Annotated in this window: 37 protein-coding genes, 1 tRNA gene and 11 pseudogenes (1 of these 49 running past the window's edge); 26 read left to right on the top strand and 23 right to left on the bottom strand. The window is 64.9% G+C overall.

The window, feature by feature from the left end:
- Nucleotides 1–26: 26 nt before the first annotated feature.
- Nucleotides 27–392: a helix-turn-helix transcriptional regulator gene (locus ASG51_RS21840; protein ID WP_082514182.1), complete on the bottom strand. Its 366-nt coding sequence runs from the start codon at nt 390–392 to the stop codon at nt 27–29.
- Between ASG51_RS21840 and ASG51_RS21835 the strand changes: the two genes are divergently transcribed.
- From ASG51_RS21835 to ASG51_RS24710, 12 genes and pseudogenes are all read left to right on the top strand, one after another.
- Nucleotides 391–1119, top strand: coding sequence for a hypothetical protein (locus tag ASG51_RS21835; RefSeq protein ID WP_056382993.1), 729 nt, complete (start codon nt 391–393; stop codon nt 1117–1119). The two genes, ASG51_RS21840 and ASG51_RS21835, sit on opposite strands and share 2 nt — an antisense overlap.
- 63 nt (nt 1120–1182) lie before the next feature.
- Nucleotides 1183–1590, top strand: coding sequence for a hypothetical protein (locus ASG51_RS21830; RefSeq protein ID WP_156389821.1), 408 nt, complete (start codon nt 1183–1185; stop codon nt 1588–1590).
- A 431-nt stretch (nt 1591–2021) separates the two neighbouring features.
- Nucleotides 2022–2762 carry a PfkB family carbohydrate kinase gene (locus ASG51_RS25275; RefSeq protein ID WP_244480228.1) on the top strand — a complete coding sequence of 247 codons (741 nt, stop codon included), beginning with the start codon at nt 2022–2024 and terminating at the stop codon, nt 2760–2762.
- The gene (locus tag ASG51_RS21820) at nt 2759–3403 is read left to right on the top strand and encodes a 7-cyano-7-deazaguanine synthase (protein WP_056382986.1); all 645 of its coding nucleotides are present in this window, start codon (nt 2759–2761) and stop codon (nt 3401–3403) included. Before ASG51_RS25275 ends, ASG51_RS21820 begins: the two co-directional genes overlap by 4 nt.
- A gap of 34 nt (nt 3404–3437) precedes the next feature.
- Nucleotides 3438–3758, top strand: coding sequence for a hypothetical protein (locus ASG51_RS21815; RefSeq protein ID WP_244480227.1), 321 nt, complete (start codon nt 3438–3440; stop codon nt 3756–3758).
- Entirely contained in the window at nt 3755–4981 is a 1227-nt protein-coding gene (locus ASG51_RS21810; protein WP_056382983.1) for a hypothetical protein, read from the top strand. The genes ASG51_RS21815 and ASG51_RS21810 overlap by 4 nt, the downstream gene beginning before the upstream one ends.
- Nucleotides 4982–5106: 125 nt before the next feature.
- The gene (locus ASG51_RS21805; RefSeq protein ID WP_244480226.1) at nt 5107–5742 is read left to right on the top strand and encodes an FRG domain-containing protein; all 636 of its coding nucleotides are present in this window, start codon (nt 5107–5109) and stop codon (nt 5740–5742) included.
- Nucleotides 5743–5839: 97 nt separating this feature from the next.
- Nucleotides 5840–6151, top strand: a complete 312-nt coding sequence (locus ASG51_RS21800; protein WP_162245258.1) for a hypothetical protein — start codon at nt 5840–5842, stop codon at nt 6149–6151.
- Nucleotides 6124–6444 (top strand): hypothetical protein, encoded by a 321-nt coding sequence (locus tag ASG51_RS21795; protein ID WP_056382980.1) that lies wholly within the window; start codon nt 6124–6126, stop codon nt 6442–6444. The genes ASG51_RS21800 and ASG51_RS21795 overlap by 28 nt, the downstream gene beginning before the upstream one ends.
- Before the next feature lie 349 nt (nt 6445–6793).
- Nucleotides 6794–6922 (top strand): annotated as a pseudogene (locus ASG51_RS25270) (integrase); the annotation flags it as partial.
- 76 nt (nt 6923–6998) lie between these two features.
- Nucleotides 6999–7756, top strand: a protein-coding gene (locus ASG51_RS23730; protein ID WP_156389820.1) for an IS5 family transposase whose coding sequence is annotated in 2 segments (ribosomal slippage) — nt 6999–7329 and nt 7329–7756 — 759 coding nt in all. Because the reading frame shifts where the segments join, the coding sequence is not laid out codon by codon here.
- A gap of 27 nt (nt 7757–7783) precedes the next feature.
- Nucleotides 7784–8266 (top strand): annotated as a pseudogene (locus ASG51_RS24710) (tyrosine-type recombinase/integrase).
- Between the two features lie 296 nt (nt 8267–8562).
- On the opposite strand, the gene ASG51_RS24435 reads toward ASG51_RS24710, so the two are convergent.
- The 3 genes and pseudogenes from ASG51_RS24435 to ASG51_RS21770 form a co-directional block, all read right to left on the bottom strand.
- Nucleotides 8563–9960, bottom strand: a complete 1398-nt coding sequence (locus ASG51_RS24435) for a hypothetical protein (RefSeq protein WP_156389819.1) — start codon at nt 9958–9960, stop codon at nt 8563–8565.
- Nucleotides 9961–10003: 43 nt separating this feature from the next.
- Nucleotides 10004–12307 (bottom strand): HNH endonuclease, encoded by a 2304-nt coding sequence (locus tag ASG51_RS21775; protein ID WP_056382977.1) that lies wholly within the window; start codon nt 12305–12307, stop codon nt 10004–10006.
- Nucleotides 12308–13138: 831 nt separating this feature from the next.
- Nucleotides 13139–14587, bottom strand: a pseudogene (locus tag ASG51_RS21770) (IS1182 family transposase).
- Nucleotides 14588–15171: 584 nt separating this feature from the next.
- Here ASG51_RS21770 and ASG51_RS21765 point away from each other — a divergent pair.
- Entirely contained in the window at nt 15172–17415 is a 2244-nt protein-coding gene (locus ASG51_RS21765) for an ATP-dependent endonuclease (RefSeq protein ID WP_056382975.1), read from the top strand.
- Nucleotides 17412–19154, top strand: a complete 1743-nt coding sequence (locus ASG51_RS21760) for a UvrD-helicase domain-containing protein (RefSeq protein ID WP_056382974.1) — start codon at nt 17412–17414, stop codon at nt 19152–19154. Before ASG51_RS21765 ends, ASG51_RS21760 begins: the two co-directional genes overlap by 4 nt.
- A gap of 441 nt (nt 19155–19595) precedes the next feature.
- Here the strand turns inward: ASG51_RS21760 and ASG51_RS21755 are convergent, their stop codons facing one another.
- On the bottom strand, nt 19596–20075 hold the full coding sequence (locus tag ASG51_RS21755) for a hypothetical protein (RefSeq protein WP_156389818.1): 480 nt from the start codon (nt 20073–20075) through the stop codon (nt 19596–19598).
- 179 nt (nt 20076–20254) lie between these two features.
- Nucleotides 20255–20452: a DUF2958 domain-containing protein gene (locus ASG51_RS23725; RefSeq protein WP_244480225.1), complete on the bottom strand. Its 198-nt coding sequence runs from the start codon at nt 20450–20452 to the stop codon at nt 20255–20257.
- A 734-nt stretch (nt 20453–21186) separates the two neighbouring features.
- Here ASG51_RS23725 and ASG51_RS23720 point away from each other — a divergent pair.
- A pseudogene (locus tag ASG51_RS23720) lies at nt 21187–21288 on the top strand (IS5/IS1182 family transposase); the annotation flags it as partial.
- A 304-nt stretch (nt 21289–21592) separates the two neighbouring features.
- Nucleotides 21593–23080 carry a DUF6602 domain-containing protein gene (locus tag ASG51_RS21750; protein ID WP_156389817.1) on the top strand — a complete coding sequence of 496 codons (1488 nt, stop codon included), beginning with the start codon at nt 21593–21595 and terminating at the stop codon, nt 23078–23080.
- Between the two features lie 61 nt (nt 23081–23141).
- On the opposite strand, the pseudogene ASG51_RS23715 reads toward ASG51_RS21750, so the two are convergent.
- Nucleotides 23142–23396, bottom strand: a pseudogene (locus ASG51_RS23715) (IS630 family transposase); the annotation flags it as partial.
- 87 nt (nt 23397–23483) lie between these two features.
- On the opposite strand from ASG51_RS23715, the pseudogene ASG51_RS23710 reads away from it, so the two are divergent.
- Nucleotides 23484–24083 (top strand): annotated as a pseudogene (locus tag ASG51_RS23710) (leucine zipper domain-containing protein); the annotation flags it as partial.
- Here ASG51_RS23710 and ASG51_RS21740 read toward each other — a convergent pair.
- Nucleotides 24081–24484, bottom strand: a pseudogene (locus ASG51_RS21740) (transposase); the annotation flags it as partial. The pseudogenes ASG51_RS23710 and ASG51_RS21740 overlap by 3 nt on opposite strands.
- A gap of 21 nt (nt 24485–24505) precedes the next feature.
- On the opposite strand from ASG51_RS21740, the gene ASG51_RS23705 reads away from it, so the two are divergent.
- Nucleotides 24506–25138, top strand: coding sequence for an HNH endonuclease family protein (locus ASG51_RS23705; RefSeq protein WP_082514187.1), 633 nt, complete (start codon nt 24506–24508; stop codon nt 25136–25138).
- A gap of 300 nt (nt 25139–25438) precedes the next feature.
- A pseudogene (locus ASG51_RS21735) lies at nt 25439–26517 on the top strand (IS5 family transposase).
- Between the two features lie 623 nt (nt 26518–27140).
- Here ASG51_RS21735 and ASG51_RS24430 read toward each other — a convergent pair.
- The 10 genes and pseudogenes from ASG51_RS24430 to ASG51_RS21705 form a co-directional block, all read right to left on the bottom strand.
- Nucleotides 27141–28217: a hypothetical protein gene (locus ASG51_RS24430; RefSeq protein WP_156389816.1), complete on the bottom strand. Its 1077-nt coding sequence runs from the start codon at nt 28215–28217 to the stop codon at nt 27141–27143.
- Between the two features lie 9 nt (nt 28218–28226).
- Nucleotides 28227–28676 carry a hypothetical protein gene (locus ASG51_RS24425; RefSeq protein WP_156389815.1) on the bottom strand — a complete coding sequence of 150 codons (450 nt, stop codon included), beginning with the start codon at nt 28674–28676 and terminating at the stop codon, nt 28227–28229.
- A 420-nt stretch (nt 28677–29096) separates the two neighbouring features.
- A pseudogene (locus ASG51_RS21730) lies at nt 29097–29909 on the bottom strand (IS5 family transposase).
- A 190-nt stretch (nt 29910–30099) separates the two neighbouring features.
- Nucleotides 30100–30987, bottom strand: a pseudogene (locus ASG51_RS21725) (IS110 family transposase); the annotation flags it as partial.
- Between the two features lie 31 nt (nt 30988–31018).
- Nucleotides 31019–32725: a phage tail tip lysozyme gene (locus ASG51_RS24420; RefSeq protein ID WP_156389814.1), complete on the bottom strand. Its 1707-nt coding sequence runs from the start codon at nt 32723–32725 to the stop codon at nt 31019–31021.
- Between the two features lie 37 nt (nt 32726–32762).
- A complete protein-coding gene (locus ASG51_RS24415) occupies nt 32763–33824 on the bottom strand; it encodes a hypothetical protein (RefSeq protein WP_156389813.1) in 1062 nt (353 codons plus the stop codon).
- Between the two features lie 1004 nt (nt 33825–34828).
- On the bottom strand, nt 34829–36127 hold the full coding sequence (locus ASG51_RS24410) for a hypothetical protein (protein WP_347379764.1): 1299 nt from the start codon (nt 36125–36127) through the stop codon (nt 34829–34831).
- Nucleotides 36128–37089: 962 nt separating this feature from the next.
- A tRNA-Ser gene (locus ASG51_RS21715) sits at nt 37090–37179 on the bottom strand.
- A 471-nt stretch (nt 37180–37650) separates the two neighbouring features.
- Entirely contained in the window at nt 37651–39792 is a 2142-nt protein-coding gene (gene mdoH, locus ASG51_RS21710) for a glucans biosynthesis glucosyltransferase MdoH (RefSeq protein ID WP_277996218.1), read from the bottom strand.
- 53 nt (nt 39793–39845) lie between these two features.
- Nucleotides 39846–41438 carry a glucan biosynthesis protein D gene (locus ASG51_RS21705; RefSeq protein WP_056221885.1) on the bottom strand — a complete coding sequence of 531 codons (1593 nt, stop codon included), beginning with the start codon at nt 41436–41438 and terminating at the stop codon, nt 39846–39848.
- 398 nt (nt 41439–41836) lie between these two features.
- Here ASG51_RS21705 and glmU point away from each other — a divergent pair, with 398 nt between their 5' ends.
- The 4 genes and pseudogenes from glmU to ASG51_RS21685 all read left to right on the top strand — a co-directional run bounded on the left by glmU (nt 41837) and on the right by ASG51_RS21685 (nt 46191).
- On the top strand, nt 41837–43216 hold the full coding sequence (gene glmU, locus ASG51_RS21700; protein WP_244480000.1) for a bifunctional UDP-N-acetylglucosamine diphosphorylase/glucosamine-1-phosphate N-acetyltransferase GlmU: 1380 nt from the start codon (nt 41837–41839) through the stop codon (nt 43214–43216).
- Between the two features lie 358 nt (nt 43217–43574).
- A pseudogene (locus tag ASG51_RS21695) lies at nt 43575–45190 on the top strand (glutamine--fructose-6-phosphate aminotransferase); the annotation flags it as partial.
- A 327-nt stretch (nt 45191–45517) separates the two neighbouring features.
- The gene (locus ASG51_RS21690) at nt 45518–45757 is read left to right on the top strand and encodes a hypothetical protein (RefSeq protein ID WP_056221894.1); all 240 of its coding nucleotides are present in this window, start codon (nt 45518–45520) and stop codon (nt 45755–45757) included.
- The gene (locus ASG51_RS21685) at nt 45754–46191 is read left to right on the top strand and encodes a type II toxin-antitoxin system VapC family toxin (protein WP_056221897.1); all 438 of its coding nucleotides are present in this window, start codon (nt 45754–45756) and stop codon (nt 46189–46191) included. The genes ASG51_RS21690 and ASG51_RS21685 overlap by 4 nt, the downstream gene beginning before the upstream one ends.
- A gap of 106 nt (nt 46192–46297) precedes the next feature.
- Here the strand turns inward: ASG51_RS21685 and ASG51_RS21680 are convergent, their stop codons facing one another.
- On the bottom strand, nt 46298–47641 hold the full coding sequence (locus ASG51_RS21680) for a dicarboxylate/amino acid:cation symporter (protein ID WP_056221902.1): 1344 nt from the start codon (nt 47639–47641) through the stop codon (nt 46298–46300).
- Between the two features lie 359 nt (nt 47642–48000).
- On the opposite strand from ASG51_RS21680, the gene ASG51_RS21675 reads away from it, so the two are divergent.
- Complete coding sequence (locus ASG51_RS21675) at nt 48001–49914, top strand: ATP-binding protein (RefSeq protein WP_082514179.1); 1914 nt, start codon at nt 48001–48003, stop codon at nt 49912–49914.
- 8 nt (nt 49915–49922) lie between these two features.
- A complete protein-coding gene (locus ASG51_RS21670; RefSeq protein WP_056275093.1) occupies nt 49923–51269 on the top strand; it encodes a sigma-54 dependent transcriptional regulator in 1347 nt (448 codons plus the stop codon).
- Between the two features lie 48 nt (nt 51270–51317).
- Here the strand turns inward: ASG51_RS21670 and ASG51_RS21665 are convergent, their stop codons facing one another.
- The 3 genes from ASG51_RS21665 to ASG51_RS21655 all read right to left on the bottom strand — a co-directional run bounded on the left by ASG51_RS21665 (nt 51318) and on the right by ASG51_RS21655 (nt 55904).
- Nucleotides 51318–51872: a PepSY domain-containing protein gene (locus ASG51_RS21665; RefSeq protein WP_056221905.1), complete on the bottom strand. Its 555-nt coding sequence runs from the start codon at nt 51870–51872 to the stop codon at nt 51318–51320.
- Nucleotides 51873–51968: 96 nt separating this feature from the next.
- Nucleotides 51969–53603 carry a PepSY-associated TM helix domain-containing protein gene (locus ASG51_RS21660; protein ID WP_056382963.1) on the bottom strand — a complete coding sequence of 545 codons (1635 nt, stop codon included), beginning with the start codon at nt 53601–53603 and terminating at the stop codon, nt 51969–51971.
- Nucleotides 53604–53639: 36 nt separating this feature from the next.
- Nucleotides 53640–55904: a TonB-dependent siderophore receptor gene (locus ASG51_RS21655; RefSeq protein WP_244480229.1), complete on the bottom strand. Its 2265-nt coding sequence runs from the start codon at nt 55902–55904 to the stop codon at nt 53640–53642.
- Between the two features lie 561 nt (nt 55905–56465).
- Between ASG51_RS21655 and ASG51_RS21650 the strand changes: the two genes are divergently transcribed.
- A complete protein-coding gene (locus ASG51_RS21650; protein WP_056382958.1) occupies nt 56466–57212 on the top strand; it encodes a Crp/Fnr family transcriptional regulator in 747 nt (248 codons plus the stop codon).
- A 251-nt stretch (nt 57213–57463) separates the two neighbouring features.
- Here ASG51_RS21650 and ASG51_RS21645 read toward each other — a convergent pair whose 3' ends face one another.
- On the bottom strand, nt 57464–57671 hold the 3' portion of the coding sequence (locus ASG51_RS21645) for a hypothetical protein (protein WP_056221917.1). The gene runs 56 nt beyond the window's last position; 208 of the gene's 264 nt are visible here — the last part of the coding sequence; its start codon lies beyond the right edge, outside the window; it ends in the stop codon at nt 57464–57466.

The following is a 57671-nucleotide window of genomic DNA, read 5'->3' as shown; positions in this document are numbered from 1 at the left end:
TCGCGCATCCCTCGCCTCGATCTGAATTATTCGCCATCATTCGCAAACTTCAGGGCGGCCGCAAGGAACTCGCGAAACGCGGGCGATCGGCGGGCCATACCCGAGGCCCTTCGCATCAGGTCGTCGGCCCCGTCCAGTACCACCGGCTCGCAAAGACGCTCGACGGCAGCGAGAAGAGCAGCTCGAGGCCTCTGCTTGCGAGCGAGGATCTTGGAGACGGTCGCCTGTGACGTGCCGAGGCGTCGTGCTGTCTCCGCCTGCGTCAGCCCCAGCGTCATCATCGCGGCCCTCAACCGCGGGACGTCGATGTCCTCGACCGAAGGAAAGGCCTTGTCCGAAGCCATCCCTCGATTAAGATCGAATGCAAACGAATAATCAAGAGCAACCGTCATGCACGCGCCGACAATCGCGACCGAACGAAGGGCGGCACTTCCGACCGACCCCGAGGCGGAATTGCTCCCGGGCGTGCGCTGGGGACGCCCCGATTGGGTCCTCAGCGCCGCGTTCTGGTCGTCGATGCTAGCGCTCGCGACCGAACGAGACGGCTTCGTGTCCTCCGACGGCGACCTCGCCCAGGAGGTCGGCTTCTGCCTGTTGGGCGGTTACGGGATCACGGCGGAGGTCAATCGCGCCGTCCATGACGTGCTCGTCGGGAAAGGCATGTTCGAGGCCGGCAGAAGGCCTTCGGCAGCCGAGATCGAGGCGCAACTGCGCCTGCCGGTCACGGTCGGGACAAGAAGCGTGCGCTACCGATTCCCGCACCAGCGGGCCGGACGGCTCGCGTACGCCCTGTCCTACCTCGAAGATCACCCTGCGCCCTGCGGGGACGACCTCGCCCTGCGCCGATATCTCTTGGCGATTCCCGGGATCGGCCCAAAGACCGCCTCTTGGATCGTGCGGAACCTACTCGGTTCCGACAACGTCGCCATCCTCGACATACACGTCATCCGGGCCGGCCTGCGCATAGGCCTGTTTCCGGAGCCCGTCCGGCTTCCGCGCGACTACGAAGCGATGGAACGACGCTTCCTGGACTTCTGCGACGCCCTCGGCGCCCGTGCCTCGCTGGTCGATGCCGTGATGTGGCGGTGCATGCGGAACATGGGCGGTGCTCATATTTGACGTCGTGAGGACGACGATCCTAAAAGGAGTGGTCTAGCAGTCCTCGCAAGGTGATGGGCAGGTATGGGCGGCACCACCCGTAACCGTAGTTCCTCGATCGTCGGGAACGTCCCCGCCCCCTCCACGAGCGTCTCGCCACCGTTCGAGCAGGTCGGCAGAGGACAAGGTGGAGGCACCGGCGCCATGGGCTGCGACATCCACTTCGATGTCGACCTTGCCGGGGTCCGCGCCGAAATCGTCTCCGGACTCGCACCCGGAGACGAGCTTGACGTCGTCCTTCGCCCGCTCGGAGGCTACGAGGCCGTCGCCTGCGTGGAACGCCAAGCGGGTCGCATCGCCGGAACCTTGGCGAACGTGGAGGGGATCGACCGCATGATCGGGTGCCTCCGCGCGGGACATCGCTACGTGGCCGTCATCGTCGAACTCGGAGCGCTTCGCTGCCGCGTCCTAGTCGATCCGGTGCGGACGTGATCGTCGCGGGCGGCACGTACCTCGAAACATGCGAGGCACCGGTCTGGCGGCGATTGTTCGGATCGGGTTGCCGGGCAGGGGCCGCGCTGGGCTGGCTCTCGCCTGGAAGCAGCCTACACAGCTACGCGTTCTCCGGCTGGCTGCGGGACGTCGAGGCGTCCATGCGGGCCTACGGTGTCGCGACTACGCTCACGCCGATACCGGAGGCGATCCACTTCTCGTATTTCCATCCCCTCTCGCCGGCGAGTCTAGCCCCTTCCTGCCCGAGCGTGAATGCCCCCCTCTCCGTGCAGGGCCCCGCCGTTCTCCGCTTCGGGTTCATCGAGGGGGACGCGGTCGTTCGTGCCAGCCACGCCGTCCACGACCCGCAAGGCGGCAATCTCGCCGCCTACCGCGACAACGGATCCAGCGCCGAGGCCCTGGCCGTCGTTTTGAACGAGGCCGAGGCGGAAGCCATCGCGGGGGTGCGAGGCCCTGAAGCCGGCGACATCGTCCGCTCCCTCCACGCCGCCGATGTCGTGGTGGTCAAGCGCGGATGTTCCGGCGCGCGAGTTCACCGATCGCATCGTCCTGCCGTGTCGGTGCCGGCATACATTTCGGGGCGGGTCTTTAAGATCGGCTCGGGCGACGTCTTCAGCGCCGCGTTCGCGCATCATTGGGCCGAGAAGGGCTTCGATGCCGTGGAGGCCGCCGACATCGCCTCCCGCGCCGCCTCCCGCTACGTCGAGAGCCGCTCCCTGCCTTTGGATCTGCAAGCCTCGGACGATTTGACCTCGACGCGTGGAGAACCTGGTCGGATCTACCTAGCGGGACCGTTCTTCGACATCGCGCAACGCTGGTTGATCGAGGAGGCACGCACCCGGCTCATCGACCTCGGCGCCTCGGTGTTCTCCCCGTTCCATGACGTCGGGACCGTCGGTGGGGCGCAGGCCATCGCAGCTGCCGACCTCGCCGGCCTCGACGGCTGCGACGCCGTGCTGGCGCTCGTGGACAGCGCTGATCCGGGCACGATCTTCGAAGTCGGCCATGCCCGGGTCAAGGGCATCCCGGTCGTGGCCTTGGCCGAGCGTCTCGGCAATGAGCACCTGACGATGCTGTCCGGGACGGGATGTTCCATCGTCGAAGACCTCGCGTCCGCGTTGTATCACGCGGTCTGGGCCTCCATGCGATGAGGGTGCTGCTTTTCTCGGGCGGACTCGATTCGACCGCCCTGGCCTGGTGGCAAAAACCGGATGTCGGCTTCTTCGTCGACTACGGGCAGGCCGCCGCCGTGGGCGAGCACGCCGCGGCCGTATCCATCGCGTCGGAGTTGGGGCTTCGCCTCGAAACGCTCAAGGTCGACCTGTCGGGCCTGGGGCTCGGTCCGCTGGCCGGCAAGCCGCCCTCCGAGCTCGGCCGCGGCCCGGAATGGTGGCCATACCGCAATCAGATGCTTCTGACCCTCGCGGGAATGCGCTTCGTCGGCGAGGGTCTCACCGAGCTCCTCATCGGCAGCGTCGCAACGGACGTGCATGCCGATGGCCGCCCACCCTTCTTACGTGCGATGGACCGCGTCATGGCGGTCCAGGAGGGTGGTGTTCGAGTGAAGGCGCCGGCCCGATGCCTAGATGGACCAGCGCTCCTCGAGACGTCCGGCATCCCCGAGCGGATCCTAGGGGCGACCTTCTCCTGTCACGTCATGGAGTACGCCTGCGGACGATGCCCGGGCTGTAACAAGCACAGGGAAACGCTGAGGCGCTTCCGCGAGGGAAAGCACGGCGGCGATGTCTCGAAGCGGCGCGCCGAAGCGCCATACGAGCCGGAAAGGGCATAGAGGCATGGGAGGGGGCCCACCACCAAGACGTCGGATGCCGGACGGAATCGGGAAGGTCACGAAAGGCCGGGACGACTGCGACCTCGCCTTTACCATCGATCTCGTCGGTGTCCGACGGGATGCCACGCGAGGCATCCGGCATGGAGATGTCCTGGACGTCCGGATTCAGGAGCAGGCGGGGACCAGCGCCGCGGTCTGCGAGACGGTCGACGGGAAGGTCGTCGGCGCGCTGTCGGGCTTCCGGGGCCTCGCGGCGCTGCTGGACTGCCTGGATGGCGGGACCGAGTATGAGGCCGTCGTAGAAGCCGTCGGCCCGACACGCTGCACGGTGAGCGTATCGCGGGTCTCGTCATGATCGTCGTCGGAGGGACCTACTGGGAGACCTGCGCGTCTCCCGAATGGGCGAGGATGCAGGGTTCCGGTTTCCGCGCGGCGATGGCGTTGAGCGAGCTGTGCCCCGGCCTCCACCTACACACCTACGCCCCCATCGAGTGGATCGATGACCTGAAGGCATCGCTCGATCCGCGAGGCGTCGTATCGACCGTCGCCCGCATCGGTCAGACCTTCGAGTTCGATTACTGGTATGCGTTGCTCAAGGAATACGCGAGCAGACCGCTTCCGAAACCCGACAGGCATCCTCCGCTGGTGGTCGATGGCAGCGTCGTACTGGCCTTCGGCATGTTGGAAGGCACCGCGCGGATCACAGCCAAGCGGGTCGTCTACGATCCCCGCACAGCCCACCCCGACGCCTCCTTCAGAACGGCCAGGGTCGAGGTCGGACAGTTGGCATACGTGATCCAGCAGGAGGATCTGCTCGACATCGCCCGGCTCCCCGAGCCGCGCGACCTTAGGGATGCCGCGGCTTCGTTGATGAGGAACGAGAGGGCCGATGTCGTCGTCGCGCGGCATCCGTTCGGTGGTGCCACCGTCTACGTGGGGGAACGGCCCGGCGTCGAGGTGCCGTGCCATGCCGCCGACGCCTGGTTCCGAATCGGAGAGGGTGACGTCTTCACCGCGGCCTTCGCGTACTGGTGGGGGGAAAAGCACCTCCCTCCCGTCGAAGCCGCGACCCTGGCCTCTCGCAGCGTCGCCTTCTACAACGACGGACCCGACCGGTTCCTTCCCGCCGGCGACGACCTGTCTTCTTTGACGCCCGTGTCCCGCCCGGAGGGTTCCTGGACCGTCTTCCTGTCCGGGCCGAACTTAACCTTGTCGCAGCGCTGGCTCTTCGAGGAGGCGCGCAGGGTCCTGGGCGACCTGGGCGCTCAGGTCGAGATCGCGTTTCCGAAGGGCGTTCAGGCCGCGACGAACCAATGCGGATGGGGCCTCGGTCAACCCGGCGTTCCCGCGTCGCTGCTTGCCCTGGGGGATGCCCGCGATCCGCTGACGAACGTCCATGTGGGCTTCGCCAAGGCGAGCGGCCTTCCCGTTGTACTTTTGGCCGAAGCGACGCCGGATTGGGACCCTGCCGTCTTCGACGGGACTGGATGCGAGATCGTCAAGGATCTCGCCACGGCGATCTACAAATCTTGCATCGCATGCTGGCGCACCGCCGCCCGATCGGAGCCCTCGGCGTGAGCAAGCCCCGTCGTCCCCCGCCGCCGCGGCCTCGGCGGCCCACGCGAGACTTCGCCGGTCCCGAACCTTCACGTCGTGCACCGGCAGCCGGCGATCTCTGGGCCGAATTCAACGATTGGGTCGAGATGCGCATGCAGTCGCGATGGGTCTTCCGCGGCTCGGCTTCCTCGGCTTTCGAATGCAAGCCCGGGGCCGGGCGTGAAGGCCTCTACGACGCTCGCGACGAGCGCCGGATCTTCGAGGACTTCAAGCGGGAGGCTCGGCTGTACGTATCGATGCCTGGTGCCACCGACTGGGACTGGCTCGCCCTTGCTCAACACTACGGGCTGCCGACGCGGCTGCTGGACTGGTCCACGAACCCGCTCGTGGCCGCCTATTTCGCCGTCTCCTCGGCACCGTACGATACGGATGCAATGGTTCAGGCAGTGCCTCTCGATACCAAACGGTTGATCGAGCCCGGGGTCCAACCGGATCCTTTCGCAGTGACGTCCGTCGGCTTCCTGCTGCCTTCGGCCCTCGCTCCACGCATCGCGAGCCAGAAGGGGTTGTTCAGCGTACATCCCGAACCCCAGACGGCTTGGGTACCGGACGACCTCTCCGCCAACACATTCCGCATTCCCGTCGCATCCCGTAAGCCGATGCAGCGCAACCTGTTCAAATTCGGAGTTGATGCCGCCCACATCAATGCCGACCTCTCCGGCCTCTGCCAGTCGTTGACTTGGCAATACAGGCTCCAGGTCGGCCTCGCCGCGGCTCTCTGACCGACCTTTCGCTTCGACATGTCGAGCACGGCGAGAGTGCCGCAGGACCGTGTGGATCCCGCATGCCGACACGGCACTGAGGTCGGAGGCGGAACGGTTGGAGCGAGCGCTCGCGGCGGTCCTGACCGTTCCGTCCGAAGCCGCTGAATGCCGCGGCAGGAGCTACGCGAGCGCCGACGCTGACTATGCGGAGCTCCACGCCCTGTGCGCTCTGATCCCCGAAGGGATCGGCCCGGCCGGCGGATTGGGCTCCAGTGAGTTCCTCGCGTTCGGTGCCGATCTACCAACGCTGTTCGAGCGGGCAGTGGCGGTCACGATGGCCGAAGCCCTGGCCCCTGACTTCCGGCTTGAGCCGAAGCCTCGATCCCCCTGGGTCAGGGCATGGCCTTCGAACCCGACCTGGTGGTGACCGACCGCGCCGGACGTGCCTTGGCGGTCATGGATAGGAAGTACAAGGAGGCGGTTGTCGACGTTCGCCAAGTCGTTGCATATGCCGCGGCGACGGGTGCCGACCTAGCAGTCCTCGTCTACCCGGCGCCCGTCGTCACCGGGCCGCTCCGAGCTGGACCGATCCGCGTGCTCCCTGCCTGCTTCGACCTCGACGCTCCACCTGCCACGGCCGCGGCGGCGTTGGCCGTCGTCGTTCGCCGGCTCATGAAGGTCGCAGACGATACGACCGACCCTGACGGACGGATCGCTTGAAGCGAGGGTAGGCCATCGACGCTGTGCGGCCGCGCAGCCGCCTGCTGAATTGTGACAGTCGCTTGTACAGTGCCGCTGTTCCAACGTTCTGTCGTTCGGCTCGGCCAGAGGAGCTTCGGTGATAGGCTCCCACGGTGTTCCGGTTGCAGAGTTGCCGAAACGTCGGCCTCGGCTCCCCGGTTAAATGCGTTGATCCGCACCCGGACCTGCTGTTCCACGTTGGCAGCGGCTTTCTACGGCTAAGCGGCCATTCTCATGGCTCTGTTCGAACGGCCGCTTGTGGCGCGTAGCTGTGGTGTAGCCGGATCGCAGTGAGATGCTGAAGGCTCCTCAAAAACGGAGTTCCGTCATGCCTTCAACCAGCGACACCACCCGCCGATCGTGGAACCTTGGCCGCCTCATCGGTCCCAAACGGCCGTTCAAGCCAAAGCATATCTGGGCGATCCGCACCCGGCTGCAGCACGAGGGCCGCACTAGGGTGTGAACCGAACCAAGGCGTTGCGAGCGTTATCGTTTTGTGATTCAGAGCCGCCGTTTGCAGCATGGAGGCGGCGATGGCAGATCTGTTCTGGCTTTCCGACGAGCAGTGGGCGGTGATGGAACCGTTCATGCCCACGAACCAGCCCGGGCCAGAGCGGAACGATGATCGGCAAGTCATCTCCGGCATCCTGCACGTGCTCACCTCAGGCTGCCGCTGGCGCGACTGCCCAGCCGCGTATGGTCCGCGCACGACCGTCTACAACCGCTTCAATCGCTGGTCCCGCCGTGGCTTCTGGCGGGCGATGCTGACGGCGTTGGCCAAGAGCGGATGGGTGGGCGAGGCGGCCGCCATCGACAGCACCTACGTCAAGGCTCACCGCTCGGCGCATGGCGGCAAAGGGGGGCTCGTGCGCAAGGCATCGGCCCGTCCCGCGGGGGCCAGACGACCAAGATCCACGTCCTCACCGATGTCCTCGGCCGCCCCGGCGTCCTCCTGCTGACGCCGGGCAATGCCAGCGATGTCACCACCGCCCCAGCCGTGCTCGCCGAGGCGCCCGGTCGGATCCGTCGTCTGACCGCCGACAAGGGCTACGACGCCGACTGGCTCCGGACCGACCTACGGGAAAAAGACATCACGCCAATCATCCCCGGCAAGCGCGGCCGCAAGCGGAAGATCCGCCACGACAAACGCCGCTACCGCGAACGCTGGCGAATTGAAGCGACCTTCAATCGCCTCGAGGACTTCCGTCGCATCGCCACCCGCTACGACAAGCTAGCCCGAAACTACGTCTCGGCCGTCGCACTCGTTGCCGTCATCGCCTTCTGGTGCTGATCGAGTCCAGACCCTAGCGACCTTGCCTTGTTCAACACCGCAATCGACAGCAAGCTACGTGGCTGCGACCTGGTCCGCTTGCGCGTGGCAGATGTCCACTTCGGCAACGGGGACCGCTTGCGCACCACCATCGTCCAGCAGAAGACGGGCCGACCCGTCCCGTTCGAGCTGACCGAAACCACCCGTGAGACGCTGACTGTTTGGCTCAAGCTGCGAGAGCTTCGTGCGAGTGATTGGCTGTTCCCGAGTCGCAGCCGCCCGGGCGAGCATCTGACGACGCGCTAGTATGGTCGGCTCGCTGACGAATGGGTAGCATTGATCGGCCTCAACCCGGCGGGGTACGGCACGCACAGCCTGCGTCGGACGAAGGTCGCGCTCATCTACCGCCGGACGGGCAACCTACGTGCCTGCCAGCTGCTACTCGGCCACACCAGGCTGGAGAGCACGGTACGCTACCTCGGCATCGAGGCAGACGACGCGCTGGTTATGTCTCAGCAGACAGACATTTAACGGACATCGCGGCGGCCTGTTTCAAGCCGCCGCACTGAGTTCCCCGTCGTCCGATAAAGTTGCGGTAAGGACAGCATCGCCGCGCCTTAGTCTCTCGACCGACCGCTCAACCTACGACATACCGATGGGGGTGGCGGGACATAAGGCAGAGCGGGTCCCTAGCGCCAAAGCTGCCAGTCGTGACCGTGGAGTCGTTGGCTCTGGTCACATCCACGAACAGCCGGCGGTTATAGAGTAGCCTCCACTCAGCGTGGACCAAAATACCAGTCAAGTCGGATTAAACGTAATGTCCGCGATCATCCGACAATGGCAAACGCTTCGTCTAGCATTGATTTCTCGTGGTTGGATACCTTAAATGTGCGGGCACCAATACTTTGCGCATCCGCAAAGACGTCGGGATGGGGATGCTGCCAGTTCTTCGGTGGCTTGGCCGATGCATAACAGATATTTGGGTTTATCACGGAAAGCACGTGCTTAGAGTGATTGGGTTTAGCACCATGATGGGGGAGGCCGAAGCTGGTGACGGCGGTCAGCTCTGTCGCATAGTGATCGAGAAAGGCTTGGCCATCGGCAGGCGCGGCGAGCGAGATATCTCCGGAGCCAAGCCAGCCAATCCGCGTGGCTAGACCGCACCGATCTGGACCGAGCCGAATCATCATAGGTGCAGGTTCGTTATCGGTCGCATCTGGACCAGAGTAGAGACAAAGGGACGTCAGGTTGCGGTTACCTACGGCTGACTTATAGGCCGCCGCGAGTGCCGCCGACTTTTTCACATCGCGCACCAGTTCCGCACGGACCGCCTTGTCCGAGACCGCGTTTCGGAATGTACCGTAAGTCCAACTGAGCTTTTTCTCTGCCGCGCGCTCGAATTTGGCAACGATGACGGGATCGGTCCGGCGCACGTAGGGCTTCAATAGCCACAAGAAACCGGCGCCCCCACTCACCTCAATGGCCGCGCGAGAGTCGACAACCAGCACCTGTGTGCGGCCTGAATACTGCGTCCGCCCGTAAGGAGGTCGCCTCGAACCATCGCGACCGATACTTGCGACCTTGGTACGGAATGGCCCTTCGCCGCCTGGGCCGAGCGGTCCGATATCAACGACCCCCGCCTCGGGTACGTCGTCACCCGCAGCACGCACGAAAATGATCCGCGCGGGATCGAAGGGTCTAAGCGCTTCCTCGGGATCGACCAACAACGCTGAATAAAAGTCACTCGACGAGGCACGGGATGCTGTGGTTTTGCCCCAGGCAATCATCCTCTCGACGTCATCAACCCACGGCATCACGACGGTGTCAACGTGCAAGCCACCACGTTTATCCAGTAAAGCTGGCACGCCATTTACGTGGTCATTGTCGAAATGCGATAGAAATAGCAGGTCCAAATTTTTATCGTGGCAGTCCACCAGAAAACGTTCGATTGACTGCTCACAGTCAGCAAGCTTTTTGGAGCCGCAGTCGTAGACATAGCGATAAGGGCTCGGCGATATAATCTCGATAGAATTTTCTTTTTGCACGAACAACACGCTGCTATCGGCGCGCTCTAGCAACCCCGAGTGAAAGCCACCTTGGCCAACGGCATGTTGCCGCCGTGAGTGCAGGATGATGTTCGAACGATCAAATCCCCCGAGCGAAATGAAGCGTGAAACACTGAACGCATTTTTTGCTGGGACACTTTTTTTCAGCATATCGTCCATAGCCTAATAAATTTTATGGAATATTTTAAAAAATTGCAAGCTTTTATGGCGATTTAGCCGGAATGATGCAGCGAGGCACCGTCACCAGCTGACCACTAATCTGCACGTCGAACACTTCCGCATGAGGCGTGATGGTGATGCCGCCGTAATGAACTTCGCGATGATGATTGGCACAGAGCGTCATAATATTGGACGCTGCTAGCGAGCCCAAGGCTTTGGTTGAAACATGCATCACGTGATGGGCTTCGACATAGGGCTCGCCATTGGCTTTCTTGAAGCCGATCGGATCTTGCCCCAGCGCTTCGCACAACTGACAGCGGAAGCCGTTCGCGCGTTTCACCGCCGCGCCCACCGAGCCACGCTCTATTATGCGGCTGACACGCTCTTTCACTTCCGGGCTAGCATCTTGGTATTTCTGCTCCAGCGCGGCCAATTCGTCAGGATTTTCGGGCGGCGGCTTCGCTACCAACGTCACGTTCTCGAGGGGCTCGCCCAGCTGCGCCATCACGGTATGAAAATCTGATGCTGAAATCGGAAAAGACGCAGCCTCAAAGCCGTAAAGCAGCAGTGTCGACAGATCAGGTGCTTCAGCGCGCAAGGTCGCGATCGTCAGGGGCTGGCTGGCAAAAGTCCGCAGATACCGCAGCCGTACGGTTGGCCATCCGGGCGCGCGTCCCTGGCCTTCTCCCCAAAATTCATCGCTGGCACCCGTTCCGGCGAAAGCCGCGCTCTCCAACATACAGACCGCATAGATGCCCGCCTCTAACGGTGGTGCGCCACTGCGCTCGGCAACCGTACGATGATCGACGCCCACGCGCACGATGCCGAGCTGGCCCGGCGCAAACTTTCCCCGGTCGGAAGGCCGCACGCCCCATGTGTCGAATTCGATGCTGCGATCCAAAAAGCGGTCGATGGCCCATTTTTTCGGGTTGCAGACGAATACCCAATAAGGCGTCTCTCCCGGCGCTGGAGTAGCCGCAGTCGGCAGCGCCTCCTCACTCAGTGACTGGCGGATGCGTGTCACCGCGGCGGCGAGCGCTGCAGGATCGGCGCTGAACTCTGCCCAGACCGTCTTCTCTTCCTTGTTGCCCCGCGTGAGCCCGACTTTGCCTTCCGCCAGATACCGCGGATCGAAGCGGCGGAAGTTGTTCATCTTCATGTAAACGCCATTGGCGTTGCGGTAGGTTGCCGTGTTGGTGTTGCCCTGTGCGCCGCTCAATCGACCAAGAAATTCGGATAGCTTCACTGCCTCCGCGCTCTCTTTGCCGGGGAGCGCATCGCGATGCCGAAGGTAGAGATCGAGCGCGAGGATGAGCTCGTCCCGCGACCAAATCGGATTTCGTCGTATCGGCTCGTCGGCATCGGCGTTGACCGCCGCTTCGTCCACAGCCTTGCCCGCTACAGTTGCTTGCTCAGCCAACCCATAGGCCCATTGCCGGACACGCGATTCATGGTCGCTGAGCTCCTTGCGCCACGGCAGATGTGCCTGCCCGGGCAAGCGTTCGGTTTCCTGCAGGACCGCATCAAAATCCTGACTGCGCCAGCGACGCGCCTGCGCGGCCGCCTGCATGGCAGGGACCGGAAAATTCCAGGAACGGCCCTCGCGTTGCCACGCGCGATCGAACGGGGCTTCGGCTGTCAGCCCCAGCGGCGGCAGACCGCGCGCATAGCACGCATAGTCGATGCGCGACTGGATGTTGCCGAACACGCGGCCATGGCGATGCATATCGTCCATACCTAGCATCGCGGCGGCTTCGGCGTTCGTGTGGGTGGGCAGCGGACCCCCATTCGCCAGGCTGAGTTCTCGCAGCCACCGCAACAATACCTCGGTCCGAAATTGGACCGGCGTCACAGCCGTAGCAGGCGCCTTCTCGCTTTCGTTCGGCAGGTCCAGCGCGCGACGCGCAAACCATAGCGCTCGCGGCGAGAATTCATCGGCATGGTCGATGACGATCTGCTCGTAGGTCAGCCCCAGCTGATCCTCTTCGGCGAGCGTCGCGAAGCCCATCGTTGGCTTGGCGCGTGCCACGGCCCGTTCGGCCGCGCCGAGCAAGCCATGCTCCTTGATCTGGTTCAAGGTACGGTTAGTGTTGCTGCCTGCGCGCTTCTTCACCGCCGCATAGACGCTGATCGCTTGAATAACCTTTTCTTCCGCAGGCGACAGCTCGGTGAGATCAAGCCCGGTGCGTTCCGTGATGAACTTACGTCCGAGTTCGCCAGAGCGGGCTTTGATCGCCGCGCTGATCGCCGGGGTCAGTGCCTCCTTCGCACGCGCATTGGCTTCCAATTGCGATAGGTCCTTGAGCGTCGGGATGTTGCCAATATTGCGCGCGAGCCGCTCATCCATGCCAGAATTCCTCCGCAAGCGGTTCTGACAGGATCGCCAGAAGCTGCAACCACAGATTTTTGCAGCCGGAAAAACCAGGTGATCCGTCACCCCCCGTGTGTCGTCCATCCTCAGGTATGGTTTACGAGCCAGGACGAGGACAGGCAGATGGGATCGAAGGCGCACAAGCCCTAGTATGTGATCTCCAAGCTGCCGCAGGCGGACGTATTAATTTTCGTAAGCCCGGAGCATGGCCGAGGCGGTCCGCGCTATAGAAGTGACGTACTACCGCTGACGAAAAGAGTTTGGCGGTCTGAATGCCGACGAGATCGGGCTATAGATTGCTGCCGCTGGGACAAACGAGTTGGCCGAATATCTCCTTCATGATCGTGAAACACCCGCTATCACTATTTCAGTATGGGAAGCTACCTTTCCGTATTTGGCCAGCGTACTTCGCGCAGTTGTACCTCGTTTGACGTATGCTTCCGGGCATTGGCTAGGGGAAGCCGAACGACCGTGCTGGGTCGGATGCGGAACGTCTGCTCCCGGGCAGGCGGTCAACTTCCGCTCATGGCGCACAGCCGCCAACGGTTGCGATTTGGGAGAACGTCCGGTTTTGCAAGATAGCTTGCCAAAAGCGGACCAGCAGCAAACCACCCAATCCGGCCGGAGGGCGGTTTGGCGGATGTCGACCCAATATAGTTGTACATGTTGTTGCGAGCGTCACCCGAAAGCGGACATAGACCTAGCCTCTGCCGAACAGCAAGAAATGACCGAGGCCGTGTGAGAACGCTAGATCCCTCAGGTTCAAGGCGAGTGTCCTGAGAGTGTCGCAGAGCGAAGCGGTGGCCTTCAGGCCCGGATTGCCGCCATCAGCGGAGCGACCCCGAAGATCTGGATCATCCGCTTCATGTTGTAGGCCAGAACCTGCAGGCTCATCTCGGTTCTGACCTTGGCCAAGGTCTGGGTCAGGAAGTGGGTCGCTCCCATCCAGGCCTTTAGCGTGCCGAACGGGCGCTCGACGGTCTAGCGACGGATCTTCATCGCGTCGGGCATCCGGTCGAGCCGTGCCTGCATCGCGTCGAGGACGCCCTCGTGCACCCAGCGTTTGACACGCCGCGTCTCCGCCGGCGTGCAGCGGGGCTTGAGCGCGCAATCGCGACAGGCCGTCAGGTTGCGGTAGCGGTCCATCTCCTCGCCCTCGGCCTGGCGATCGGACCGGGCGAGCCCCTTGATCAGGTGCTGGCCGGCGGGACAGGTGTAGTGATCCTGTTCGGCGTCGTAGACGAAGTCCTGTCCCGTGAAGAGGCCGCGCTTGGCATGGCCCGAGGTCAGGGTCTTTGGCACGCAGGGCAGCACCCCGGTGCCTTCGCAGGCCAGCACCTGTTCCCCGTTGAGGTAGCCCCGGTCGGCCAGCACCGTGAGCATGGCGCATCCCGTCGCCGCCTGCGCCAGAAGACCCATCGGCACGAGCTGCGCCCGGTCGCTCCCGACATTGGTCACGGCGTGGGCCACGATCAGGTGGTGCTCGGCATCGACCGCGGCCTGGACGTTGTAGCCGACCATGCCGGTGCCCTTGCCGCTGGTCGCCATGGAGCGCGCATCGGGATCAGTCAGCGACACCTGACCGTCAGGTGCGGCCTCGACCTGCCGGCCTCTCGCCTGGAGAACCTGCATCTGCTCGCGCAAGCCAGCGATCTTTTGCTTGAGCCGCGTCGTGTGCGCCTCGGCGATGTCGCTTGGCTCGCGGCCGGCCCGGTCCAGCGCCGCGAGGTAACGACCGATGCTCGCCTCGACCTGGGCAAGTCGAGCTTCGACCTTGGCGGCGGCGAAGTTTCTGTCCCGGTTGTTGACCGCCTTAAACTTGCTGCCGTCGACCGCGACGACCGCCTTGCTGAATAGGTTCAGTCTGCGGCACAGCACTACGAACTGCGCGCAGGCGGCCTGGATGGCCGAACCGTTGTCTTTGCGGAAGTCGGCCAGAGTCGTGAAATCGGGCATCAGCCGACCCGTCAGCCAGATCAGCTCGATGTTGCGCTGGCTCTCGCGTTCGAGGCGCCGGCTCGACGGGACGCGGTTGAGGTAGCCGTAGAGATAGATCTTGAGCAGGATCGCCGGATGGTAGGCGGGACGGCCCGTTGCCTCCGGCACGGCGCCCGCGAAGCCGAGCGTTGTCAGATCGAGCTCATCGACGAACACTTGGACGAGGCGAACCGGATTGTCGGCGGTGATATAGTCGTCCAGGCAATCGGGAAGCAGCGTGATCTGCTGACGGTCCTCACCTGCGATGAAGCGCTTCATCCCGACCTCCAAGATCGGAATTTACCCTATCAGATCAGCACGTTTTCACACAGCCTAGACCTGTTGGCGACGTTCGGGCGGTCCGCTTCGCAGCAGGCCGGTCGTCTGCATCCAGCACTGCGTTACATGGCTCCAAGCTCACTCAGAATGGCGCAGAAGAAATCGCGGCGATTGGTGGCTTTAGCAGCCGCATCGATGGTGGGATCAGCGGCGTCAGCGGGTTCTGCTCGACCCATTCGCGCGCCGTGACGCCGCTCGATTGAGCTGCGCTGTGCCGGTGTCCGATTCTCGTGTCATGCTGCCGGCGTGGCTGAAAGGAGCCGGTGATGTCAGTCGTTGAACTCGCGCGTACGGATCTCGCGCTGGCCGTTATGAGCGTGTTCGGACCCTGCGACTCTATTGGGAGCAGGGTCCGCCTAGGCCCCCCTGCCAAGCGGCGAACGTGAATGTGCAAGCGGAGCAGAGCGTTTGCAGGGAAGGCTTTCCCCAACAACCTGCTCGACGAGTGTCATTTGAATACTATCCCTGGCTGCACTGATGGTGTATCTTCTTGTGGGGGAATAAAAATAGGGAGGCATGGGAGCGTGAAGATAAGTCAACTGAAAGTCAAAAATTTCCGCCTACTGCATGACGTTTCACTTCAGCTTGAAAAAAAGACGACCGTTGTTGTGGGTCGGAACAACTGCGGCAAAACGTCCTTGTCTGATGTCATCAAGAAATTCCTCTCAGAAAAGAGCAGCTTCGAGATCGAGGACTTCTCCAGCGCGTCCTACGAAAACTTCTGTGCCGCGCACCGGGCCTACCTCCAGAACGCGGACCCGCAAGAAGTCCGCGCTTTGGTCCCGACCATCGAGCTCCGCATTCACGTCAAATATGATCCGGCCGTTCCAGAATTCGGACCGTTGCAGGAGTTCGTAATCGACACTGACGACACATGTACCGAGGCGGTCATCGTTTGTCGGCGTGCTCTAGCTGACGGCCGCATTGATCCACTCTTCGACGGTCACGGCAAGGTCGTCCTTGAAGGCGATCCTGCGCAGCACACCGAAGCGGACAAGCTCGCGCTCTTCCGAAGCCTGGCCGAACGCATTCCCAGCCATTTCACCACACGTATGTGGGCTGAAGATATCAATGACCCGACGAACACGCATGAGGTGACGCCGGCGGCCGTCACAAAGCTTTTGTCGCTTGGCTTCGTGAATGCGCAGCGCGCGCTTGATGGGACCGGCGGCCGTGACACCGACGTTTTGGCGAAAGTACTTGAGGGTCTCTTCCAAAGTGCTTCGGTTTCAACGGCCGACGGCTCGCAAAAGGATATCGCCGAAGGGCTCAAGAAGGCTGTTGAGGAAATTCAGACGGGGATCGATAGGGACTTCAAAGGCCAACTGGCCAAGCTCATGCCGGCCATCGAATATTTTGGCTATCCGGGTCTTGATAACGGCCCGCTCTATCCAGAGACGAAGCTCGAAATTGGCAAGCTCCTGACCAATTTCACCAAGGTCCAGTATGCGGGTCACAACGGCGTGCAGCTTCCGGAGTCTTACAACGGGCTCGGCTACCGGAACCTCCTCTACATTCTTCTCAAAATTGTTGGGTTCTTCCGCGAATTCCGCGCGCACGCTCATGCACCCGGCCTCCAGCTCATCGTGATCGAAGAACCTGAAGCGCACCTGCATCCTCAGATGCAGGAAGTCTTCATTCGGCAGCTTCAATTGATTGTCAAAAGGCTCTGCGCACTGGAGGGTGAGAACGTCACCTGGCCGGTGCAGTTTATCGTCTCGACCCACTCTCCGCATGTCGCGAACGAAGCGCGGTTCGATACGATCCGCTATTTTGCGATCACGTCGAAGGATCAACCTGTCGGCGTCCGTTACACGCAGGTGAAAGATTTAAGTAGCGACCTCGCGGGCCTCAAAGGGCCAGTCGCACACTTCCTGCACCAGTATCTCACGCTAACGCGATGCGACCTGTTCTTCGCGGACAAAGCGATTCTGATCGAGGGCACAACGGAGCGTTTGATGCTGCCGCAGGTGATGCGGGCATTGGAGCAGGCCGATCCATCCCTGAAGCTCGGCAGTCAGTACACGACGATCATGGAAGTCGGCGGTGCATACGCCCAACTCTTCATACCCTTGCTTGAATTCCTTGGACTGCGAAGCCTGGTCGTGACCGACCTCGATGCGGTAAGGAAGAACGAGAAGAGCAAGCTCGAAGCGTGCCTCGTCCATGAGGGAGAGAGCACGAGTAACTCTTGCATCAAGAACTGGTTCGCTGAGGTCGAAGCCGATCCGCCGCCCCCTACGGAAGCTGAAGAAGTCGAGGAGCCGCAGGCAGAGCCGGCAGTCAAATCCGCAGCCGAAGCGATCGCCGATCTCGCTGATGACGATGAGGAGGAGGTGAAGGAGGGTACGACCCTATTCGACCTTGCAGTCGCAATGACGGCTGACGCCGCGAAGAAGACCCGCGGCTCGGTGCGCATTGCCTATCAGGTCCCAGAGGCGGACGGGGGGCCGTGTGGCCGCACGTTCGAAGACGCTTTCATCCTCGCGAACCAAGGTTTGTTTGGCATCACCGGCGCCACGAACGACGCGCTCGCGAAAGCTGCCGCCGATAAGGCGGCCAAGCAGAAGAAGTCCAAATTTGCTCTGACCTACGCCATCGACAAAACGAACTGGACGACGCCCCGGTACATCAAAGATGGCGTCGTTTGGCTTGCCGACAGCAACGCGGCTGTTGTCGATCCCGGCGTGGCGCTGGCGGCTGAAGCACAGGCCGCAAACATGATCGAAAATCTTGGAGAAAAGATGACCACGGGAGCCGCCGAATGAGTGAGGCGACCGAACTTAATCCTGCTGAAGCGGCGGCGGTTCTTTCGTGGGAAGAGCTTCGCGGCTATCTCGATGACGGGTCGAGCTTCGTCTTCGAAGCGGGGGCCGGGGCTGGGAAGACCTTTTCGCTGGTCGAAGCGCTGCGACACATCCTGAAAGATCGCTCCCGCGAACTCCAACGGTCCCATCAGCAAGTTGCATGCATCACCTACACCAACGTAGCGCGCGATATGATCGTCGCTCAGACAGACGGCCACCCGGCGATCTACTGCGATACCACCCACGCCTTCGCGTGGATGCTTATCAGCGGCTTCCAGAAACGGCTCGTTGAGCTCGTCCGCACGCTTTCCGGTTGGGTCGACCGCGTTGAGGAGCTGAAGGCGGCGAACATCACAGGTGTCGGTTATGCTCTCGGGCGGCGCACGATCGAGGAGAGCACCGCCAATCTGCACCACGACGATATCTTCCCAGTGCTCATCGAGCTGATGAAATCGAAGAAGTTTCGAAATACAGTGACGTCACGGTTCCCGATTGTGCTGGTCGACGAGTACCAAGATAGCAACAAGGCTCTCGTCGAGTGCCTAGCATCTCACTTCCTCGGCCAGCCGAAGTCACCGCAGTTTGGATTCTTCGGCGACCATTGGCAGCGCATCTACGATGACACCTGCGGAGCCATCGAGCATGAAGCGCTCAAGCGCATCGGGAAGAAGGCCAACTTCCGCAGCGCGAAGCCCATCGTCGATTCATTGAACCTGATGCGGCCAGAGCTTGCCCAAGCGGTGAAGGACCCTTCTGCGCCTGGCTCGGTGCATGTCTTCCACACGAACGGCTGGATCGGGTCACGGGAAACGAAAAACCACTGGCAAGGTGACTTGCCTGGGCCGAAGGCCGCAAGCGCGCTGACGAAGGTGCGCGCGACGCTGGCTGCTGAGCATGGCTGGGACTTCGCCGGCGACACCAAGATCCTGATGCTCACCCATCGGGCACTCGCGACCGAGATGGGCTACAGCTCAATGCGGAACGTCTTCAGCTACGCCGACTCATATACGAGGAAGGCGAACGAGGTGATCGCGTACTTTCACGAACATCTCGAACCGGCGGCGCGCGCCTTCCTCGACGGGAAGTACGGCGCGATGTTCGAGGCCATTGATGCCCGGCGGCCGATCATGTCTGGACCGGCGGACAAGGCAAAATGGGCGGGCGCAATGAAGCGCCTTTGCGAGCTGCGTGATACCGGCAAGGTCGGCGAAGTCATTGCTCACCTTCAGGCAACGGGGCTGCCAATCTTGTCGGACACGGTCGAGCGTCAGGAGAAGGATCTTGCCGATGCCATCGCCGCCGGGGGGGAGTTGTCGAGCCGCCAGAAGGAACTGAGCAAGCTGCACAATGTCGACTACGCGGACGTCATTGCCCTTTGTACTTACCTCGATGGCCACTCGCCGTTTCAAACTAAGCACGGCGTGAAGGGCGATCAGTTCGAGAACGTGCTTGTCGTATTTGGTCGCGGTTGGAACGAGTATGACTTCAACGCTTACCTCGGAATGGCGAAGAATCCCGCTAAGATAGCGGCCAAGGCCGCCGCCTATGAGCGCTATCGCAACCTGTTCTATGTCGCGGTTTCTCGCCCGAAGCGTCGTCTGGCGCTCTTGTTCACGCAGAAGCTGGACCCTTCGGCGATGGCGACGCTCAAAGACTGGTTTGGACAGCACCCAATTCTCGATATTGGTTCCACGCTATAGCGCGCTGGCAGCGAGGGCGCAGCACACGGGAGACAGTCCCCGAAGGTCCACTCTGCGGCCCGACCGCAACGTCCGCTTCTGGCGCACAGCCGCCAACGGTTGCGATTTGGGAAAACGTCCGGTTTTCTAACGCAGGTACCCAATAGCGGACAAGCTGTGATCCACCCCATCCGGACCTCCGGCGGGAGCAGGTCGAATGTCCGCAAGGGGTCATCTGCTGCTGATTGACCCCAGTCCTATGTTCGCTTTCGGGCGGCGCTCGCAGTAACATTTACGACGAAGGTGGGTCGTAAGCGGACGGCCCAAACTTGAGCAGACACCGGCACGATGCTGCCGCTCTGCCTAAGGCATCATGCGGTCTGTAGTTCGAGGCATCGCGAAGGGGGTCCGCAGAGGAGTTTTTCCAAATCGCAGCAATGATACCTGTTCGCTCTGAGGCGTTTACGAAGGGGTCCAGACATCGTGCTGTTGCTCCTGCACGGCTGGTTTAACCAGTTGGTCTTGGAAAAGGCGGCCGAAGGTATTTGCGGAAACACCAGCCAGGGATGCCCGGAGATACTCGATCTCCCGGTTTCGCAGCTCCACCTTCCCCGGATCGTCTGGATGATCTCCGAGGCAGACCTGCAGGTCATAATTCACCCACCGATCTTGGAGCGCTACGGCCGCGATGGTGTGCGTCCAGCGCGCACTGTCCATGGCCGTCGGCATGGCCTCATCGAGTACAGTCGCTACGTATCCCGCCGTGGCGGCCGCGAGACGCATAACAGCGCAGCGATCAGCAGCCGAGAACGAGGGTGTCTGTTGGTCCAGGATAACAGCCACTGCTTCCGGCTTGGTTGCAACCTCGTCGATCATGGCTTGATGTAGATTGCGAGAAGCAACGATTAAATCTTCGAGCGTATGAAGGGTATGGATCAGCATGATGGAAGCCCGTTTTGATCTGATCCAGCGCTGATAGCCAAGTAATATAGCTCGCCGGGCCTGGGTTACGCATTTGGGCGCGGCTGCTGCAGACAACATCCATATAATTGACGTTCTATTTTCACGAATAATAGACCGAGATCGGCAACTACGGCTCAGCCCCGTACTTGCGCTTCAGTTTACGAAGGCAGCCCACTGTCCGCGTCGCGGCGGCTTGGGCTGACCGCGGGCGGTCGATCATGGTCTATAATGAAGGGGCGATCACGCTTTGCTGATAGGCCCAGACCGCCACGCAGCGCGGCTAACTCGTGAAGGCCGACAAAGCCTAGCTCGGGGGAACCGAGACATAGATCGAAAAGCGGAGGGCTGGGGTCCAACCTAGCCGGGCGGATCTCTCCTACCCGTCAGATCGCACCGGCATCGGGGATTAATAACGCAACGACCGCGGTGCCGCGGAGACGATGTGACGAGTGGCTAGGCTGGTATATGCCGCTGCAACTCGTCACATCGTCTCCGCTCCGCTGGGGCTGTGTGCAGCGGCTGGGTCAATGGGACCACAACTCAGACGGGAAACGAAGGACAACCGAGGACGACCTCTACGAGGACGACTACGGGAACTGTGACCGGACCGCCATTCAGGCGGCTACGCTCTAAGGCAGAGCAGATGTCTCAGTGAGGAGATCAGCACCAGGATGTTCGCTGGCAGCTTTCGGTCGGACGAGCAAAACGGGCGGCCTGTACCGAAGCCGGCCAGCTCGGACTGAAGGCAGCAGCCAGCAGNCAACTTCTTAGCGACTGGGAGCAGCTTTCCTATCGGTGCCAAGGGCTGCCCGTTTTTGATCCCACTACGTGGACCCCGTGGAGCGGGCGTGGGCGTCAATGGTGCTTCAAAGCCGCAAAATTGGCGTCCCACGGCCATTGGACTGCCGACCCTGGCAACTTCTGCCCCGGGGTCCGCAATGGACCCGCGGCGCTCCTGCGCGTTCAAAAACAATTTCGGTTCTCGGTGAGTCGATAGAGCGAAATTCGTGTTAGGGCGACGGACTGATTCGGTGATTGCTTCGAAGAGGAACGACAGTTAGGCGGCAATACGATCGAGGCCACCATCAACCGCCTCAAGGACTTCCGCCGCATCGCCACCCGCTACAACAAGCTGGCGCGCAACTACGCCTCGGCCCTCGCGCTCGCTGCTGTCCTCGCCTTCTGGTGCTGATCGAGTCTCGAATCCAGCCAGCATGCGTTGGAATGTCTAGCGGCTAATCCCCAGCCGCGCGATAATGTGTTTCTTGTCGTAAAGCTGTTCATCCATGCTTTGTATCCCCTGATCATTGCCATTTCTGACAGTTCTCCTAGGTTTATTAATGAAATTCGGATATTATCTGAAATGAACATCACTAAAAAACTTAATAAGACTCAAATACCCGCCCGCAGGCAGCGGCTTCGCTGGCTTACTCGGTCATGGCATAAGGCCCGCGGGCAAAGCGATCCGGTTGGGATCAAAGGCGAAGGGGGACCGGATGGCCGAAGGTGCAGCGCCACCCCCAAACATGCCCGCCCAGCCTCCGCTTCTGCATGGCGATTGCGTCTTTGACCCGGACCACCCGTGGGACCGCGTCCGGGGAGGCATCGTCACCGAGCGGGAGGGCGTGCTGCGGATGTGGGTGCCCAGGGTCACGGCGGAAGAGTTCAGAGCCGGCGACCCCTACGAGGTGCGCCTTGTGGAGTATCCGGGCCGCCTCGAACTGAACGTGCTGCTAGGGAACGTCGAAAGGCGTCCGCTCGCCATCGATCCCGCGCCGTACTACGCCATCAGATCGGCAGCCCTTAACATCCTGCGTGACACCGAGGGCCGCCGCCTTCCGCTGAACCAGCTGCTTCAAAGGCTTGGGGAAAGGCCCGACCTAGCGCAAGACCTCATCGAGCGCACGTTGCGCATGATGATCGCGAATGGCGACACGGACGCGGCCAACAGCAGAGCGCAGGGGATCTTATATAGCCTGTCCGACAGAATGGCCGGGATGTTTGCCAGGATCGACTATCTGGCGACGTTCGCGGACGAGCTTCTAATCAAAAGCCGGCGCGTCGATCTGCTCATCCAGCATACCGGCACGGTGGGAAGCTACCGGGAAGAGATGCTGCGGGCGCTGTTGCGCCAGATCGTTCCCCGCAAATATGAGGTCAGCACGGGGTTCATCGAACATTGCCCGAGACAACTGGATATCCTCATCTGGGATGCCTCCGGCTATGTGCCGCTATTCAGGGAGGGGGATGTTGTTGTCGTTCCTCGATCCGCCGTCCGTGCCGTGATTGAGGTAAAGACCACTCTCAACACGACCGCCCTTGACGAGGCAATGCACATCCTGTGGGACGCCTTCAGGGTCAATCTAACCGCTGCGCCGGTGTTCAAAGGCATCTTCGGGTATGAGCCGGGCTATGCGAGCGATGCCAACTTGGCAGATCGCATGAAGGCCTTCTATCGCAGTGTTGAGCCAGACGGCATTATCAAGCACGAACACTGGTATCTGTTCGCGGGTATCAACATGGTCTGCGTGCCGCGAAGCCTGTTTGTGAGGGAAAACTACGTCGTTCCCGATGATCCGGTGGTTTTCCCGCAACCCCATCTCTCAACAATCACAAGCGATTGGCCGGGGGACAGCAAAACGGCCCTGTTCCTTGGCGGGCTTCTCTCGCACCTCGACATGGACGCCGTTCCCAAGTCGGATGCGATCCGCCTGTTCGATCCCCTGCTCTCCACCATGGCGGCAACGGACCTGGGCGCGATCTATGAGGAGCCTTGGACGCCGCGCCTTTCGCTGAGCGGGATGGAGGCCATGCGTTATCCTGATGGTGCGCGCACCTACCTGCAACGCGTTCAGGCCTTCCGACAGGGTGAGATCGTTGCGGCCGACATTCCCGCGGGGCTGGCCAGAGAGGAAGGCAACCCCGAGGCGCCAGATCAGCCAGCCGAAGGGGCCGAAGCGCCCCCACCAGAGGGCGAGGCCTAGCTAGGGTCAGAAGTGGTACAATCTCTTTATGGCCAAGGCCCGCCATAGCTAGTGCACTGATTCAGACGGATGGTTCAGGAGATCGGCTGACGGCTGCGAGGATGTCGGTGGCGGGCTTAGTCCAGACGAAGGGTTTGGCGCTCCGATTGTGCTCGGCGATGTAGCGTTTGATCGCCGCCTGCAGATCGACGACGCCGGTGAAGGAGCCACGTCGCAGCCGACGGCGGGTAAGCGCCGAGAAGAAGCCCTCGACGGCGTTGAGCCAGGAGGCCGAGGTCGGGGTGAAGTGGAAGGTCCAGCGCGGGTGGCGAGCGAGCTAGGTGTGAGCTTTCAGGAGGTTGTCCATCCGGTCTGAACCGGGGCGGTTGGAGTTGCGAGGCTTCAACGATCTCGGAGCGACCGGATGAACATCCATCAGAATGCGCGTTTGACGCCGTCGGGTCGAGGGCGACTGGTGCGGCTGGCCCGGAGCGGGCTCAGCTCCAAAGCGGTGGCCGAGACGATGGGGGTGTGTCCCAAGACGGTGGGCAAGTGGGTGGCCCGCTTCGACGCCGAAGGCGTCGCCGGACTGCAGGACCGCTCCTCGCGGCCTCACCGCCTGCACCGTCCGACCCCGGCCCGGACGCAAGACGCCATCCTGGCCTTGCATCGGCAGCGTCTGACCGGCCAGCAGATCGCCCGTGACCTCGCCGTCTCGCCCGCCACCATCAGCCGGGTGTTGCGCCGGCACGGCCTGAACCGCATCCGTAATCTCGAACCGCCCCCGCCCGTGCAGCGCTACGAACGCGAGCGGCCCGGCGAGTTGATCCACATCGACATCAAGAAGCTCGGCCGCTTCGAGCGCACCGGCCATCGCATCACCGGCGAGCGCACCGGCCAAAGCAAGAGCCGCGGGATCGGCTGGGAGTATCTGCACCTGGCCGTCGACGACCATTCCCGGCTGGCCTACTCCGAGATCCATCCGGACGAGAAGCGCGGCTCCTGCCTCGCCTTCCTCTTCAATCTCCAGCTTCTCGGTGGCCGGGTACCTCATGCCTCGTCGCCCCCAGCCCCGCTCATGCTTTTTTTAAGCAGACGGTTCTCCAGGACGAGATCGGCTACGACCTCCTTCAGCGCCCCCGTCTCGCGACGGAGGTCCCGCACCTCATCCGTGGTGGCCGCGCGAGCCGTGTCGCCGGACAGGCGCTTCTTACCAGCCTCCAGGAACTCCTTGGACCAGCCGTAGTACATCGAGGCGGCAATCCCCTCACGTCGGCAAAGCTCGGCGATGCTGTCCTCGCCACGCAAGCCTTCCAGCACCACGCGGATTTTCTCCTCGGACGAGAACTGCCGACGTGTGGCCCGACGGATGTCCTTGATCACCGCTTCTGCCGGCTTCTTGGTCGGTCCGGATGTCTGCTTCATCTTCGCTCCTCAGGGACTACGATGAACCAGCCATCCTCCGTTCGTGAAGACCCTCAATCTGTCCCACAGGTGCTGACGTCGGACATTGAGAAGATCACGATGCAGAACTGGGTGCGCCGTTTAGGTCGAACAGCGCGCCTGACAGTCTATTACCAGCTAATCGGTGCGATTCATGACAAGCTCTCCGGCGACGAGGTACGCCTACTTTTTAAAAACGCCGCCAGCAACGAAGAATTTATGCAGCTCTTGGGTAGCGAGGTCTATGGAGCGTCCTTTGCGCATGCTGTCCTTCTGCGTCTTGAAGAGTCCGCTCAAGATATTTCTGTGACCAATTCGTTTCATGGCAGCCTCACAATTGAGAATATTCTACCGAAAGCTATGAAGGATGAGTATTGGATAAGACGATTTGGGCCGGACGAGCATCTCCGCTGGCTTAATCGACTAGGTAATCTCGCTATGCTCTCTGGCAGCAAAAACTCTAGAGCGCAGTATTATGACTTCGACCGTAAGAAAGGCATTTACAATTACGCGAACCAGCAAGTGTCGTTCGACCTTACGAAGGAGGTTTGCGCCGAGTCCGAGTGGAACATTTCGGCAATCCAGAAGCGACACCAGCGCCTTCTGGAACTCGCGGGAGCAACGTGGTCCATCTGACAAGGGCCTTACGAGCGTCATCGCCGGGAAGGGAGCAATGCAACTTGGCCTCTTCTACCAACCCGGCGATAGTCATAGCTGCCGGTGCCGGACGGCTTGGACTGAAGGCAGGGTTCAGTCGCTCGGAAGGCGGGCAGGACGAAGCAGGGGCAGCAGCGGGAGCGGACGTCGGAGTTGCGACCGGCCGGACCGCAGGGTGACACCCCAGTCGACTCTAGTTGATCGGACACCTCGAAATCCCCTCTTCCGTGCGGGGCTGTGTCGTGATTCCCTGATGCTGTCGGCGTTGGGGAGGCTCGCATGGTTCAGCCAGGGTTCTTCGATCTGGATGAGCGCTATCAGCGTCTGTCGGAGAACGGCGATCCGTTGGTGAAACTCGCGGCCCTGATCGACTTCGAGGCGTTCCGGTCGAAGCTGGCCACCGCACTGAAGCGGTCCACGGATCGAAGGGTGGACGCCCGCCCTACGACCCGGTCCTCATGTTAAAGATCTTGGTCCTTCAGACGCTCTACACGCTGTCGGACGACGCCACCGAGTTCCAGATCCGCGATCGGCTGTCGTTCATGCGCTTCCTCGGTCTTGGCTTCGAGGATGCGGCACCGGACGCCAAAACGGTGTGGCTGTTCCGGGAGCACCTGACCCGGGCCTGCGCGATCGACGATCTGTTTGCCGCCTTCGATGCCTGGCTGAGGGGCAAGGGCTATCTCGCGATGTCGGGCCAGATCATTGATGCCTCGATCATCGCGGCTCCGCGTCAGCGCAACACCGATGCGGAGAAGGCGACTCTCAGGGAGGGCAAGATCCCTGACGCGTGGGCGGCCAAACCAAACAAGCTCGCGCAGAAGGACCGCGATGCCCGCTGGACCCTGAAGCGGGCCAAGGCGCGGCCCGCAAAGGCGGACGGCACCAAGGCCAAGGTCGAAATCGCCGTTCCGATGTTCGGCTACAAGACTCACGTCTCGATCGACCGCAAGCATGGGTTCGTCCGCCGCTTCACCGTGACCAGTGCGGGCGCCCACGACGGGGCACAGTTGGCCAACGTCCTCGACGCGACCAATACGGCGAGCGACGTCTGGGCCGACACCGCCTACCGCTCCAAGGCCAACGAAGCCTATCTCGCCAAGCAGGGCCGGCGCTCGAAGATCCACTTCCGACGGCAGCCTAGCCTCGATCTGACGCCGTTGCAGCGCCAGGCCAACCGCGCCCGCTCCAAGGTCCGCTCGGCCATCGAGACGGTGTTCGCCGGCCAGAAGCACCGCTTCGGTCTGTTCGTGCGCACCATCGGTTTGGCGCGAGCCCGGACCAAGATCGGGCTCGCCAACCTCGTCTACAACCTCAAGTGCTTCCTCTGGATCGAAGCCCGGCCGGTGGCCGCCTGAGGCAGCTTCGGGATGACCCCCGAGCCCGTTCATGGCCACCACCAGACTGCCAGAACGTCAGTCCGATCTCGCCAAAGCTGCGAGGGGCGTCAAATCGACGGCCAACCCTCGTAATTACGGGGTTCTTCGAGGTATCCGATCGGACCCCGCTCTAGGAGCTTGTCCAAAGCTGAGTGGTGACCTCGCCCAGTTCGGCAAGACCTCACGGCAGATGATGGAAAACGCGCCGACGCTGCAGTTCATCATGGACTCGGAGCTGCGCTACGATTTAGTCGACACCCCGAACCCTGGCTCTAGTTTACGTTTTCCGCCATCATCCAATAAGCGCTGTAAATGCGCTACAAACAACAGTCTCTAGAATCAAGACGGCACAGCTAAAAGAAAGTGACCCAGGCTATCCAGCCCTTACAAACCCAGAGACAGTACGAATTACGTAAGGCACCCTAAGAGTAGAAAGTCTATTTTCAATTAACTTTCTGTTGCTGCCGGGCTCTAGATCAACCTGTAGCATCTGTTGTCCCGCACTATCCCAAGTCACACCTATCCCACCGACGCCACCAACGTCGTTTAAAATTTGCTTTGCGGCCCTTTTCTTATCTATAACACTCTCACGATACATGACTTCACCTCTCGCTGATCATTCTAAGCTTAAAAGCTCGAAGGATTGAACTAAGGTTACAGGCGTAACTGACACCGAGTCTTTTCCCATCAACCTCACGTATTCCGCCTGCGAAAACCAAGCCGATAGCACACATAGTCACAGGATCATACACGAGACTACCAGAATCTCCAGGTCCGGAAAACACCTCCTCCAGCGAAGTCCAGGTTATTTCAAACACGTTATCAAATCGTAGGTTCCGCCGCAGGTGGGGACTAAAAACGGGTAAATTATCCACCCCCACAGCGGTCACAGACCCTCTGGTCCAGGCAGTTGTTCGCCCAACTTTGCACACCGTGGCCCTGGGGCCCAATGATTCAGGCTCAACGACACCAGAAATCGGCTTCCCGCAGTCCGCACAACCTCGTACGTCTTTTGGGATTAAATTTGCAATCTTTCTGTCTAGATCAGCGTCAAGGACTGCAACTGCCGCGTCGAGCTCTTGCGCGCCATTTGGGCTGAGGATTGTAAAATCAACAAGTGTCCCTACCCGATGGCTATTAGCCAAAGGCTTAGCGTCAGGTCTACCAGGCTGAAAAATGGGGTCGCCTTGCTTAGCTCTACCACTCAAGGCGAGAACATGAGAATTAGAAATGACCCCATGGCGGCCTCTATATTCACCGTCCTCAAATTCAACGAACAAACCGGCCGAACCCGCCAATGCATCCCGGTGAGCAACGGAAAGACCTATACTGAGAGGACGTACGAACTTGGCAAAATCACTTGCTGTTCCCTCGCCCGAATCCTGAGCGCGTACTTGGGAAGGAATTTGGACGCGCTCAACTGTCGAAACCGATATAGAGTCCCCATATCGATGACGCAGCTTATCAGCAAACTTGGCCGCCTTTCCTCCTTCGCGCCGAAGTCGAACTTCAATGCCATAGCGATCATCGTCGACACGCGCGTAACCTACCCCTAAATGCTCTTTTGACTTAGGAGTAACCGCAAGTGTTGTTAGCCGATCCTTTGGATCAAGATTCCTAACTTCAAAATATTCATCAACAAGCTCTCGCGTCTTCTGACGTGCTTCATCTAGCTTCATAGAACAATCCTATTGTTCGCCATGATAAAAGTAGGGGACTAAGAAAGAAAAAATTACGATGAGAGAAGATGCTACCCTGCCATCCAACTCGATCCCTAAGGGTTTATGGCCCATCGCGAAAAGCCAAAGAATATAAGCTACCGCAGCAACGCTCGTTCCTACCCATTGCACACTAGAGATAGCTCCAGCGTCATTGCGGGTGCCCCATACACGACTTATAATGACAAGCACCAGACCGAGAACAGGCAAGTATTGAACGAAGATCGCAGCCTGTCCGATGGTTGGCACCCCGCCACCAGGGTCCGTAAACAGCCCTCTCACGGTCAAGTAAGCCCCTAATGCCTCGCCAGGTATAAGAGTTATGAGCCGACTCATATAACCTTTCAGCTTATCGTCTGGCGACAATCCATGAGTCTGCACTCCGGCAGGCTTTTCAATTCGAAATGGTCCAGCTTGCATCTGCGGCTCCGAGCGGCTCATAATCATACGTTCTAAATTGGAGTCAAAGCCGGGGTACGCTTAAACCCAGGGACAAGATATCGCCCAACAAATTCGAACTCGGCAAGCACCAATGCTTTCTACGCGGTTTTCCTGCATGAGTTTCACTGAAATTTTCGCAGAAAGCTGTGTATGCGCAACACACTCGCGATCAGTGTCGTGTAAGAGCCGTTTCTGATTGGGGTTCGTTAGGCAAGCGTCTCCCCATTGATGTGTTCTGGTCTCGGTGTGTCGCTCCCGCGGGTCACGCGCTTCTATTCGCGGTCGGCCCGAGGACACCGCATAATGGGGTCAGGAGAGCGAGGCGTCTCAATCTGTTTCACGACTTGGCCTGCTTACGCAGGCCGGTTCGGGACTCTCACTTAGAGTCCGTCCGATTAGTTATGATGCTCGCCCCAGCCTTCGGACGAGGATCATGACGGCAGCGGCGTAGAGGAAGGCCTGGGCCGAGGCGAGGGTCGCCTCCGGGTCCTTCCAGAGGCGTCGGTTGCGGCTGATCTATCCGAAGAAGCGTTCCACCACCCATCGTCGTGGAGGCACGGCGAAGCCGACCTGATCTTTCGGTTTGCGCACGATGTCGATGGTGATAGCGGTGGCGGTCTCGGGTCTGTCGCCGGCATAGCCTGCATCGGCGAACGCTCTGACGATGAACGGGAAGGTCCGCCGCGACAGGCGCAGCACCGGTCCAGCCCCATCGCGATCCTGAATGTCGGCGGCCTGCGGATCGAGCACGAGGGCCCGCCCGTCTGTGTCGACCATGGCCTGACGCTTGCGGCCTTTGACCTTCTTTCCAGCGTCGTAGCCGCGCGGGCCGCCGCTCTCGGTGGTCTTCACGCTCTGGCTGTCGAGCACGGCCGCCGTCGGCGAGGCCTCGCGACCGGTCCGCTCCCGGTCGGCCATGACCAGGGTGTGGTTGATTCGCCCGAACAATCCCTCGTCCCGCCATCGGCTGAAGTAGCCGAACGTCGTGCTGCGCGGAGGGAGATCCTTTGGGATCAGCCGCCACGCGATCCCGCCGCGCAGCACGTAGAAGATGGCGTTCAGGACCTCCTGCATTGTCCAGACGGGCGGGCGACCACGCGAGGCGGGCTCTGGCATCCAGGGCGCGATCACCGCCCATTCCGTATCCGTCAGGTCGGTTTCGTATCGCAGGCGCGCACGGTTATGCTGCCGGCGAGTGGTCGGGGTCCACATGGCACGTCCAGATCAGGCTTCAGCACCCTTCTGGAATCACCGCCATCCCCGCCACTCAACCCCGGCCGGACATTATCGGACGGGCTCTTAGATTGCCTCGCCCATCGTCCCCACGGGAACGATCCGGGTCACCCTCGCGGGTGAAGTTTGGCCTGCCGTCGTTCTGTTCGACCAGGCAGGCGTGTCTGGGTCAAGCGGCGCCCGCGATCACTGGTGCCGGCGCCTTGCCAAAACGGAACTCGGTCGCGTCGCTCCCCATCCGGTGCAGGACGACAGCGAGCTTGCACTCGACGGCCCCCCCGGGCCCGCACCATGCCACGCCGCTTGACAATCTGCATGCCCGAGGCGCGCAGGCTCGACCATTTGCGGCTACGCGTCAGCAGAGAATGCGCGGCCTCGTAGAGCGCGGTACGGGCCAGCTCGTCGCCGCAGCGGCTGACCTTGCCCTGGATGTCGGTCTCGCCCGACTGCTAGCGGGAGGGTATCGGGCCAAGGTGGGCTCCGACGTCCCGGGAGTGTCGGAACCGCTCCGGCCGGTCGATGGTGGCGCGGACACGCCAGCGCGGTGATCGGGCCGGCACCGGGTACGCTCATCAGCCGCCGGCAGACCGCCTCGCCGCGCACGATAACGAGGACTTGCCGGGTCAGCTGGTTGAGTTGCTCCAGTATCATGGCCAGGATCGCCAGCAGGGGCGTGACGAGAGGCAAGATTAGGGGATCGTCGCACACCATCTCCTGAACACGCGCGGCAAAGGCCCCGAGCCGGGGTGCCGAGCTTGATCCCGCCCTCGTGCAGGATCGCCCGCACCACGTTCTCGATGGCTCGCATCTCGTGGAGCACGGTGCGCCGCGCCACCAACAGCGAGCGCCAGAGCCTGGACAGGCGCGACTTGACGTGAACCTGCCGGTACCAGCCTGTCCTCACGATCTAGGCGAGCGCGCGGGCATCGTTGCGGTCGGTCTTGTTAGGGATCGTCTTCATCGCTGCGTCGGCGAGCCGCGTCTCGATGCAGATGGCCGGCAGACCGGCGGTACGAAGTTCGTCGTGCAGCCAAGCCGTCAGCGAGCACGCTTCCAATCACCCATGGGGCTAGGCAAAGACGAGCCAGTCAAGTTACCCTAAATAAACGGACATTCAGCCGCAAGTTGTGTCTATAGTAAGCATCCCAAGACCCGATTGTATAATGATGCCCCCACTGGCCGCGAGATGATCTATTTGAATATATGACTGTATTTGATGTCGGCGTAGTGAGATCGCCAACGATTCCTACATGACCGGTGCGACCATGATCTGTTGGTGAAATAATTACGAGACCAGCTGCTATGTTTTCCCGTAGAACTTCACGATGTTGTTTGATAAGCACCTTCAGCATTTCCGCGGTACTCAAATCACCCCCAATAGCGCTGCCGAGCGCTCGCTGTGCGACCTCATTGACCGCCCAGGCGCATGCGAGACGTCCCCCACGCGTTCCGCGCACATGACGAGTGACTAAATTTCCGTTGTCGCAGGCTTTCGCTTCCGCTAGCAGGCGAGCGCGTGTATCGGTGAGTGGGCCGGGAGAAGCAGGTCGAGCCGGCAGCGTTAAACCACCAATCTCCACATCGCGCTGCAAGGCAACAGCAACCGGCTCTGTGATAGCGGAGACAATCACGCTGGGCAATGGGAAGACGACCGTGTCGCGCAGTAAAACCTCAGCCGGCCCTTGGTCGATGCGCCGGATAAGAACTTGCCCTCCGCTCTCTGAAAACTCCTCGACTACCCAGAACCGAATGTTGCCAGCCTTTGCTTTTGCGACAACTCCATAGTGAGCATCAGGGTCAATCATCCGAGAGATCTCGGTCGGCAACAATCGTTTGAAAGGCGCAAGTGCTATCGTCGCCCAGCGATCACGACGATCATAGTGCTTTACCCCCGCTTTTTCGAAACTTTTCTCAAATATCCGAACAGCTTCCGGAAGGTTTTTAGCTTCCCTAACGGCAGAAATACTGTCAGCGTAGCGTGGTCTAGAAGAAAGCTCCAACTTTAAAAAATGGTAATTTGCTCGATCCGATGTGGAGTCTAAACCATTGGCGGCACACTCGCGCTCGAAACGTTGGCGTCGGTCGCCAGTCCACTGACACCAGCCATAACCACCGCGACCACCCCTGGGTTTGACCTCTTGCATTATTCGAAACCCTGCGCACTCGTGCCCAATGTTCCCAACTATACCAGCGGCCTGGAAGTCGGTAAGATTGAAGTCGTCCATCAGCTTCGCCATAACCCAAGGTGACTTCCGCACGAAGAGCTCTTCCCCGCGCGGGCTTGTCGCCCGCCTGGGATCGGGAGCTGGCATCCCAGCTGGAAGATTGACATCTAGAAGTTCGGCTGAATCGGTCCAACCCTCCAAGACTTGTTGTTCGGCAGGGCCCACAAGCGCTGCGGTAGCATCAAGCGCAGCCTGAAGCTCGCCCTGCTGCCGTAATGCATCGTCTGGAAACTGCTCCCGATAAAGCGTGATCGCGCTTGGCAAGGTGCCGGATCGAGCTAGAAGTGCATTCAATGCGCGGCAAGCTGAAAGAGAGGCAAAGAGGCATTGCTGTCGCCATAAATTGATGTCTTCGGGACGAAATTCGATTTGCAAATTTAGGTCCGAACCATCGGCGTCTGCGTCCCAGATAGCCTGTGTGATGGCGTAGGGACCAATCTTACCGCCGATGGCTACATCCGATATCTTCGTTCTCAATTGAGCAACGGCCATCAAATAATGGCTGTTCACACCTACATAGTCAGCGGAGTCGACACACTCAGCCGCGAACAGAGCGCGATCGATAGCCATTCTCTCCTCCAGATTATCAGAACAGCAAGGCTTTGCATCAATTAGTGACACAGCTCTCGACGAACCCACTTTGACTTCTTAATCTGCGATCATCCGTTCCCGTAATCTCATGCGGGAAATTTTGATCTTTCAGGCTATTTGTATTTAAGTAACTCAGGATCCCGGAGCGGACCTCTGCCGTGAAACCACCATCACAAGGAAGCTTAAGAAATGCACGGTATGATCGAATTTTTTGATGACGAAGGCTCAGCTCAAAGTCACCGCGCCTGACTGATTCCGGCACGCGTGTCGCTCTTTGCGGGCGGGACATAGGTACCGCGGCATCTGCAATTACTGCGCTGCGTACTCGCCGGGAATCGACCAGCGGAGAAGCCTGAGCATCAGCCAAAGCATCGAGCCCCGCGCGCTCATAAAGCTTAATCGTTGTGTTAATTTGCGTTTCAATAGTCATGGGCATGCAGAGACGCAAATAGGATCTTAGAGCATAGATGGCAGCAGCCTTGTTGTCGATATGGCGTGGCAGGGCAGTGCGAAACTGATTCTGCCGACTCAAGACTACAGCTTGAACAGTTGATTGCTCGATTTCAAATAAAAGCCGACTATTGATGTTTGTGAAAGTGTGAGAGGCGAAACCAAGGGACGCACCGGCAATGGAGATTGCTTGTCCGCCTGCCTGCGTTGCAATCATAAGGGCGTTAACGGCTGTCTGCGTATCCAGTAACTGCTGTTGAATTATGGATGTTGAACGACGTCTGCTGTCCAGCCAAGCTAGATATCCGTCGCATCTAGCATCGATATCATTCATCCCAGTCTGAACAAGGAGCGACCACTCCGCAGACCCCATATGACTGAAATCACAGTAGGTAGCCTCGCCCTGAACCGCAGTCAAAAGATTGGCTTGGCGGCAGATATTTCCAAGGTAGATCTCTTGTAGCTGCGACTGGTGCGCTCCCCCGTCGGCGAACAGTGAGATACCGGCACCCTCGTTGAGGTAGCCCCGCTCTGTATCGTTGCATCCAGCAAGCGAACAGACTGAAGCAATGCAGATTATGACCCGCGCTAACGACTGCAAAACAATCCCCCGCGTCTCAAGGATCAATATTTAGCACAACCTGATCAGGGGGTCTCTTATGCGACCCAGTCAAAATCAAGTATCGGAGGATTAACCGGATGGTTGTGATATAAATACATCAATGATCCAGCAATTGGGGTATTCGCGACAGTGGAAAACACTGTCGGTTTCGATCCGGCCCGCGGTGATGGTCCATACAGCTAGAGGGGCCATAACATGCTGACGTCGTGCCAAATCAATATCGAAGGCTCCTACCGATTCGTTCGGCTGCTCCGCGATTCAGGAAGCCCGTGTCGAGTGTTTCAATGAGGAGGTCAGCACCAGGATGTTCGCTGGCAGCTTTCGGTCGGACGAGCAAAACGGGCGGCCTGTACCGAAGCCGGCCAGCTCGGACTGAAGGCAGCAGCCAGGAGATCAGCACCAGGATGTTCGCTGGCAGCTTTCGGTCGGACGAGCAAAACGGGCGGCCTGTACCGAAGCCGGCCAGCTCGGACTGAAGGCAGCAGCCAGCAGTTCGGAGGACAGGCAGGACGAAGCAGGGGCAGGAGCAGCAGCGGAAGCGGACGTCGGAGTTGCCACCGGCCGGACCGCACGGCGGCAGCGAGAGGGGAGAAGGGGAAGGGGGACTTGCCGGCCTTCTTCTTCCCCTCCGGGGGGTGCACGAAGATAGGCGTGACCGACCAGCTCTCGCCAGCTCCAGCCGCCGCTTTGTGAACGAGAACCTGTAGCGTTTGGTCGACGTCTCTCGTGCTGCCAAGGGCTGCCCGTTTTTGATCCCACTACGTGGACCCCGTGGAGCGGGCGTGGGCGTCAATGGTGCTTCAAAGCCGCAAAATTGGCGTCCCACGGCCATTGGACTGCCGACCCTGGCANATCCCACTACGTGGACCCCGTGGAGCGGGCGTGGGCGTCAATGGTGCTTCAAAGCCGCAAAATTGGCGTCCCACGGCCATTGGACTGCCGACCCTGGCACCCCCCCCCTAGCCCCGGGGCCACTACGGGCCCCGGGGGGCTCCTAGACGTTCTGGACGCTACGACTTGACTGGTGCGGCGCGGCGCTTTTTGCCGCCGGATAGCTTGTGTGATCGCTGCCGTACGGAGGTCGTCATGCAGGCTGCAGCGGTTGCTGTTGTTGCCGACGCCGTTGGCGGGACTGACGAAGGTCGGCGGCCGGAGCGACGTGCCGGCAGCTCTGACGGGGGCCGGTCGAGCACGCAGCGCACGACCCGGGTCAGATCGAGGTAACGGGCGGTGAACGACGCAGCGAGTTCCTTTGCCCCGGCGACGGCCAGCGCGGCGACCACCGCCTCTAACGTCAACGTGCTGAAGCCGACGCGATCCGCTGCGGCATCCGTATCGGCGTGGCGTAGCTCGTTGGCGTAGAGCTTGCCGACAGCATGGACCCGTCGGTTCAGGGCGGGACCGAGCAGGACGAAGTGGGCCCGGGGGGCAAGGCCCTGTTGTACCATCAGCTGCGTGAGAACGTGCTCGCGCCGCAGTTGCTCAAAACCAGGTTGCATCAGCGAGGCAGCATCAGGATCGATGAAGAGGCCGCTGGCCCGGGTGGTCTCGGCGTAGCAGGGCCGCGGCGTGGGCGTGGGTCCGTTCATTCCCTCGACGTACTTGACCTCTACGGCGACGATCGCGGGCTCACCATCTGGGGTGACAACGTCGAGCAAGACATCGAAGGCGGTGCCGTCGCCGAAGTAATCCGGCCCGCGCCGACCGGGGCTGTGCTCAAAGCGCAGGTCAGAGACGGTGTTGACGAAGCCTGGGAGCAAGCGGCGCCAGACCCCACTGGCGAGATCGAGATCTTGGGCCAGCGGGGCCAGCAGGTTGAGGGTCAGGGCTTGGCTGGAGAGTAGGTTGCCCCAAAGGCGACCCTCCTCCCACAGGCTGCCGGGCTCACGAAACAGCAAGGCCTCCCGGGCATAGGCGGCGATCTCAGGACTGAGGAAGGTCGCCCCAGCCCGGGCTGCGGCCGGCGACAGGCGTGAGCCGAGGCGGATGGCTTTTGGAAGCGGGGTGGCGGACGAAGCTTGTACCGCCCTCCGTCGCGAGCCCGGCGTATGAGTCCCGCAGGGTAAGCGCTGGTCCTGGCGCCAGAGTGCGGCCAAGAGCCGGCAGGCGGCGGTAAAGCGGGTGTCGGAGGCGACGAAGGCATGATGCTGCCGCAGCACCGGTTCAGGCACGAAGGGTACGACGCACAGGGCGTCTGCCGGGGTGATAGCGGTGTTGAGCGCTGATGAACTGCCCTCCAGGCTGGCGGAGGGCGCTAGGGATGATGATAGAGGGGCACTAGGAGACGACGTACTGAGCGAGATTGACATGGACAGGAAGCTCCGGACACCCGCAGAGGTGCGGGCCAACTTCCTCTTCCCAGACGATCCGAGAAGTTTAGTTCGCTAGGATCGCATCAGGTCGGATCAGCGCATGCCCAACAATTGGAGTGGACACGCGCGGAGTACACCCCCTGACACGCCGCGGGGTCGAATCCACCATGGGAGGAGTAGAAGGTGTTCCGCAGCGCAAAGTAGCGAACTACGCCGGCCGACAGCTCTCGGCGGAAGCTAGCAGTGCCCCCGGCAGCGGCAACCCACACCGAAAGACAGCACTCATCTGGCATACCCTGCTTTGCATTTAGGTTAAAACTAGCTTGGCCTGCAAATAAATCGGTTCGACAGACGAATTTTTATCCCAGTAGCATTTTAATACTCCGCCAACAGCGTTTTCAGCCTCTGCGGAAGCATCAAGGTCAGAGCCGATCGGAATAATGGACCTAACTATCGGAGCGATGGCAGCCAAATACCAAGCCCAAAAGAGGAAGTTGATTCGCCCCCAGGACACACCCAGTCCTACATGGTTTGCACAGTCTACATCGCCTACACGGTCGACATGCCCTGCACCGCCCATGAGAAGGTCGCTCCATGTCAACTGGGCGCGTCTCAATCCGGCCACCGGGATTGCGATCTAATGTAGCGACCTCACACTTGGCGGGAGCCTGCGCTTGCATCGGGCATAATCGATCAGTGATGCGATCCACCCCGCGATCAGCTGCAAGCTTCCAGTGCAAAACACGAAGGGCTACGTCGAGCCAGCTAGGGAAACACCCGTGGCATGCAGGATAGCTGTAACAGCAAATGACGTATCGCCCCCCTCAGGGCGATTGCACGGTGTCTCGCCTAATCCAAAACCGTCCTAAGCAAGCCAGCTCATTATGTGGGGGCCAATGTGGTGTGTGAGGGTCCTGTCCTAAAAAAAATCAACCCTCACACGAACTTAGCGCAAAGATTGGCGGAAGGGGTGGGATTCGAACCCACGGTAGACTTGCGCCTACGGCGGTTTTCAAGACCGCTGCCTTAAACCACTCGGCCACCCTTCCAAGCCCATGCGGGAGCGAGAGACTTCGCCGCCGCGGAAGCACCGGGCCCGGACCCGCCGCTCCTGTTCGCCCTCGTTCGAACCGACGATCCTGTCTATGGCTGCCCGCGGGGCGGCGTCAACCGTCGCCGCGGGGCCCGCCCTTGCGCCGCCCGGTGGAGCGGGATGGCGCAAGCCCGGTCGCCCGAGGGCTTCGGCGCGATCGGCGCGTCGCCCGTCCGCCCCGATACCCCTGTCGCCGCCGCCATCGTCCACGCCCGAAAAACCCGCCGCGGCTGGGCCGGGCGGGTGAAGGCGTTCCTCGGTGTTCCTGGGTGGAACGCCGTATCCTGCCACTTGGTATTCCAGCAGCAAAGGCGTGGGGGCCGGCCGCGGTGACGAGAGGCCGGGATTGAAACGAGAAACCCCGGTCGGGCCCAGCGGCGCGCGTCACCGCCGGCGCCGCGGTGCGGTCAGGCCGGACGGCGCGGGCTCAGGGTGCCAGGCGGGTGAGGCGGTCGAGGAGGGCGCGGTCGTGCAGGAGGGCCATGCGCTCCTTCGGCGTCAGCCAGGCCCGGGCCTCGGCGATGCCCTCCGCCTCCACCACCTTGGCCTGGGCCAGCGCCCGGTCGGGGTCGATGACCCCACGCGGGCGGGGGGCGGTCTCGGGCAGCATCGCCGCGTGGGCCGCGGCGAGGTCCGCATCGGCGTGGAGGGCACTGAGCGCATCCGCGTCGTCGAGGCCCGCCTCGGCGTTGCGCCGGCTCAGGGCCCCGGCCTGCACGGCGATGGCGGGGGGGTCACGCTCCTCCGGGGTCATCAGCAGGCCGAGGCGCCGCAGGGCCAGCCCGAGGCCGAGCTGGCCGCTCGCCCAGGAGATGGGAATCGCCAGGACGAGGCCCAGGATGGTGGGCGACATCCACAGGAACAGCGAGGTGGCGATGGCGAAGGCCGCCACCCCCGTGACCAGGCCGAGCGCCATGTGCCAGCGGTGGCGGCGCACGATGTCGGACCAGGGGATCGAGCCGTCGTCGCGCCGCTGCGGGTTCCAGCCGGTGTCGCGCCCGAGCAGGATCTGGAACACCGAGCCCGACTGGATCAGCATCGCGATCGGGGCGATCAGGGCCGAGAGCAGGATCTCGATCAGGCTCGACAGCACGAGGCGGACCGCGCCGCCGCAGGCCCGGCGCACGGGTCCGTCGATCAGGGCGAGGCCCAGTCCCAGAAACTTCGGCGCCAGCAGGATGCCCATGGTCAGGCCGAAGAGCTGGAGCGCGCGCACGGGATCGAAGCGCGGCCAGACCGGGTAGAGGCCGAACTCGGAGGTGAAGTATTCCGGCCGCACATAGGCGGTCTGGAGCACCAGGGCGATACCGACCACGAGCTGGGCCAGCCACAGGGGCGAGGCGACGTAGCCGGCGATGCCGGTGGCGAAGTGCTGGCGGGAGGCGAGGGCCAGCCCCGCCGTGCCGATGATGCGGCTGTGCTGGAGGTTTCCTTGCGCCCAGCGCCGGTCGCGCACCGCCACGTCGATGAGCGAGGGCGGGCTCTCCTCGTAGGAGCCGGGCAGCGCCGGCAGCATGGTCACGCTCCAGCCGGCCCGCCGGATCAGGGCCGCCTCCACGAAGTCGTGGCTGAGCACGTGCCCGCCGAAGGGCGGCTTGCCCTTCAGGTCGGGCAGGCCGCAGGCCGCCGCGAAGGCGCGGGTGCGGATGATGGCGTTGTGGCCCCAGTAGTTGCCGTCGCGGCCCGACCAGACGGAGAGGCCCGTGGCGATCACCGGCCCGTAGATCCGCGCGGCGAATTGCTGGACCCGGGCGAACAGGGTGTTGCGGTTGATGATGAGCGGCAGCGACTGGATGATGCCGGCATCCGGGTCCGCCTCCATGGCGGCGGCCAGATGCACCACGCAGGAGCCGGTCATCAGGCTGTCGGCGTCGAGGACCAGCATGTGGTCGTAGGCGCCCCCCCAGCGGGAGACGAAGTCACCGATGTTGCCGGCCTTGCGGTGGTGGTTCTTGGCGCGATGGCGGTAGTACAGCCGCGCCCGTGCGCCGCCCCAGCGGGCCCGGAGCTCGAGGAAGGCGCGCTCCTCGGCGATCCAGGCGTCGCCCTGGGTCGAATCCGACAGGACGAAGTAGTCGAAGGCCTCGCCCAGGCCCGTGGCGTCGATCTCGGCGCGCATCGCCTCGATGGCCGCGAAGGTGCGCGCGGTGGCCTCGTTGTAGACCGGCATCACCACCGCGGTGCGGGTGGCCAGACGCGCCGGCAGGGCCGGGGTCGTTCCGCGGCGCAGAAGGACGAGGAAGCCCAGGATCGCGCCGGTGAAGGCCAGCGCGATCCAGGAGAAGTTCAGGGTGAAGAGGGCGAGCAGCACGTATTGCAGCGCCGTGGTGCCGCCCGAGACCGCCACCACCTCGTACATCTGCATCGCGCCGTAGGCGGTGAGCAGCGCCGCCCCGCCGAAGACGAAGGCGCGGGCGAGCCAGGGCTGGGCGTGGCGCGCGGCCGGGCGGTGGCCGTCGGCCGGGTCCCAATGCTCCAGGTCCTGCACGGGCATCGGCAGCGGCGCCTCGGGGGGCATCGCGGCGGCGAAGGGCCGGGGGGCCGGACGGGCCGGGGCGGCCGGATCCACGGGACGGGCCGCGGCGGCCGGAGCCGCAGCGTCGGGGGAGAGGGGGGATGCGGTCACGGGGTCCAACGGTAGAGCCAGGTTTCGGTGAGGGGGATGCCGCCGCGCTGCAGGTTGAGCCGCAGCTCGCAGGACTTCTCGCCCTTCGGGTCGAGCTCGAAGGCCACCCGCAGGGTGTCGCGCTCGGGGTAGCGGTAGAGGGTGCTCGACGGGATCGCACCGGAGGCCGCGCCGAGCTGGGTCTGGAGGTCCCCGGGGGCGGCGATGCCCGCGCCGGTGAAGTCCACCAGGAACAGGCGGCGGTTGTCGCCGCCGCGCCCGCTGCGCGTGCCCGAGACCAGGGCGACCTTCGGCGGCTCGGGGGGCTGCCAGCACCAGTGCTGGCGGTAGCTGAAGGGCATCTCGGCCCCGGCCGCCAGGGTCGCCTTGGGGCGCCAATAGGCGAGCACGTTCTCGTTGAACTCGGAATCGCTCGGGATCTCCAGCAGGGTCACCGCCCCCGGGCCCCAGGCGCCGAGGGGCTCGAGCCAGAGGGAGGGGCGCCATTCCCAGTGCTGCACGTCGTCCTGGAAGGCGGCGTAGTCCCGCGCCCGCTGCATCAGGCCGAAGCCCTTCGGGTTCTCGTCGAGGAAGGAGGAGATCTGCAGGGTCTGGGGATTGCGCACCGGGCGCCAGATCGCCTCGCCGGCGCCGGTGCGGATCTGCAGGCCGCCGCTGGCGGAGGCGCCCGCGCGGGCGTCGTCCGCCCCGCGCCGGTCGTGGGGGCCGAACAGGTAGCTCGTGGTCATGCCCCCGAGGCCCAGATGGTCGATGGCCGCGCGGGCGAAGACCGTGCCCTCGACGTCGCAGAGGGAGGCGTCGCCGGGGCGCAGGCTCATGCGCAGGGCCGCCGCGGCGGAGGGCGAATCCACCAGGGCGTGCAGGACGAGGGGGCCGCCGGGGCCGGGCCGCTCGATCCAGATCGCGCGGAATTCGGGGAATTCCTCGCCCTTCGCGTCGGCCGGGCGCAGGGTCAGGGCCCGGGCCGTGACGCCGAAGCCCTGGCCGGTGGCCAGGAGGCGGAAGAACGACGCCCCCTGGACCATCGCGAAGTCGCTGAGCTCCCCGCCGCGGAAGCGGGCGCGGATGCGGAAGCCCGAATAGCCGGGGTCGTCCTTGAAGGCCGGGAGGGCGACGCCCTCCGTCTCGAACCGGGCCGGATCGTAGGGCAGGGCGCGCACGGTGCCCTCCTCCACCAGGGCCAGCGCCACGCGGGAGCGGAAGACCGAGCCGCGATGCAGGGGCTCCAGGGTGAAGCCCAAGCCCGCCTCGGCCCAGACCGCGCTGCCGGGCCGGGTGCGGATGGCGGCGTACTGCTCACGGTTGAGGCCCGTCAGGGCGTCCGGCAGGTCGTCGATGCGGGGGGCCGCGTAGGGGCGCCTGGCCAGGGCCCGGGCGAGATCGGTGACGAGGCCCGGCTGGAACGGCGTGCCGTCGGCGGGCAGGGCGGGGGCCTCGTCGGCGGCGGCGGCCCCCGGCAGGGCCGCGAGACCGCCGGCAAGCGTCGCGAGGCCGGCCTGCCGGAGGACGGTGCGGCGGCTCGGGCCGGTGCAGCGGGTCGGGCCGCTGGCGGACGGGGCGTCGAGGAAATCCGGGTTCGGCGGCGTCATCAGGTCCGTGGGGTCGGCGGGGGCGCGCGGAGAAAGGCGAGGGCGTCGATGTGGGGGGCTCGCGGAGGTCGAGCGTCGGTCGTGTCTACCATGCCGGGCCCTGAACCGGGGGTTAAGCCCTCCCGAACCGCGCCGGTCAACGCCGAAGGGCGCGTTTCCGTTCGGTCCGGGCCGGGCCAAAGCTTGCCCGACAGGTCCTGTGACCCGACCGATACTGCCGGAGACCCTGCACGAGGTCCGGACCGATGAAGCCCATGCCGTTCGAGCCCGGACTTGAAACAGCCCCATCGGCGCTTTAGCCCGCGCAAGAGCACCCGCAAGAGCACCAGCTTGACCCGGGCACCAGCTTGACCCGAGCGACAGCGCGACCCGCGGCGGAACCCTCGATGACGGATCAGATGACCAGGAACGCAGACCGCAGCCTCACCGCCATCGTGCTCGCCGCCGGCAAGGGCACGCGGATGCGCTCGGACCTGCCGAAGGTGCTGCACCGGGTCGCCGGCCGGACCCTGCTCGGGCACGTGCTGGCCGCCGCGCAGGGGGCCGGGGCGACCCGCATCGCCGTGGTGGCGGAGCCGGGCCAAGACGCGGTCGCCCGCGAGATCGCCGCCCTGGCGCCCGGCGCGGCGGTCTACCCCCAGGCCGAGCGCCTCGGCACCGCGCACGCGGTGCTGGCCGCCCGTGCCGCCCTGGAGGCGGGCGACGACGACGTGGTGATCGCCTTCGGCGACACGCCGCTGATCACCGCCGACACCCTCGCGCGCCTGCGCGCGCCCCTGGCGCAGGGCGCGGCCGTGGCGGTGCTGGCCTTCGAGAGCCCGAATCCCACCGGCTACGGCCGGGTGCTGACGGAGGGGGACCGCGTCCTGGCGATCCGCGAGGAGAAGGACGCGAGCGCGGCCGAGCGCGCCGTCACCCTGTGCAATGCCGGCCTGATGGCCCTGTCGGGCCCCCATGCGCTGCCCCTCCTCACCCGCATCGGCAACGCCAACGCGGCGGGCGAATACTACCTGCCCGACGCCGTCGCCCTGGCGGTGGCGGACGGCCTGCCCGTCGCGGTGGTGCCGGTGTCGGAGGCCGAGGCGCAGGGGGTCAACGACCGGATCCAGCTCTCCGTGGCCGAGGCCGAGATCCAGGGGCGCCTGCGCCGGGCGGCCATGGCGGCGGGGGCGACCCTGATCGCGCCGGAGACGGTTTTCTTCAGCATCGACACGGTGTTGGGACGGGACGTTGTGGTGGAACCTCACGTGGTGTTCGGGCCCCATGTGACGGTGGGCGAGGCCTGCGTGGTGCACAGCTTCTCGCATCTGGAGGGCGCCACGCTTGAGCCCGGCGTCCAGATCGGCCCCTATGCCCGCCTGCGCCCGGGGGCGGTGCTGGAGACCGGCGCCCGCATCGGCAACTTCGTCGAGGTGAAGAACGCCCGGATGGGCGCCGGCGCCAAGGCGAACCACCTGACCTACGTGGGCGACGCCGAGGTCGGGGCGGGGGCCAATCTCGGGGCCGGCACCATCACCTGCAACTACGACGGGGTGAACAAGCACCGGACGCAGATCGGGGCGGGGGCCTTCATCGGCTCGAACACCGCCCTGGTGGCGCCCGTCCGCGTCGGCGCGGGCGCCATCGTGGGCGCCGGCTCGGTGATCGCCGGGGACGTGCCGGACGACGCCCTGGCGGTGTCGCGCGGTCGCCAGCGCAACCTGGCCGGCTGGGCGCCGGGCAAGCGCGCGGCCCTGCAGGCGGAGAAGGCGGCGCGGGCCACGAAACCGAAGCCGTGAGGCCGACGCGGGCGTGTGCTGAAAGCCCGCGTTCAGGATTGTCGGCGCAGGCTCCGGGGCGGGCTTGGCTGGCCGAGGCGGGCTTGGCTGACCGAAGCGGGCTTGGCCGGCTCCGAAGCAGGCTTGGCGGCCGCCGGGTCACGCGGCTGGCGCGCCCCTGTCCCGATCCGGTACAAGCCCGGACGCATGCGACCGCGTCCGGGCCTCGCGCCGGGCATCTGAGAAACACCTGAGAGACCCAGACCCATGTGCGGAATCGTTGGCATCGTCGGACGGGACGCCGTGGCCGGGCAGCTGGTGGAAGCCCTGCGCCGGCTCGAATATCGCGGCTACGACTCGGCCGGCATCGCCACCCTGNGGCATCGTCGGACGGGACGCCGTGGCCGGGCAGCTGGTGGAAGCCCTGCGCCGGCTCGAATATCGCGGCTACGACTCGGCCGGCATCGCCACCCTGACGGAGGGGCACCTGGAGCGCCGGCGCGCCGAGGGCAAGCTCGCCAACCTGGAGATGCGCCTGCGCGACGCGCCGCTCGGCGGCAGCCTCGGCATCGGCCACACCCGCTGGGCGACCCACGGGCGGCCCAACGAGACCAACGCCCATCCGCACGCCACGACGCGCGTCGCCGTCGTGCACAACGGCATCATCGAGAATTTTCGYGCGCTGAAGGCCGAGCTGCAGGGCCAGGGCGTGCGCTTCGAGAGCGAGACCGACACCGAGGTGGTGGCCCAGCTCGTCAGCCACGCGATGGAGGGGGGCCTGGGGCCGGTCGAGGCGGTGGCGGCCTGCCTGCCGCGCCTGCACGGGGCCTTCGCCCTGGGCTTCATCTTCACCGGCCACGACGACCTCCTCATCGGCGCCCGCCACGGGGCGCCGCTGGCCATCGGSTWCGGSGAGGGYGAGACCTATCTCGGCTCGGACGCCCTGGCGCTGGCSCCCTTCACCCAGGAGATCACCTATCTCGACGAGGGCGACTGGGCGATCCTGTCGCGCGCGGGCGCCGAGATCCGCGACCCGGACGGACGGCCCGTCACCCGCGAGCGCCAGCGCATCGTCGCCCAGGCCTATCGGGTGGAGAAGGGCAACCACYGCCACTTCATGGCCAAGGAGATCCACGAGCAGCCCGAGGTGGTGGGCCGGACGCTGGCCCATTACGTCGACCTCGCCAACGGCCGCGTGGCCCTGCCCGAACCCCTGCCCTTCGACTTCGCCGCGCTCTCGCGGATCTCGATCACCGCCTGCGGCACCGCCTACTATGCCGGCCTCGTGGCCAAGTACTGGTTCGAGAGCCTGGCGCGCCTGCCCGTCGAGATCGACGTCGCCTCGGAGAGATCGGCGTCGCCTCCACCAAGGCGTTCTCGTGCCAGCTCACCGTGCTGCTGTGCCTCGCCATCGCGGCGGGCCGGGCCCGCGGCGCCCTGAGCGCCGAGGCGGAGCGCCGCCTCGTCGACGCGCTGATCACCGTGCCGGGCCTGATGGCCGACGCGACCAAGCTGGAGGGCGAAATCGAGCTGCTGGCCCGCGAGGTCGCCAAGGCCCGCGACGTGCTCTACCTGGGGCGCGGCACCAGYTACCCGATGGCGCTGGAAGGCGCCCTGAAGCTCAAGGAAATCAGCTACATCCACGCGGAAGGTTATGCGGCGGGTGAACTCAAGCACGGCCCCATCGCCCTCATCGACGAGAGCGTGCCGGTSATCGTGATCGCGCCCCACGACGCGATCTTCGAGAAGACGGTGTCGAACATGCAGGAGGTGGCCGCCCGCGGYGGGCGCATCATCCTGATCGGCGACGCCAAGGGCGCGGCCGCGGCCGGCCTCGACACCATGGCCACCGTGACGATGCCCGACCTCGACCCGGTGGTGGCCCCCATCGTCTACGCGGTGCCGATCCAGCTCATCGCCTACCACACCGCCGTCTTCATGGGCAAAGACGTCGACCAGCCGCGCAACCTCGCCAAATCCGTCACGGTGGAATAGGTCCGTGATGGGCTGAAGCGCAGGGCGATGGCCGAGACGGCGCAATTCTCCGGATTNCGCGGTGCCGATCCAGCTCATCGCCTACCACACCGCCGTCTTCATGGGCAAAGACGTCGACCAGCCGCGCAACCTCGCCAAATCCGTCACGGTGGAATAGGTCCGTGATGGGGGAGGCGGGTGCGGGCCGGCCCTTCGGAACCGCGACGGGCACGGCGGACCGAAGACCGCCAGTGGCCAGCCCCCTGCCACGGGCCTATGCTCGCCGGCACAGGCCCCTGCGACGGTCCACCGGGATGTTCCTGCAAGGGATCGTCATGGGAGGGTTTCATGGACGGAAAGACGGCGAGCCTATTCCGAAGCGGCCGCAATCAGGCGCTGCGCATTCCGCGCGGGTTCGAGCTTCCCGGCACGAGCGCGCGCATCCGCCGGCTGCCGAACGGCAATCTCGAGATCGAGCCTCTGGGTGAGATCGGGCTGCTGGCCGCCTTCAAGGATGAGCCACCTCTGCCGCCGGACGATGCGATGGACCCGATCCCGGATCGTCCCGCAGAGCCCGTGGAGCGATGAGCGAGCGCTACCTGCTTGACACCAACATCCTCTCCGAGATCATCCGGGCGGGCAGAGACAGCGCCGTCCTGGGCATGATCGCCCGGGTCGGCCAGGACACCATCTGCACGAGCGCGATCGTGGCGAGCGAGATGCGCTACGGCGTCGAGCGCAAGGGCTCGACGCTCCTGCGTGACAAGGTAGAGCGTGCCCTGCGCAACATCGAGATCGTCCCCTACGCCTCCGACTGCGCGCACGCCTACGGCACCATCCGAGCGACGCTGGAGCGCGAGGGCAGGACGATCGGCGCCATGGACATGCTGATCGCCGCCCATGCCCTCGCGCTGAATCGAACCCTGGTGACGGACAATCTGCGCGAATTCGAACGCGTCGCCGACCTGCGCGTGGTCAACTGGCTCGACCCGGCCTCGCGGGAAGGCGGTCCCGCCGTGTAGGGACGCCGGCCGTCGCGGATCCTGTCCACGGTGCCAGGCCCTGATCGGTCCGACGCTCGACCTGACGAAGGAGGACCGGGCGCCGCGCGCCCGGTCCCGTGTCGCCTCACTCGGCCGGCTGCAGGGCCGGGAGCTCCGAGTCGAGGGGCATCGGGTTGCCGCCGAGCGCCGCCGCGAGCTTGACGTCGTCGACCTCGCCCTCCCAGCGGGCGACCACGATGCAGGCCACCGCGTTGCCGATGAAGTTGGTGAGCGCGCGGCACTCGGACATGAAGCGGTCGACGCCGAGGATCAGCGCCATGCCGACGACCGGCACCGAGGGCACCACCGCGAGGGTCGCCGCCAGGGTGATGAACCCCGAGCCGGTGACGCCGGCCGCGCCCTTGGAGGACAGCATCGCCACGAGGAGCAGGAGGCCCTGCTCGCCGTAGGTGAGGGGCGTGTCCGTGGCCTGCGCGATGAACAGCGCCGCCATCGTCATGTAGATGTTGGTGCCGTCGAGGTTGAACGAGTAGCCGGTGGGGACCACGAGGCCGACCACGGGCTTCGAGCAGCCGGCGCGCTCCATCTTCTCGAGGAGCGAGGGCAGGGCGGACTCGGAGGACGAGGTGCCGAGCACCAGCATCAGCTCTTCCTTGATGTAGCGGATGAGCTTGAGGATCGAGAAGCCGTTGTAGCGGGCGACGAGGCCCAGCACGCCGAGGACGAAGATCGCCGAGGTCAGGTAGAAGGCGCCGACCAGGTAGGCGAGGTTGGCGAGCGAGGCGATGCCGTACTTGCCGATGGTGAAGGCCATGGCGCCGAAGGCGCCGATGGGGGCGACCTTCATGATGATGTTGACGACGCCGAAGATGGCTTCCGACAGCACCTTGATGATGTCGAGGACCGGCTTGCCGCGGTCGCCCAGGAAGGCGAGCCCGAAGCCGAACAGCACCGAGAAGAACAGCACCTGGAGGATCTCGCCGCCCGAGAACGCCCCCACCGCCGTGGTCGGGATGATGTTCATCAGGAAGTCGGTGATCGTCTGCGTCTTGGCCTTGTCGGCGTACATCGCGATCGACTTCGGATCGAGCGACTTCGGATCGATGTGCATGCCCGCGCCCGGCTGGACGAGGTTCGCCACGATCAGGCCGACGATCAGCGCCAGGGTCGAGAAGGTGATGAAGTAGATCAGCGCCTTGCCGCCGACGCGGCCGACCTTCTCCAGGTTGGTCATGCCGGCGATGCCGGACACCACGGTGAGGAAGATCACCGGCGCGATGATCATCTTGACGAGCTTGATGAAGGCGTCGCCGAGCGGCTTCATGTCCGCGCCGACCTGCGGGTAGAAGTGACCGAGGGCGATGCCGATCGCCACGGCGACGAGCACCTGGAAATACAGGGTCCGGTAGATCGGCTTGGGCTGGGGCGGCGCGTGGGGCGCGGTGAGGGGCGATGGTACAGCGGCCATGATGGCGTTCTCCCGGTGGGTCTCTCGAACGATGCCGGCGCGGCTCGGGGACGGCGTCCCGCGTCCGCGCTCTCTTGCTCTTGCGCCGAGGGGTCCGGCCTCCCCCGGCCGCGCCCCGGAGGGGTGCGGCGGCGGGGGCGGCGGCCCTGCGGCGGACAGTCCTGCGGTCGACGCAGGGCTGCATTACCCCTCCGGAATGGCAACCGGCATGCCAGGGCGAGCGCCGGCGAAACGTTTCGTTAAGCCTTTGAAATCGGGATCGTTTTCACGATGAGTCCGCGGCGCGCGCAGGATCGCTTTGCGAAAACCCGGACGCGGCGGCGAAATCCTTTCCGGGAAATCGCAGGGGTCCGACCGGCATGAGGCCCCGCGCCCAGCCGGCCCGATCCCGGCCGGAGGAGGGGCCCGGCGCGCCCCGGGCCCCCGCGTCGCAGGGGCCGAGCCGGCGCAGCCTCGTCCTGCTGGCGAGCGTCGCCGCGATCCTGCTCGCGGCCTGGCTCGCCGGGGGGATCGCCGAGCGCTGGGCCCTGGCCGATTTACGCCGCACGGCCGCGGCGACGCTGGGGCTGCAGGTCGGCGTCCTGGCGGCCGAGATGCAGAAGCAGACCTCCCTGCCCCTGGCCCTAGCGGCGGATCCGGAGATCGCCGCCGCCGCGCAGGCCGCGCCCCCGGCGGACCTGATCGACCGCGTGAACCGGCGCCTCGCAGAGGTCGCCGCCGCGACGGACTCGGCGGTGATCTACGTCATCCGGCCGGACGGCGTCACGGCCGCGGCCAGCAATGCGGGGAGCCGGGGCAGCTTCCTCGGCCGGGACTACGCCTTCCGGCCCTATTTCCGGCAGGCGATGCAGGAGGGGTCCGGCTCGCAGTTCGCCCTCGGCACCGTGAGCGGCCGCGCCGGCCTCTACCTGTCCCGGCGGATCGGCGCCGCCGGCGGCGTCGTGGTGGTCAAGATCGAGTTCAACGGCGTCGAGGCGGCCTGGCGCGCGGCGGGGGACGGGGTGTTCGTCGCGGATGCGCGCGGCATCGTCCTCGTGGCGAGCGAGCCGGCCTGGCGCTTCACCACCCTGCGCCGGATCGACGAGGCCGAGCGGCGGCGCATCCGCGAGGCCCTGGAATTCGGCGACGCGCCCCTCGACGACATGCCGCTCTATCCCGTCGCCGGCACGGAGGATCTCGTGCGCGTCGGCCAGGGCGCGCGCCCGGCCTGGGCCGCCCTGCGGCTGGACGTCCCGATCCCCGGCACCGCCTGGCGGCTCACCGCCCTGACGCCCCTGGGCCGCACCGTGGAGCGCGAGCGGGTCCAGGCCTGGATCATCGCCGCCCTGGTCACGGGCCTCGCCTGCCTCGGCCTCACCGCGCTGGCGGGCCGGGGCCGGCGCAACCGCGCGCGCCTCGCCCGCGCCTCGGCCCAGCGGGACGCCCTCGAGACCCGCGTCCGGGAGCGGACCCTGGAGCTCACCGACGCCAACCGGATGCTGCGCCTCGAGATCGAGGAGCGGCAGCGGGCGGAGGCCGAGCGCGAGCGCCTGGGGCGCGAGCTCGCCCAGGCGGGGCGCCTGGCCGCCCTCGGGCAGTTCGCCGCCAGCATGGCCCACGAGATCAACCAGCCGCTGGCCGCCATCCGCTCCTACGCCGACAACGCCGCCATCCTGGTCCGGCGCGGCCGGACGGAGGAGGCGGCCGAGAACGCCTTCGCCATCGGGCGCCTCACCGACCGCATCGGCGGCCTCACCCGCCAGCTCAAGGGCTTCGCCCGGCGCTCCTCCGCCAGGCGGGAGCCCGTGGCCCTGTCCGAGATCCTGCACAACAGCCTGGAGCTGGTGGAGGCCCGCGCCTCGGCCGCCCGCATCCCCCTGGTGGTGGAGGGCGCGCGCCCCGGCCTGCGGGTGCTCGGCGACGGGCCGCGCCTCGAACAGGTCGTGGTGAACCTGCTCCAGAACGCCCTCGATGCCGTCCAGGGCCGGACCGACCCGCGCGTCGGCGTGCAGGTCGCCGAGGAGGCGCCGGACCGCGTGGTGGTCGCGGTCCGCGACAACGGGCCCGGCATCCCCGAGGCGGTGCGGGCGCAGATCTTCGACGCCTTCTTCACCACCAAGTCGGACGGGCTCGGGCTCGGGCTCGCCATCGCCCGCGGAATCGTCGAGGATTGCGGCGGCAGCCTCACCGTCCAGGGCGATCCGGCGGGCGGCACGATCTTCCGCATGGCCCTGGTGAAGGCCGCGGCACAGGGGGGGACCGGGGTGGCCGGACCGGCGGAGGCGACGACGTGAGCGAGACCATGGCGGGGGCGGCCTCGGCGGAGCGGGTCGTCTTCATCGACGACGAGGCGGAGGTCTGCCGGGCCAACCGCCAGAGCCTGGAGCTCGACGGGTTCACGGTGGAGACCTTCGGGGCCGCCGGGCCGGCCCTGACCGCGATCCTGGCCGATCCCCCCGGCCTCGTCATCACCGACGTGCGCCTGCCCGACCTCGACGGGGTCGCGCTGTTCGCCCGCCTGCGCGCCCTCGACCCGGAGCTGCCCGTCATCCTGATCACCGGCCACGGCGACATCCGCATGGCGGTGGGGGCGATGCGCGACGGCGCCTACGACTTCCTGGCCAAGCCCTACCCGGCCGAGGCGCTGCTGGCCTCGGCCCGGCGCGCCCTGGAGCGCCGCCGCCTGGTCCTGGAGAACCGCCAGCTGCGGGCGCGCCTCGACGCCGCCCTGGAGGAGGATCCGGCCTTCCTCGGGGTCTCGCCCGGCATCGTGCGCCTGCGCCAGCTCGTGCGCGAGGTGGCCCAGGCCGACGTCGACGTCCTCGTGTTCGGCGAGACCGGCGCCGGCAAGGAGGTGGTGGCGAGCGCCCTGCACCGCTGGGGCCGGCGGGCCAAGCGCAACTTCGTGGCGATGAATTGCGGGGCGCTGCCCGACAGCGTCGCCGAGAGCGAATTGTTCGGCCACGAGGCCGGGGCCTTCACGGGCGCCCTGAAGCGCCGGGTCGGCCGGATCGAGCACGCCCAGGGGGGCACGCTCTTCCTCGACGAGATCGAGAGCATGCCGCTCAACCTGCAGGTGAAGATGCTGCGCGTGCTGCAGGAGCGCCGGGTCGAGCCGCTCGGCGGCAACGAGTCCCTGGCCGTCGACATGCGAGTGGTGGCCGCCACCAAGGTCGATCTCGGCCAGGCCGCGGCCCAGGGCACCTTCCGGGACGACCTCTACCACCGGCTCAACGTGATCACGATCGCGATCCCGCCCCTGCGGGACCGGCGCGAGGACGTGATCCTGCTGTTCCAGGAATTCCTGCGGCGGGCGGCCGCCCGCTTCGGCCGCGCGGTCCCGGCGATCACGGGCCCGGTGCTCGATCACCTGCGCCGGCACGACTGGCCCGGCAACGTGCGCGAACTCGGGCATTTCGCCGAGCGCTACGCCCTGGGGCTCGCCGACCTGGAGCGCTCGGCCCCGGAGGCCGTCACCGCCGGCACCCTCGCGGATCAGGTCGACCGCTTCGAGCGCGGCCTGATCCGCGAGGAGCTGATCATGGCCGGGGGCGACGTCCGGCTGGCGGCGGAATCCCTGGGGACGCCGCGCAAGACCCTCTACGACAAGATCGCCCGCCACGGGCTCACGCCGACCGACTACCGCTGACGGCCCCGGTCGGGGAGGCCGGCCCTGGGGCCGGCCGCCCGCTTCAGATCAGTCGACGACCTTGCCGTCGGGGCCGACCTTGACCTTCTGCTCGCGGTCGGGGAGCGCCACCTTGATGTCGTACTGCACCGAGGCGCCCTCGCGCTCGACCTCGGCCTCGTAGGCCTTGCCGCCGCCGGCCTTCTGCTCGGCGATCTTCAGGGCGTCCTTGAGCGAGGTGGTGGCCTTCTGGAAATCGGCCGGCTTCAGGCGGGTGAAGTAGCGCTCGATCGGCTGGTTCTCGGTCTTGTACAGGGCGCCGTCATCGGCGTTGATGCCGTACTCCACCAGCTTGCCGTCGGGGTAGACGACCTTGATGCTGTAGTGGTTCGGGTTCTTGCCGTCGGCCTTCTCGAAGTCGGCGTCGATGGCGCGGCCCTTCTCGCCCTGCTGCTCGGCGGTGGTCAGCGCCTGGGCGAGGGTGACCTTGCTGACGGCGGCGCGCTGGTACTCCTTCAGGTCCTTGTCCGTGTTGGCGTCCATCTTGGCGGCGGGGGTCTGGGCCAGCACGAGGCCGGAGCTCAGGGCGAGGAATCCGGCGGCGGCGGCGAGGCGGTACATCATGGCGGGTCGTCCCGTTTCGGGTTCGTTGAAGGACCCTGGAAACGGGCACCGGCCCGTTTGGTTGCCCCGCGTCGATCCGGTTGCCGCCGCCGGACCTCAGCGGGCCGACGGGCCCGTCGGGGCGAGGCCGCCGAGATGCGCGCGGTGCGGCGGGGAGGCGGACGGGGCGGGGGTCGATCCTGCCGCGCCGGACGCGGCGGCCGCCCGGGCCGCCTGCCGCGGCCCGGCGTAGCGGGCGAGCTTGCGCGCCGCGCCGGCGAACAGGCCCGCCAGGGCCAGCAGCGTCGCGTCGAACCAAACGAAGCGCGCCTGCCCGGCGAGGAGCCCGGCCCAGCCGTGATCGACCAGGGCGAGGTCGGCGGCCACCACCGCGAGATAGAGGCCGGCGGTCGCGGTTAGCGCCGCGCCCCAGGCCCGGCGCCCCGGCCCGGCGAGGGCCGCCAGGGTGACGAGGCCCCAGGTGGCGAAGAAGGCGGCGATCTCCCCGTCGCTCCGCCCCGGCAGGCCGAGGGGCAGCAGGCGGTTGGCGAGGAAGTAGGCCGCGATTCCCGCCGGCAGCCCGGCGACGGCGCCGATGTTGAGGGCCTGGACCAGGCGCAGGCCAGGCAAGCCCCGTTCGCCGGCCTTGGGCAGGCGCGCCACCGACCACAGCACGAGGCCGGTGGCCACCATGGCGGAGCCCATCAGGCCGCAGACGAAGAACAGGATGCGCAGGGCCGGCCCGGCGAAATGCGCCTCGTGCAGGCCGACCAGGGTGGTGAAGGTCCGGGTCGCCGGCTTGAGGCCGCCCTGCCGGACCTCGCGCACCGCGCCGGTCACCCCGTCGAAGGCGACCTGCGGGTGCTCGTGCGAGAGCCCGTGCGGCTCCTCGAACACCGCCGTCACCACGGCGTTCGCGTCCCGCGGATTGGTGATCGCCAGCCGCTCCAGGGGCTCGGGCACCGTCGCCATGGCCGCGCGCACCATCGGGCCGATGGGCGCCAGGGTGCCGGGCTGCCCGGCGGGGGGGCGCGGCGCCGGGATCTGGCCGCTCTCGGCGAAGAAGGTCTGGGCCTCGCCCCTGTAGGCCGTGGTGATGCCCCAGGGCATGTACATCACGCTCAAGGTGACGATGCCCGTGTAGGTGATCATCAGGTGGAAGGGCAGGGCGAGGACGCCGGTGACGTTGTGGGCGTCGAGCCAGCCGCGCTGGGCCGACTTGTCCCGCCGCAGCGTGAAGAAGTCCGCGAAGATGCGCCGGTGCGTGATCACGCCGGAGATCAGCGCGACGAGCATGATCATGGCGCAGAGGCCGACGATCCAGCGGCCCCAGAGGGGCGGCATGTGCAGCTCGAAGTGGAAGCGGTAGAGGAAGTCGCCGCCCTTCGTGTCGCGGATCACCGCCGGCGCCCCCGTCGCCGGGTCGAGGCGGGCCTGCCCCGGCGGGGTGCCCGGCCTCGTCCGCCAGAACAGGTCGACGACCGGGCTGTCGGGGGTCGGCAGGCCGATGAACCAGCTCCGCGCCCCGCCCGCATGGGCGGTGAGGTGGGCGACGCCGAACTCGGCCGCCCGCACCTGGGCGTCGGGGCTGAGCGATTCGACCTGGCGGAGCTCGGGCCGCATCCAGCGCGAGATGTCCGTCCGGTAGTAGCTCGCCGTGCCGGTGACGAAGACCGCCAGCAGGACCCAGCCCACGACGAGGCCGGACCAGGTGTGGAGCCAGGCCATCGCCTGGCGGAAGCTCGTTCCCATGCATCCTCCGGGGGGCGGGCCTGGCGAGGGTACGCGTTACCAGCGGTAGCGCAGGGTGGCGTAGACGGTGCGGGGCAGGCCGTAGAAGCAGCTCGAGTAGCTGAAGCAGCCCGTGACATAGCGCTCGTCGAGGAGGTTCTGGGCGTTGACCTGCATCGTGAAGCCGTTGAGCGTCGCGTCGAGGTTCTTCAGGTCGTAGGTGAGCACGGCATCCACGAGGACGCTTTCCGGCACCTTGAAGGAATTGGCCGGGTCGCCCCAGGAGGAGCCGAGATAGCGCACGCCGCCGCCGAGCCCGAGCCCGAGCAGGGGGCCGCTGGTGAAGCGGTAGTCGACGAACAGCGAGGCGGTGGTGTCCGGGATCTGGACCGGGACCCGGCCCCGGAGCGGCACCTGCTGGTTGGTGACCTGGTTGAGGGTCGTGGTGATGTCGGAGACGGTGCGGGCGTCGATGACCGAGACGCCGCCGATGACGTTCAGCCCCTCGGCCAGGTTGGCCCGCGCCTCGAACTCCAGGCCCTGCACCCCCACGGCCCCGGTCTGCACCACGAAGTTCCGGTTGACCGGATCGGCGTTGGTCGCGTTCGAGCGGCGGATGTCGAAGGCGGCGGCGGTGAGCAGGATGTCGGTGCCGGGCGGCTGGTATTTGATGCCGGCCTCGAACTGGTCGCTGGTGATCGGATCGGGGATGCGGCCGACCGAGCCGAAATTCGCGTCGAAGATCCGCCCGGCGGTGATGGGCTCGAAGGCCTCGCTGTAGGAGACGTAGGGCGCGACGCCGTTGTCGAAGCGGTAGAGCAGGCTCGCCCGGCCGGTGAAGGCCTCGGAGGGCACGTCCTGGTTGGTCACGACGTTGGTCGTGAGGCTCCGGGTCGGGCCGAAATTGCTGGCCCAGTCGTAGCGGCCGCCCAGGGTGAGGACGAGGCGGTCGAACTTGATCTGGTCCTGGACGTAGAGGCCGGTCTGCTCCGACGTGATCCGCGCATCCGTGGTGAAGGGCGGCGTCGGGATGGTCATGGCGTAGTCGGGCGCCAGCACGTTCAGGCTGGGGGCCGCCGGGAAGGCCGTCGACAGGGTGCGGGTCTCGAACCTCCGGTAGTCCACGCCGACGAGGGCGGTGTGCGCGAAGAGGCCGGTGTCGAACTTGCCCACGAGGTTGTTGTCGATGGTGTAGGCATCGATCCCGACCCGGGTGGCGATGCGCGAGCGGTCGATGAGCGGCCCGCTGCTGAAGGGGCCGGTATTCTCGCTGAAGGCACTGTAGACGCTGCGGTAATCGCCCTCGGTGCGCAGGTAGCGCGCCGCCGAGTGGACGTGCAGCGCCTCGTTGATGTCGTGGTCGAAGATGTAGCTGATCGAGGCCTGGGTCCGGTCCGAGCGCTCGAAGTTGCGGTCGCCGTCGTAGAAGTCCACCGGCAGGCGGCCGGTGACGCCGCCGCCGAAATTGCGCGGGAACACCGTGCCCACGGCGGGAAAGCCGCCGTAGAAGCCCGAGAACGGATCGCGCTGGTAGTTGCCGATGAGGGTGAGCGAGGTGTCGGCGGAGGGCCGCCAGGTGACGCTCGGGTTGATGAGCACGCGCTCGACCTGCGTCGTCACCGCCGGGCCGTCGCCCTTCCAGCCGAGGCCGATCACCCGGTAGGCGAACTGGTCGGCCAGCGGCCCCGCCGCGGACGGGATCGGGCCGCCGATGTCGAAGCCGCCGCGGACCTCGCTGAAGCCGCCGCCCTGGACGAAGATCTCGCCGTGCTGGACGAAGCGCGGCATCTTGGACACGAAGTTGACGATGCCGCCGGGGCCCGACTGCCCGTAGAGCACCGAGGCCGGGCCCTTGATGACGTCGATGCGCTCCACCCGGAACGGATCGATGCTCGCCGAGGCGTCGCGGCTGCCCGGCAGGGCGAGGCCGTCGAGGAAGAGCGGCGCGGTGAAGCCGCGGATGTAGAACTGCTCCAGGCGGGTGGCGCCGGCGCCGCCCCGCTGCTCGGTGGTCACGCTCGGCGAATAGCGCAGGGCCTGGTTGATGGTGAGCGCGTTCTGGTCCTCGATCTGCTGGCGGCCGATCACCGAGATCGACTGCGCCGTCTCCAGGATCGGGGTGTCGGTCTTGGTGGCCACCCGACTCTGGGTGGCGACGTAGCCGGGCACCGGGCCGACCGCGCCGCCGGGCTGGCTGCCCGAGGCGTTCCGGCCCGCGCCGGCGCCCTCCACCGAGAGGGTGTCGAGGGTCACCGCGTCGGTGGCGTTCTGCGCCTGCGCATCCCGGAGCGCGAACCCGACCGCAGCAACGCCGGACAGCAGCGTGACCAAGAGACAGCGATGGGCTGCTCTGGCGACGGGACGGGCACGCTCACGCGACGCAAAGCAGTTCACAGCCAAAGACCATTCCAGGGTGAGTACGAAGGCGCTACCGCAGACGTGAATTGACTTACTTTCGGAAGCACCAAAACGTCTTGGCAGGATTCCCAATTCATCTGCAAGAGATATGTTTTTTACTTATTCCAGATTGGAACTGAGATGAGCAGACCGCGCGGACACCACCCTTAATCCCGCCCTCTGCGAAAAAACCCGCACCGCGACCCAAAGCGCACAGCCGGCGGAGGGGGCGTCGATCCGGGGACCCCGGACGGGCCGCGCTCCGGCGGCGCGGGCCGGGAGCGGCTTGTCCCCGAGGATCTCCGGGGAAGATCCCGAACGTCGGTCCACGCACCGAAACAGGATGTCCGACGTCTGCCGAGAGACCATGCAGACCCGCACGGATACTTGAAACGCGCGCCCACAACTCCATCTCAGAACCGTCGGTCGCATCCCGCCGCGGGCGGTCGGGAGACCGCGCGCTCTTGCCGTCCTGGGAGGAGCGCCATGCCGGATCCGTCACAGCCGAGGTCTTCGCCCCCCGATCCGGTCCGGCAGGCCACGGTGCGGAACCGGCTCCTGCGGGCGATGGGGCCGGAGGATTTCGCGCGGCTCGCGCCGCACCTGGAGCCGATGGCGGGCGCGCTCCGCCAGCTGCTGATCCGACCCAACCAGCCGGTCGAGCGGCTGTACTTTCCCGAGAGCGGATTCGTCTCGATCGTCACCGAGGCCTCGGCCGGCCGGGTCGAGATCGGCCTCGTGGGCCGGGAGGGCCTCGTGGGCGCCACGCCGATCCTGCTCGACAGCGATCGCACCCCCCACCACGCCTTCGTGCAGAGCGCCGGCCGCCTGCTCGCCATCGACGCCCCGGCGCTCCTGGCGGCCGTCGGGCAGAGCCCGTCCCTGCGCCATCTGCTGCTGCGCTTCGTCCAGGTGCAGATCGTCCACCTGGGCAAGACCGCCTTCGCCAACGCCACCTTCACCCTGGAGGTGCGCCTGGCCGCCTGCCTGCTGATGTGCCACGACCGGATCGACGGCGACGACATCGCCATCACGCACGCGTTCCTGGCCCTGATGCTGGGGGTGCGACGCTCCGGGACGACCCTCGCGGTGCAGAACCTCGAGGGCCAGAACCTGATCCGGGCGCGGCGCGGGCGCATCACCATCCTCGACCGCCCGGCGCTGCGGACCCTGGCCGACGGAAGCTACGGCACCGCCGAGGCCGAGTACGCCCGGCTGATCGGCGGGGCCTGATCCCCGCCGGGGGCCAATCCCCGCCAGGGGCCAATCCCCGCCAGCCGCCAGGGGCCAATCCCCGCCAGGGGCCAATCCCCGCCAGGGGCCAATCCCCGCCAGGGGCCAATCCCCGCCAGGGGCCAATCCCCGCCAGGGCGGCGGAGCGGAGGCCGCCCAGGCCCGCGCCGACCGGGCGCGCGCCCGGCAGGTCCTCGCCACCATCCTGGGCGGCTGAGAACGTCCGCGGCCGAGAACGCGCGCGGCTCGGCTCAGCCCCGGTCGGGCCGGGCCTCCCAGATCGCCGCCTCGACGAAGGGGCGCTTCAGCTGCGGGCCGGCGCCGCTGCGCAGGACGAAGTCGTTGGCGCCGGGATGGCGGCGGATGGCCTTGCCGAGGTTCAGCCGGTAGCCCGCCCCGAAGACGAAGGGCGGCGCCATCGGGTCGGCCATGTAGGCGTTCACGGCCGCCGTCACCTCG

Source organism: Methylobacterium sp. Leaf465, from assembly GCF_001424705.1.
Lineage (GTDB): Bacteria > Pseudomonadota > Alphaproteobacteria > Rhizobiales > Beijerinckiaceae > Methylobacterium.
The sequence above is the reverse complement of the archived record's forward strand: the minus strand, read 5'-3'. Positions and strand labels throughout refer to the sequence as shown.

Excerpts from the sequence above, each read along its gene's own strand:
- ASG51_RS24420 (WP_156389814.1), bottom strand. The coding sequence starts at position 32,725 with ATGGCTATCGATCGCGCTCTGTTCGCGGCTGAGTGTGTCGACTCCGCT.
- ASG51_RS24435 (WP_156389819.1), bottom strand. The coding sequence starts at position 9,960 with ATGGACGATATGCTGAAAAAAAGTGTCCCAGCAAAAAATGCGTTCAGT.
- ASG51_RS21795 (WP_056382980.1), top strand. The coding sequence starts at position 6,124 with ATGGCCTTCGAACCCGACCTGGTGGTGACCGACCGCGCCGGACGTGCC.
- ASG51_RS21670 (WP_056275093.1), top strand. The coding sequence starts at position 49,923 with ATGGCGGGGGCGGCCTCGGCGGAGCGGGTCGTCTTCATCGACGACGAG.
- ASG51_RS21690 (WP_056221894.1), top strand. The coding sequence starts at position 45,518 with ATGGACGGAAAGACGGCGAGCCTATTCCGAAGCGGCCGCAATCAGGCG.
- ASG51_RS21755 (WP_156389818.1), bottom strand. The coding sequence starts at position 20,075 with ATGCTGATCCATACCCTTCATACGCTCGAAGATTTAATCGTTGCTTCT.
- ASG51_RS24410 (WP_347379764.1), bottom strand. The coding sequence starts at position 36,127 with ATGTCAATCTCGCTCAGTACGTCGTCTCCTAGTGCCCCTCTATCATCA.
- ASG51_RS21665 (WP_056221905.1), bottom strand. The coding sequence starts at position 51,872 with ATGATGTACCGCCTCGCCGCCGCCGCCGGATTCCTCGCCCTGAGCTCC.
- ASG51_RS21660 (WP_056382963.1), bottom strand. The coding sequence starts at position 53,603 with ATGGGAACGAGCTTCCGCCAGGCGATGGCCTGGCTCCACACCTGGTCC.
- ASG51_RS21675 (WP_082514179.1), top strand. The coding sequence starts at position 48,001 with ATGAGGCCCCGCGCCCAGCCGGCCCGATCCCGGCCGGAGGAGGGGCCC.
- ASG51_RS21835 (WP_056382993.1), top strand. The coding sequence starts at position 391 with ATGCACGCGCCGACAATCGCGACCGAACGAAGGGCGGCACTTCCGACC.
- ASG51_RS23705 (WP_082514187.1), top strand. The coding sequence starts at position 24,506 with ATGAACCAGCCATCCTCCGTTCGTGAAGACCCTCAATCTGTCCCACAG.
- ASG51_RS21705 (WP_056221885.1), bottom strand. The coding sequence starts at position 41,438 with ATGACGCCGCCGAACCCGGATTTCCTCGACGCCCCGTCCGCCAGCGGC.
- ASG51_RS21810 (WP_056382983.1), top strand. The coding sequence starts at position 3,755 with ATGATCGTCGTCGGAGGGACCTACTGGGAGACCTGCGCGTCTCCCGAA.
- ASG51_RS21830 (WP_156389821.1), top strand. The coding sequence starts at position 1,183 with ATGGGCGGCACCACCCGTAACCGTAGTTCCTCGATCGTCGGGAACGTC.
- ASG51_RS21840 (WP_082514182.1), bottom strand. The coding sequence starts at position 392 with ATGACGGTTGCTCTTGATTATTCGTTTGCATTCGATCTTAATCGAGGG.
- ASG51_RS21805 (WP_244480226.1), top strand. The coding sequence starts at position 5,107 with ATGCGCATGCAGTCGCGATGGGTCTTCCGCGGCTCGGCTTCCTCGGCT.
- ASG51_RS21760 (WP_056382974.1), top strand. The coding sequence starts at position 17,412 with ATGAGTGAGGCGACCGAACTTAATCCTGCTGAAGCGGCGGCGGTTCTT.
- ASG51_RS21820 (WP_056382986.1), top strand. The coding sequence starts at position 2,759 with ATGAGGGTGCTGCTTTTCTCGGGCGGACTCGATTCGACCGCCCTGGCC.
- ASG51_RS21650 (WP_056382958.1), top strand. The coding sequence starts at position 56,466 with ATGCCGGATCCGTCACAGCCGAGGTCTTCGCCCCCCGATCCGGTCCGG.
- ASG51_RS24430 (WP_156389816.1), bottom strand. The coding sequence starts at position 28,217 with ATGAAGCTAGATGAAGCACGTCAGAAGACGCGAGAGCTTGTTGATGAA.
- ASG51_RS21815 (WP_244480227.1), top strand. The coding sequence starts at position 3,438 with ATGCCGGACGGAATCGGGAAGGTCACGAAAGGCCGGGACGACTGCGAC.
- ASG51_RS21685 (WP_056221897.1), top strand. The coding sequence starts at position 45,754 with ATGAGCGAGCGCTACCTGCTTGACACCAACATCCTCTCCGAGATCATC.
- ASG51_RS21750 (WP_156389817.1), top strand. The coding sequence starts at position 21,593 with ATGGCCGAAGGTGCAGCGCCACCCCCAAACATGCCCGCCCAGCCTCCG.
- ASG51_RS21775 (WP_056382977.1), bottom strand. The coding sequence starts at position 12,307 with ATGGATGAGCGGCTCGCGCGCAATATTGGCAACATCCCGACGCTCAAG.
- ASG51_RS24425 (WP_156389815.1), bottom strand. The coding sequence starts at position 28,676 with ATGCAAGCTGGACCATTTCGAATTGAAAAGCCTGCCGGAGTGCAGACT.
- glmU (WP_244480000.1), top strand. The coding sequence starts at position 41,837 with ATGACCAGGAACGCAGACCGCAGCCTCACCGCCATCGTGCTCGCCGCC.
- ASG51_RS21680 (WP_056221902.1), bottom strand. The coding sequence starts at position 47,641 with ATGGCCGCTGTACCATCGCCCCTCACCGCGCCCCACGCGCCGCCCCAG.